The sequence below is a fragment of the Zwartia sp. genome (genome assembly GCF_049655405.1).
Classification (GTDB): domain Bacteria; phylum Pseudomonadota; class Gammaproteobacteria; order Burkholderiales; family Burkholderiaceae_B; genus Zwartia.
This window is the reverse complement of sequence record NZ_JBASJR010000006.1, coordinates 115,344-173,014: the sequence shown is the minus strand read 5'-3', so window position 1 is coordinate 173,014 and position 57,671 is coordinate 115,344. Positions and strand designations below refer to the sequence as shown.

The window sequence follows — 57,671 nt, the reverse complement described above, 5'->3', positions numbered from 1 at the left end:
GTGTTGATGGATCACAGCACTTCCAATGAAAATTTGATTGCTTTGATGCGCAGTACGCTTGAGTGCGGCACCCATTGGTGTGCAGATTCGCGTTTGCTGTCTGAGGGTGACGTATTTGTCGCCTACCCAGGCAAGCAAGGAGACGGACGTGAGTATATTGATGCAGCAATCGCGTCTGGTGCGGCGGCTGTCTTGATGCATGTTGACACGGTAAAGGGGTGGCAGACTGCAGAATATGCGGTGCCTCTTTTTGCAGTGCTGCAGTTAAAGGATCGGTTGGGTGCGTTGGCTGACTTATGGTACGACAAGCCTTCCGCAAGCCTGACGGTTGTGGCTGTGACCGGGACAAATGGGAAAACTAGTTGCGTCGACTGGTTTTCGCAAGCACTCAGAAATGATGGTCAGAAAGTGGGCATCATAGGGACTCTAGGCGTTACGTTTCCCGATGGACGTCTTGAGCCTGGTCAGCTGACAACTCCCGATGTGATTTCTGTTCATAGAACAATGGCAGTGTTGCGTGAGGCGGGTGCGACGCATGTCGCCATGGAGGCCTCGTCAATCGGACTCGATCAGGGACGCTTGGCTGGAGTGCGGATTCACACCGCAGGCTTTACTAATTTATCGCGCGATCATCTGGATTATCATCAGACGATGCAGGCATATGAGGCGGCAAAGAGTCAGTTGTTTGCTTGGCCTGGCTTGCAGGTTGCGGTCCTGAATTTGGACGACCCTGTTGGCGTTCGACTGTCGCAGCGCGTGACATGTCATGCGATCACTTACAGTATTTCAAAACAAGTTGATACGGCAACATTGACGGCGAGTGCTTTGCGGACTGAGTCGTCAGGCATGGGGTTTCTTTTACAAGCGCAAGACGAGCAGGTTGCTGTGCAGAGTCATGCGCTGGGAACCCACAACGTTTCTAATTTGTTGTGTGTCTCCGGGCTCTTGAGATCGCAGGGTTGGTCTGTAGAAAAAATCAGTCAAGCGATTGCACGTCTTGCGCCGGTTGAAGGCCGGCTTGAGCGAGTGCGCTTTGCGATGAATGATGTGTCTGTCCCAACTGTAGTCGTGGACTATGCACACACACCGGACGCGCTTGAACGCGTGTTGAGAACGTTACGCCCTCTAGCAGAGTCCCAACAAGGAAAGCTCTGGTGCGTGTTTGGTTGCGGCGGCAATCGCGATGCTGGGAAGCGTCCGATCATGGGGGCTATTGCCCAACGTCTTGCCGACCAAGTCATCGTGACTAGCGACAATCCGCGTCATGAGGAGCCTGCCACAATTTTGACTGCCATCGTTGCCGACATTTCCGGGCAGGTGCGCAATGTTCATATTGTCCAAGACCGAGCACAGGCCATTCTTCAGGCGGTACTCGAAGCGGACGCCGCAGACGTCATTTTGATTGCAGGTAAAGGCCATGAGACGTATCAAGAAATCTCGGGTGTGCGCAAATATTTTGATGACAGACAGTGGGCACAGGCTGCGTTCGTATTGATGCAAGGGCGTGCGATCCAAACAGATTCACGCAAACTTGATCCTGGTGCAGTGTTTGTCGCGTTGCGTGGGGATAATTTTGATGGCCATGCTTACCTCAAGCAAGTCGCTGAGGGGGGCGCTGCTGCTGCCATCGTAGAGTCCGTCGACAGTTCGGTAGCCTTGCCTCAGATCGCACTTGGGGATACGCGCGCGGCACTTCTCTCGCTTGGCCATGCTTGGAGACGACGTTTCTCGATCCCAATGATTGCCGTAACAGGTAGTAATGGAAAGACGACGACCAAGGAAATGATTGCGGCTATTTTGGCTGCTTGCTATGGCCCCGAGCAGCGCTTGGCGACCGTGGGAAATTTGAATAATGAGTTGGGTGTGCCGCTGACGTTGATGCGTCTGCGACAAGCTCATAAAGCTGCTGTGATTGAGCTTGGGATGAATCATCCCGGTGAGATTGAGGTGTTGGCTGACTTGGTCGAGCCAACGGTGGCGCTGGTGAACAATGCACAGCGTGAGCATCAGGAATTTATGGAAAGTGTTGAGGCGGTCGCGCGAGAAAATGCGGCTGTCTTTGGCGCCTTACGTCCCGAGGGCGTCAAGGTATTTCCTGCGGACGAAGAATTTTCCTCTCTCTGGAAAACAATTTCTCCAGGGCATGCTGCCTTGTGCTTTGGAATGACATCTCAAGCGCAGGTATGGCCGAGTGACGTAGTTGCGGATGCACTTGGGTCGACTTTTACGCTCAATCTTCCAAATGGAACGTGCAGTATTTCTCTGCCAGTTCCAGGTATGCACAATATTAAAAATGCGTTGGCTGCGGCGGCATGTACCTATTCTGTTGGTGTGCCAGTCCAAGCGATCATGGATGGACTTGGGTCGTTTCAAGCTGTGTCGGGACGGATGCAGACGCACCGGCTTTCCGACAAGCGTGTCCTGATCGACGATACCTACAATGCCAATCCCGATTCTGTACGTGCTGCGATTGAGGTGTTGGCAAGTTTGCCCGCTCCGCGAGTCTTGGTGCTTGGAGATATGGGTGAGGTGGGCGATCAGGGGCCTGAGATGCATCGGGAGGTTGGCGCCTATGCGCGTGAACATGGCATTGAATATTTATTAACGCTGGGAGACGCGACACAACAAAGCGCAGAAGCTTTTGGTGTGCAAGCGGTCGCTGGCACGTCGGTTGAGCATGTGTGCGAAGTGTTGCATCGTCTGCCGGTGGCGAGTGTATTAGTCAAGGGTTCGCGGTTTATGCGCATGGAGCGCATCGTGAAAGAGTATCTAAAAACAACAGGGATCAATCCCGAGGAAGTGGTGAAGCATGCTGTATGAACTGTTCGGCTGGATAGCAGACAATCACGTACGCAGCTTTGCAGTGTTTGAATACATTACGTTGCGCGCAGTACTTGCCTGCGCGACATCTCTATTGATCGGTCTGGTCGCAGGACCCTATGTCATTAGACGTTTGACTGCGCTCAAAATTGGTCAGGCAGTGCGCAGCTATGGTCCTCAGACCCATTTGGTTAAGACCGGGACGCCAACAATGGGCGGAGCGTTGATCCTGATTTCAATCGGCGTGAGTACCTTGTTGTGGGCAGACTGGACAAATCGTTTTGTTTGGGTGGTATTGCTTGTGACCTTCGGTTTTGGGTGGATCGGCTGGGTAGATGATTACAAAAAAGTTGTACATCGCGACCCAGAAGGGATGCCTGCGCGTCAAAAGTTTTTTTGGCAAGCGCTCATTGGTCTAGTTGCGGCGGTGTATTTGACCTTTGCGGTTTCGGCCCCGGCGACAGCGAATATCTGGCCACTCATGCGTGACTGGGTGATGAGTGGTTTTACCGTTGACCTGCCTACGCGCACGGATTTGATCGTGCCATTTTTCAAGACAATTACGTATCCTCTTGGGGTATTTGGTTTTGTTGCGCTCAGTTGGTTTGTGATTGTCGGCACAAGTAACGCGGTCAACCTCACGGATGGTTTGGATGGCTTGGCGATTATGCCGACGGTGATGGTGGGGTCTGCTCTAGGCGTTTTTGCTTATGTGGTGGGCCGTGTCGACTATTCAAAATATCTTTTATTTCCCTATGTGCCCGGTGCGGGTGAGTTGATGGTGCTGTGCGCGGCCCTGGCCGGTGCGGGACTTGCCTTTCTCTGGTTTAACGCACATCCGGCGCAAGTGTTTATGGGTGATGTGGGTGCGCTCGCCTTAGGCGGGATGCTCGGCACGATCGCCATCATTGTGCGACAAGAAATTGTGTTGTTCATTATGGGCGGAGTGTTTGTTGCTGAAACGCTCTCGGTCATGATTCAAGTGTTTTGGTTCAAATACACCAAACGCAAATATGGCGAAGGGCGACGTGTGCTGCGAATGGCACCGCTCCATCATCATTTTGAAGTCGGTGGGTGGAAAGAAACTCAAGTGGTGATTAGATTTTGGATCATCAGCATGATGCTGGTGTTGATTGGTTTGTCTTCCTTAAAGATTCGATGAGCGAAGCCGCTTTATCCTCTGGTTTTCCTTCACGGGTCCTGATCTTGGGACTCGGGGAGACAGGCATTGCTGCCGCACGCTGGTGCGCACGCAATGGTGCGTTGCTGCGTGTTGCTGACACGCGCGCGACTCCTGCTGGAGTAGAGGCGTTGCAGGCCGAGATTGATACTTCCCGTGTCGAGTGGCATCTGGGTTGTGATGTATTTTCTGAGTCCATACTCGAAGGCGTTGAGCAGCTTGTCTTGAGTCCCGGATTGGCGCCAGGCATGTCACCTGTGCGTGAATTGCTGGATGCTGCAAGAGCGCGCAACGTTGAAATCATTGGCGAAATCGAGTTGTTTGCACGTGCGCTGCGAGACCTAAACACATCACAAAACTATGCGCCAAAAGTTCTTGGCGTCACGGGTACGAACGGTAAAACAACTGTCACGGCACTGACGCGTCGGATGCTGGAATCTGCAGGGTTGCGCGCGCAGGCTGCTGGAAATATTAGCCCTGCTGCTTTGCATGCTCTGATGGAGGCCTTGGATCAGCATGCACTGCCAGATGTTTGGGTGCTTGAGTTGTCCAGCTTTCAGCTTGAAACCACAAGTAGCCTGTCGTTGACGGCTGCAACGGTATTAAACCTGACGCAAGACCATCTCGACTGGCATGCCACGATGCAAAGCTATAGCGCTGCCAAAGCACGAATTTTTACGATGACAGAGCAAGTGATTGTCAATCGAGATGACGCAAACGTACTGGCTCTTGTTGAGACTCAGAGCGCAATGAATGTGCGCAGCTTTGGTCGCGACGCACCGATGCTGACGGGTGACCTTGGTATTGAAACCAGTCATGATGTCATGTGGCTATGCTCGTCAGAGGCGACGGAATTTGAAGATGACCTGCCTGCCCCTGTGCGTCGCAAAAAAAATGCGCCAGCACCGGAGAGGCAAGCCGGTCGACAGGTGCGTTTAATGCCAGTCGATGCACTGGGCATCAAGGGTTTGCATAATGCACTCAATACTCAGGCAGCATTGTTGCTGGGTCGCGCATGCGGTGTGACTTGGGCGCCTATGCTTCGCGCAGCCGGAGAGTACGCAGGCGAGCCGCACAGAATGGAATTTGTCCGAAGCGTCCGCGGCATAGATTTTTTTAATGACAGCAAGGGTACGAATGTTGGCGCAACGGCTGCAGGGCTTGAAGGCCTGGGGCGCCGCATCGTGTTGATCGCAGGTGGTGTGGGAAAAGGCCAAGACTTCGAGCCGCTTGTTCCGGTGCTCAGGCGCCATGTTTCGGCAGTGATCTTGATTGGGCAGGATGCGACCCTGATGTCTCAAGTGTTTGCGCCGTCTGAGGTCCCCACTGTTTTTGCAAACGATATGAAAGAGGCCATCGCGCAGGCGTTTAAGCACGCACAAGAAGGCGATGCCATTGTGCTGTCGCCCGCATGTGCAAGTTTTGATATGTTTCAAAACTATCCGCATCGCGGACAGGTCTTTGTCAATGAAGTCACAGAACTTGCGTTGGATCAGGGAGACGTGGCATGAGCCTGTTTGCTGAGCTGACTGGAAGTGTCAATGCCGTATCGCCAGGACGTACGACGATGCGAAATTACGACCTGCCTTTGGTGATTGCCACCAGTATCTTGGTGGGCCTGGGTATTTTGATGGTGTATTCGGCTGCGATCGCGTTGGTGGATGGACCGCGGGCAGGTGGGTACGGGCGTTATTCGTATGTCCTGAGACAGTCCGCCTTTGTGGCGATCGGAGTGTTTCTTTCAGCGATGGTGCTGACGATGCCGATGAACGCTTGGCGCAAGATCACGATAGGCTTGTTTTGTTTTGCTGGTTTTCTATTGGTGATCGTGCTGATTCCTGGTGTGGGTCGAAAGGTCAACAATGCGATGCGCTGGATACCTGTGGGTCCTGTGACTTTTCAACCCTCTGAGCTCATGAAGTTTGCTGTGATCCTGTTTACAGCAGATTACATCATGCGTAAAAAACAATATCTTCAGAGTATCTTGCGTGGATTTTTGCCGATCGCAGTCATTTTGGGTGTGGTGGCGTATTTATTACTCAAGGAGCCTGATCTCGGTGCGCTCATTGTCATTGTGGCGATCTCGATGGGTATTCTGTTCTTGGGTGGCATCAATGCGCGGATCTTCTCGTCTTTAGCAGGACTTTTATTTATTGGTTTCTCGGCGATTATCTGGTTGTCGCCTTGGCGACGTGAGCGCTTGTTCGCCTATTTAAATCCTTGGAATCCAGATTATGCCCAATCGACCGCCTATCAACTGACGCACTCGCTCATGGCAGTTGGGCGGGGTGAGTGGACCGGTGTCGGACTCGGTGGCAGTGTTGAGAAATTGCATTACTTACCTGAAGCGCATACCGACTTTATTGTGGCAGTCATTGGCGAAGAGCTTGGATTTGTTGGCATCATGCTGGTGATCGTGTTGTTTGCGATTGTTGTCCAGCGATGTTTTGAAATTGGTCGGCAAGCCATTGCGATGGAGCGCGTGTTCGGTGGCTTGGTCGCCCAAGGTGTCGGAATTTGGTTTGGCGTACAGTCCTTTATCAACATTGGTGTGGTGTTGGGTCTGCTGCCAACAAAGGGCCTCACATTGCCGATGGTGAGCTACGGTGGTTCTGGTTTGTTGATGAATTTAATCGCCGTTGCAGTCGTGTTGCGTGTCGATTTTGAAAACAGAAATCTCATGAGGGGCGTGCGCACATGACCGCGAACTCTCCAACAATTTTGATCATGGCTGGCGGCACCGGTGGACACATTATGCCCGGGCTCGCTGTCGCAGATGTCTTGCGCGCGCGCGGATGGAAGGTTCGCTGGTTGGGTAACCCCGACAAAATGGAAGGCCAAATTGTGCCCGCACGCGGCTATGAACTCGCACCTTTGCGCTTCGCCGGGTTGCGCGGACGAGGGTTGCGCGCAAAGTTAGTAGCGCCATTTTTGTTGATGCGTGCTGTGTGGCAAGCGTGGGGACATTTTTCAACTATCCGTCCAAATGTGGTCTTAGGGATGGGCGGTTATGTATCTTTTCCTGGCGGTGTCGTGAGTGCTTTACGTGCCAGGCCGCTAGTGCTTCATGAGCAAAATGCCATTGCCGGCATGGCCAATAAAGCGTTGGCGCGGATTTCCAAACGTGTGTTAGCTGGATTTCCAGGCGCCCTAGAGGGTGCAGAAGTCGTCGGCAACCCCGTTCGCCAGGATGTTGTGGCCTTGCCTGAGCCAAAACAACGCTATGCCGAACGCTCAGGACCTTTGCGTGTATTGGTGGTCGGCGGCAGTCTTGGTGCGACAGCGCTCAACACTATTATTCCCGAAGCGCTTGCGCAGATGACAGAGGCGCAGCGTCCTGAGGTGCGACATCAGTCTGGTGCGCAACACCTTGAGGCGCTGAGCGTGTCGTATCGGCAAGCGGGTGTTCGTGCGGAGTGTGTCGCTTTTATCGACAACATGGCTGAGGCGTTGGGACAAGCCGATTTACTGATTTGCAGAGCGGGCGCCATGACGGTGGCCGAAGTCGCCGCGGCAGGTGTCGCGGCATTGTTTGTACCTTATCCCCACGCGGTGGATGATCACCAGACAGCGAACGCAAAATTTTTAAGCAAGGACGGCTCCGCATGGCTCATGTCACAAGTGAGTTTGAGCGCGACTCAGTTAGCGTCCTGGTTGTCTTTGCGTACGCGAGAGGAGCTTGCCGAGGTTGCACAACGCGCACGCGCGCACGCTCGTCCCTTGGCGGCACAACAGATCGCCAATATTTGTGAAGAGTTAGTCGGAGTGGTGAAATGAAGCATCGAATCGAGCATATCCACTTCGTTGGTATCGGCGGCTCAGGTATGAGCGGCATCGCGGAAGTGTTGCTGAATCTTGGCTATCGTATTTCCGGCTCTGATTTGTCTCAGTCTGCCGTGACGCAGCGTTTGGCGTCCTTGGGGGCCACGATTTCGCTTGGTCACCAAGCAGAGCACGTCAAAGGGGCCGATGCAATTGTGACATCGACCGCCGTGGCGAATAACAATCCCGAAGTGATTGCAGCGCGCGAGGCGCGTATTCCTGTCGTCCCGCGTGCGGTCATGCTCGCAGAACTGATGCGACTGAAGCGTGGTATCGCAGTGGCCGGTACACATGGCAAAACGACGACGACCAGTTTGGTCGCGAGTGTGCTTGCGGCAGGAGGTTTGGATCCCACCTTTGTGATTGGCGGACGCCTGAACTCCGCTGGCGCGAATGCCGGACTGGGGCAGGGCGACTTTATTGTCGTCGAGGCCGATGAATCTGATGCTTCATTTTTGAATTTATTACCCGTGATGGCGATCATCACGAATATTGACGCCGATCATATGGATACCTATGGTCATGACGTCGCAAAACTCAAGAGTGCTTTCGTCGAGTTCACTCAGCGATTGCCTTTTTACGGGAGTGCGATTGTGTGCTCTGACGACGCAAATGTGCGCGAAATTTTGCCATTTGTTTCTCGTCCTGTCACAACGTATGGCGTCAATCAAGAGGCGAATGTACGTGCGACGAATGTGCGCGCGATGGGTACTCGGATGCTGTTTGATGTGGAGCGTCAAACACGTCATGGGGCGTTGCCTAAGATTTCGGTCGAATTGAATTTGCCCGGGTTGCATAATGTTCTGAATGCGCTAGCGGCTATTTCGGTGGCAACCGAGCTCGGTGTCGAGGATGCCGCAATCGTTCAGGCTTTAGCCAGTTTTGGCGGTGTGGGCAGAAGGTTTACGCAGATCGGAGACTTTGAGGCTAAAAGCGGCGGAATGTTTAGTGTGATTGATGATTACGGTCATCATCCCGTTGAAATGGCGGCCACTTTGGCGGCTGCACGAGGCGCATGGCCTGAAAGACGCATTGTTCTGGCTTTTCAGCCCCATCGATACACACGGACAAGAGACTGTTTTGAGGACTTTGTCAAAGTCCTGAGCTCAGCGGATGCTGTGTTGTTAACAGAAGTTTATGCGGCCGGTGAGCCTGCTTTGGTGGCTGCCGATGGACGTGCCTTGGCGCGTGGTGTTCGCGTAGCGGGTAAGGTCGAGCCGGTTTTTGTCGAGGATGTTGCAGCAATGCCTGAGGCGATTCAAAGCTTCGCTCAGGCGGGTGATGTCGTGATTGTGATGGGGGCGGGCTCAATCAGCAAAGTCCCCGAGCAGCTTGGGGGTGCGCGATGAGCAATCAAGATTTTGGCAAAGTAGGTGTGTTGTACGGCGGCAAGTCTGCTGAGCGTGAAGTGTCACTGATGTCTGGCGGTGGTGTGCATGCTGCGCTCAGAAGTCAAGGTGTGGACGCTCACCTATTTGACACAGGTACACGCAGTCTGTCCGATCTTGCACAGCAAGGATTTGATCGCGTATTTATCGCGCTGCATGGTCGCTATGGCGAGGATGGCACCTTGCAAGGTGCGCTGGAACTTTTGGGAATCCCTTATACGGGGAGCGGTCCTATGGCGTCGAGTCTCGCCATGGACAAAATCATGACTAAGCGCATCTGGCTGGAAGCCGGATTGCCAACGCCCGGCTACGTTGAATTGACAGAGGAAGGCGCAGTACCTGCAGCCGCAGCAACACTCGGTTTGCCCTTGATGATGAAGCCTCCTCACGAAGGATCGACTTTGGGCATTGTCAAAGTCAGTGAGTCCACAGCGTTGTTGGATGGTTTTCGCCATGCCTCACGCTTCGATGAGGTCGTGTTGGCAGAGCAATTTATTACGGGCAGAGAGTTGACGGTCGCGCTCCTTGGTCGAGGTGCCAACGCGCGTGCTTTGCCCCTGATTGAAATTGTGGCCCCGGGTGGTAACTACGATTATCAGAACAAATATTTTTCAGATGATACGCAGTATCGATGTCCTGCGCCCATCGCGCCTGAACTGGCACAACATATTGCTGAGATCAGTGTTCAGGCCTATCGCGCGCTTGGCTGTGAGGGATGGGGGCGGGCAGACGTGATTCTTGATGCGCAAGATCGTCCATGGCTCATTGAGATGAATACCTCCCCAGGCATGACTGGACATTCGCTTGTGCCGATGGCGGCCAAGGCAGTTGGGATGGACTATCCCGAATTATGTTTACACATCCTGAGAGAGGCGCGCTGCAAAGTCGGGCGCACCGGTCAGGTTCAAGGATAAGCGGAGTTATTTGTGTGGAACGAAGCCCGTACGATCAACCGACTTGCCAACACCCTCGCGGTGCTGGCGGTGCTGGCCATGTTGGCCGGGGGGATCTATTGGTTGATTCAACGGCCGCTGTTCGATTTGCAAGCGATCGAAATAGAGCCTGTGCCAAACTCGGAGCTCCATTATGTGACCCCAGCCAGCATTCAAAATGCAGTTTCGGGAAATCTGACGGGCAATTTTTTCACGATCAATCTAGAAGAAGCGCAGCGAGTATTCGAAGAGGCTCCTTGGGTGCGCTCGGCCTCTGTGCGCCGCATTTGGCCCAACGCCATCCGTGTGACGATCGAAGAGCAGCAGCCGTTCGCACTTTGGAACGACAGCCAGTTGATCAACACTTGGGGACAGGTATTTACTGCCAACCAAGGCGAGCTGGACGACGATGTGACATTGCCGCAATTCGATGGTCCCGAGGGCACGGAAGGCTTGGTCGTCACTCGTTACGCAGAACTCGAACGGTGGTTTGCGCCTCTGGGTGTCACGGTGCGCAAGCTATCTCTGAGCGATCGGTTAGCTTGGCAGGTCACATTATCGAACGGGATGACTTTAGCGCTCGGTCGCGATCCGGGTGCCGATGCACCAGATCAGCAGGTCGGTATACCCGGAGCACTTCCTTTTGCAGCAAGGATTCAGCGTTTTGTTCAAGCTTTGCCGCAAGCGACACAAAAAATTGGCGATCGAGTCCTGACTCACGCCGATTTGCGCTATCCCAATGGCTTTGCACTCACACTTGCAGCCTTACCCGAAAACCCTCAACCCAAAAAGAAACGATAACGCCATGACCCGTGACATCAAGGACCTGATCGTCGCCCTCGATATCGGTACCAGCAAAGTAGTTGCTGTCGTTGCCGAAGTATTGCCTGAGGGACGTTTTGAAGTGCTTGGCTTGGGCCAGCATGAGTCGAGAGGCATGCGCAAAGGGGTCGTGGTCAATATTGAGACAACGGTCAACTCGATTCAGCGTGCGCTTGAAGAAGCCGAACTGATGGCGGATTGCAAAATTCGCGACGTCTACACAGGCATCGCGGGCAGCCATATACGCAGCTTTAACTCCAGCGGCATGGTGGCGGTCAAGGACAAGGAAGTGACGGCAACAGATGTCGCTCGTGTGATCGAAACAGCAAAAGCCGTCAATATTCCTACTGATCAACAAGTCTTGCATGTGTTGACGCAAGAGTTCATTGTGGATGGTCAGGAGGATATTCGCGAGCCGATCGGGATGAGCGGTTTAAGGCTTGAAGTCAAGGTTCACATTGTGACGGGTGCAGTCAGCGCGGCTCAAAACATTGTGAAGTGCGTGCGTCGTTGTGGGCTGGAAGTTCAAGATTTGATTTTGCAACCTTTGGCCTCGAGCTTGGCGTGCTTGACAGCAGATGAAAAAGAATTGGGCGTCGTGTTGGTCGATATCGGAGGCGGTACGACTGATGTGGCGATCTACACGGGTGGTGCGATTCGTCACACTGCTGTGTTGCCCATCGCAGGCGATCAAATCACCAGCGACATCGCGGCCATGTTGCGCACGCCCACGCCCGATGCAGAAGACATCAAGTTGCGCTTCGGTGTGGCCAAGCAGGTGCTCGCCAGCCCAGATGAGGTGGTGGAGGTCCCTGGCTTGGGTGATCGCGGCCCAAGACAGGTCAAACGCCAAGCGCTCGGCGCAGTGATTGAGCCTCGCGTAGAAGAGTTATTTGGTTTGGTCCAGCAAGTGATTCGTGAGTCCGGCTATGAAGATTTGCTGTCTTCAGGTGTTGTGTTGACCGGTGGCACATCAATGATGCCTGGCATGGTGGAGCTGGCCGAGGATGTCTTTTTAAAGCCCGTGCGAGTCGCAGTACCTGAATACGATGGCAGCTTGGCAGACGTCATGCGCAGCCCTAGGTTTTCTACAGTAATGGGCTTGTTGGGCGAAGCTCGGATGCAGCGCTTGCGTGGTCGCAAGTTTACGCAGCAGTCGGGAAGTTTCAAGGCGATTTTGGCGCGTATGAAGGAATGGTTTATGCATTGAATTGATGTCTGCGGACATCAAACAAGTCGACGAGCATTTTGCAAAGCGGCTTGAGGTGGAGAGGTTTCAAGCCCGGTGCGGACACGGTCGGCACCGAGTTTGAAACGATTTCTAAAAGTAGTTTGGGGATTTAGAAACGTTTGAAGTTTAAGACTTGAGGGAGTCAATCATGATGTTTGAAATGTTAGATAACGCCAATAAGGGTACCGTCATCAAAGTGGTCGGTGTCGGTGGAGCGGGCGGCAATGCTGTCTCGCATATGATTCGTTCTGGTGTACAGGGCGTCGATTTCATTTGTTGCAACACCGATGCGCAAGCCTTGGCTGCTACAAATGCGCCTGTTCAGATTCGTCTGGGCCGCACCGGTTTAGGCGCTGGTGCCAAGCCTGATCAAGGCCGTGCTGCTGCTGAGTTGGCGCGTGAAGAAATTCGTGCTGCACTCAACGGCGCCAACATGGTCTTTATTACAGCAGGCATGGGTGGCGGTACCGGTACAGGTGCGGGTCCAGTGGTGGCTGAAGTGGCAAAAGAACTTGGTATTTTGACCGTAGGTGTCGTCACCAAGCCTTTCTCCTTCGAAGGCGCCAAGCGCATGAAGATGTCGGAAGACGGCATCGGTGAATTGTCAAAGTATGTGCACTCACTCATTGTTGTCCTGAACGAGAACTTGTATGAGTTGATGGACGAGGATGCCACGCAGTCAGATTGTTTCAAGGCTGCTGATGATGTGCTCCATAACGCTTGCGCGGGCATTGCCGAAATCATCAACGTCGAAGGTAACGTCAACGTTGACTTTGAGGACGTCAAGACCATCATGGGCGAGCAAGGTCAGGCGATGCTTGGCACTGCAATGGCTTCTGGTCCGGATCGTGCCAAGGTTGCAGCAGAGCAAGCGGTTGCATGTCCTTTGCTGGAAGGTGTCAACTTGAACGGTGCACGTGGTGTGTTGGTCAACATCACAGCTAGCAGTTCGCTCAAGATGAAAGAAACACGCGCGATCATGGATCACATCAGTGGTTTTGCTTCGCCTGAAGCAACAGTGATCTTTGGTACTGCGTATGATGACTCGATGGGCGATAACCTCCGTGTGACGGTTGTAGCAACTGGTTTGGGTCGCGCGCAGAGCCGTCCGGTTCTTGTGTCTGAGCCAATTGAGATGCAGCGCACAGGTACTGACAATATGCCCATTGGCAATAGTCAGGATATGGGCGTGCCATCGGTGTTGCGCAATCCACGCACTCAGGCGACTGCTCAAGTGCGTGCGCTTGAAACGGCAGGAATGGAGCACTACGACATTCCAGCTTTCTTGCGTCGCCAGGCAGATTAATCAGCTTAAGAGACTAAAAAGTCTCGTTCCCACAGGCTGTTTTTAGCCTGTCAAGAACATCGGCTGACTCCCTGCGCCAGGAGCCTACAAAAAGGTTTCTGGTTTCGCACCCGGACTTTCCCCAGTCCGGGTGCGTTGTCGTCTGTGATTTGCGGTGCAATCGTCATCAAAAGCGGTACAATAGTGCTAGTTTTCAAGGAAGTCGTTCAGAGATATGTTTCGCCAACGTACGCTTAAAAATCTAGTCAAAACAACCGGTGTCGGCTTGCATTCTGGTCGCCGTGTGGAGTTGACTTTGCGCCCCGCTGCCCCTGATACAGGAATCGTCTTTCATCGGATTGATCTGCCTGAAGTCGTCGACATCCCCGCCCAGGCGGCGATGGTGAGAGACACGCGTATGGCGTCTGTGCTTGGAGAGGGCGCAGGTAGAGTATCTACCGTCGAGCATTTAATGTCCGCGTTGGCGGGCCTTGGGATCGACAACCTACACATCGACTTGACGGCCGAAGAAGTGCCGATCATGGACGGCAGTGCTGCGACTTTCATTTATTTGCTTCGCTCTGCTGGTATTGAGGAACAAAACGTTCCCAAGAAATTTTTACGCGTCCTCAAAACCATCGAAGTGCGTGAGGGCGAGGGCGATCAGGCTAAATGGGCCAGGTTGGAGCCCTACGACGGGTTCGCGTTAGCATTTTCGATTGATTTTCGTCATCCTGCGATTAACTCGACGTCTAATTTCGCTGAAATTGATTTTTCAACCCAGTCTTACGTGAAAGAAATCGCACGTGCGCGCACGTTTGGTTTCGTCAACGAGGTCGAAGCCTTACGCTCGATGGGTTTGGCGCGCGGTGGCAGTCTTGATAACGCCATTGTGATGGATGAGTACCGTGTGTTGAACACAGACGGTTTGCGTTATGACGACGAGTTTGTCAAACATAAGATTTTGGATGCTGTGGGCGATTTGTACTTGATCGGTAAACCGCTCGTGGCACGCTATGTGGCATGCAAATCAGGCCATGCGATCAATAATCAGCTTGCGTTGAGCCTTCTTGCGCAAAAAGATGCGTGGGAAATTGTCACGTATGCCTCTCAGGCAGAGGCTCCTGCTGCGTTTCAGCAGGAGTGGAAGCTCGCCTAAGGCTTGGCGTCGCTCGAGGGAGCGGCCCCTTGGTGGTGTTTCAAAAGTTTAGCCACTGCGTCCGCCAGAGGTCCTGGGCGCAGGGCTGTACGCAAGACCTCAAAAGCCTTGAGATCCGTTTCATCCAATGTACGGGCTTCTCTTGGCGGTTTCACAACCTCGGGTAATCCGAGTCCTCCTTGTACTTTTAACTTGATTTCAGCGATGTTCCAGCCCGCCTGTTGCATGTGAGCCGTTACTCTAGGGGCTAATTGACGGAACTTTGCAGCAAAAGCAGCACTCGAAACCATAAGAGTCAGCACTTGGTTGTCGAGTTTGATGACTTCGAACGCACTACGCATATTGGCGGGTAACGCACTCACCACAGCGCTGCGCATATTGAGATGCATTTGAGCGGTCGCCAGTACGTTGGCCGATTGCGAGTCGTGACCCAGCCACCCAATTAAGTGGGTGCTGCCAGATTGCCCGGATGAGCGCGATCGGCGAATTGGGGGAGCGGCCATAAGGAAAGGATTGTTAGATGAAGATAGTGATTATGCCTTCGCGGCAGGGGCAGTATGCACCCATCTCGATCAGTGTAAGCCGTCTGATCTTGATTGGTGGCCTTTTATTGGTCGGAGCGGTGATCGCGGGTGCGGCATTGCAACGGTTGGCGTGGGGCTCAAGGCTGGAGACTTTACCGGCTCAGCAGCTCGCACCGATTGCTGCCACTTCGGCGATTTCAGATGCGCAAGCGATGCGCGCCCTTGCGACAAAGGTCGGCGAGCTGCAGGCAACGGTTGCCCGACTCGATGGTTTAGGGCAACGCGTGGCTAAAGTGGCGGGTTTGCCTGATCAGGATGTCACAATTGTTCCCGAGTCCCCAGAGGCGACGGTTGTTTTGGATGATCTCTGGGTGCCAGCCTCTGAGTCGCGCGCAGTTCCTTTTTCGCAACTAGAGGGCGAGCTCAACTGGTTGCAAAAAAGTTTGTCACGGCAGGGCGACTATCTGTCAATGCTGGACTTGGCTGTGACTCAACAAGCTGCTTCAGTGGCGCGTTTGCCCACCGCCATGCCGATTGAATCCTATCCATATTTGAGTTCGTCCTACGGTTGGCGCAGAAATCCCTTTAACGGTCAGATGAGTATGCACGAAGGGCTCGACTTTAGTGCACCTCATGGGACCCCTATTCGCTCGGCCGCGGGGGGCGTTGTGCGAACTGTGACCGTTCATCGCGGCTACGGCAACATGGTGGAAATCGACCATGGCGAGGGGTTAATGACGCGCTACGCCCACGCCAAGGTCGTTTTGGTCAAGGAAGGGGAGGTTGTGACGCGTGGTCAGCTCATCGCTCGCGTAGGATCAACAGGTCTCTCTACGGGGCCTCACTTGCATTTTGAGGTCAGAAAAGATGACAGACCGCTTGATCCCCGCGCATTTTTAGCCGGACAACCCATCGCAACCCCTGTCGCAACCTCGCGACCCGTCACAGGGTCATCCTCGATTACATGGCAGCCACGCGTGCGTTAAACTCGAAGGCTTATTCGGCAGACCTTGCCCTAACTTTTTCTTAGTCAGCCCCGTGCCCCATGGTGCGGGTCCGAACAGGTCCTATTCGCATGTTTTCATTGCTAAAAAAAATCTTCGGTAGCCGTAACGATCGCACTCTCAAGCAATTGAGAAAGCAGGTTCAGCAAATTAACGTACTCGAACCACAGATGCAGGCTCTGTCTGACGAAGAGTTGCGCGCAAAAACGGATAGTTTTAGAGAGCGGATCAAGTCAGGTACTTCACTTGACGCCTTGCTGCCTGAGGCCTTTGCTGTGGTGCGCGAAGCCAGCGTACGCGTATTTGGTATGCGTCATTTCGATGTGCAGATGATTGGCGGTATGGTCTTGCACAGTGGCAAAATTGCTGAGATGCGAACCGGTGAAGGTAAAACGCTGATGGCGACTTTGCCCGTCTATCTCAATGCGCTCACCGAACGCGGTGTGCATGTGGTCACGGTTAACGACTACCTCGCGCGACGCGACGCCGGTTGGATGGGGCGACTCTACAATTTTCTTGGTTTGTCGGTGGGCGTAGTCGTTCCTCAACAAAGCAACGAAGAAAAAATTGCCGCGTATCGTGCGGACATTACGTACGGCACGAACAATGAGTTCGGCTTTGATTATTTGCGTGACAACATGGAGCAGCGCGCCGAAGATCGTCGCCAGCGGACCTTGGTGTTCGCGATTGTGGACGAGGTGGACTCCATTTTGATCGATGAGGCCAGAACGCCATTGATCATTTCCGGACAAGCCGAAGATCACACGGAAATGTACGTGCGCGTCAACGTGGTGCCAGCAATGCTGCAACGCATGGCGACCGAGCCCAAGCCTCAAGAGCCTGAACCAGAAGGTCATTTTTGGGTCGATGAAAAAAATCATCAAGTCTATCTGTCTGAATCAGGACATGAGCGTGCCGAGGAAATTCTGACCGAACTTGGATTGTTGCCTGTTGGCCAGTCTTTATACGAAGCCCGTAACATCACACTGATGCATCACTTGATGGCGGCCTTGCGTGCGCACAATCTTTTCCATCGCGATCAGCACTATGTCGTGCAAGATGGCGAGGTCGTGATCGTCGACGAATTTACCGGACGCCTGATGTCGGGTCGCCGTTGGTCGGATGGTTTGCATCAAGCTGTCGAAGCAAAAGAAGGTGCGCAGATTCAAAACGAAAATCAGACCATGGCGTCGATTACGTTTCAGAATTATTTCCGCATGTACGAAAAGCTTGGCGGCATGACGGGAACGGCGGATACCGAAGCGTACGAGTTCCAGGAAATTTACGGTCTGGAGACGGTGATTGTCCCGACCAATCGTCCAATGGTCCGTGCCGACCAAAACGATCAAATTTTTAAATCAGCAACTGAAAAATTTAACGCGATCATTGACGATATTCGCGATTGTCAAGAGCGTGGACAACCCGTGCTCGTCGGAACCACGAGTATTGAAAACTCTGAGCTCTTGTCCGGTTTGCTGGACAAAGCGGGCTTGCGTCACGAAGTGCTCAATGCGAAACAGCATGCCCGCGAAGCAGAGATTGTGGCTCAGGCAGGCAAGCCCGGCAACATTACGATCGCGACCAACATGGCAGGCCGTGGTACGGATATTGTGCTGGGTGGCAGCATTGAAAAGCTCATTGAAAACGTGCGTGAAAACGAAGCGTTGAGCGAAGCGGATAAGGCAACACAGATCGAAACGATTCGCGCACAGTGGCTGCCAGTCAATGAGCAGGTCAAGGCTGCGGGCGGCTTGCGCATCATCGGTACAGAGCGCCACGAGTCACGTCGGATCGACAATCAGTTGCGTGGCCGCGCGGGTCGCCAAGGCGACCCAGGCTCCTCGCGTTTCTATCTGTCACTCGAAGATCCGTTGATGAGGATTTTTGCGGGTGACCGTGTGCGTGCCATCATGGACCGACTCAAGTTGCCTGAAGGTGAGCCCATCGAAGCGGGTATGGTGTCGCGTTCGATCGAAACAGCGCAGCGCAAGGTTGAGGGCCGTAACTTTGACGTACGCAAGCAATTGCTTGAGTATGACGATGTGGCCAATGATCAGCGCAAAGTGCTGTACGCACAACGAAATGAAGTGCTTGAAGCACAGTCCATTTCTGAGACCATCGACAACTTGCGCAATGGAACCTTTACGGACTTGGTCGCGAGCCATGTACCCGAAGGTTCTGTCGAAGAACAGTGGGACATTGATGCGTTGCAAATGGCACTCGAAGCCGACTGGCATATCAACTTGCCTCTGACGGACTTCATTCGTGAATCAAAGACTATTTCCGAAGATGACATTCTCGAGAAAGTACTTGAGGCGGCGCAAGCGTCCTATCAGTTAAAAGCTACGACGGTCGGCGCTGAGTCTTGGGCAGGTTTTGAACGCTCGATCATGTTGCAAGTCATTGATACGCAATGGCGTGAGCATTTGTCTGCGTTGGATCACTTGCGTCAGGGTATTCATTTGCGCGGTTACGCACAAAAAAACCCAAAGCAAGAATACAAGCGCGAAGCGTTTGAGTTGTTCTCCAGCATGCTAGATCGGGTGCGCGACGATGTGGTGCGCATACTCATGACCGTGCGCATTCAGACACAAGAAGAGATTGAGCAGGCTGAACTCGAAGCGGCTCGCGCAGTTCAAATGCAGAATGTCACGTATCAGCATACGGATTATGATGCGGCGCCTGTTGAGCAAAGTCAGGCTGCGAATCGTGCGGTTGCCGAAGACCATCCAGGTACGCTGAGAAATGCTGCACCCAAGGTCGGACGTAATGATCCCTGCCCATGCGGCAGCGGTAAAAAGTACAAGCACTGCCACGGTCAGTTAAGCTGATCTCCACATAATGAATGACCGCTAGGGTAAGTCTCCATGCAACATGACCTGACACGCAATACCCTGGCTGCTATTTTGTTGGTGGGACTGATCGCCCTATGCTTTTGGGTACTAAGGCCCTTCTTGGCCGCGACGGTGTGGGCCACCATGATTGTGGTGGCCACGTGGCCGTGGCTCAAGGCCTTGGATCATATGTTTGGCAATCGCCGCACTCCCGCCGTATTGGTGATGACGTGTGGCATGTTGCTATTGCTAGTGATGCCACTTTGGTGGGCAATCAGCACCATTGCAGAGCGCTCTGATGACCTGATGACTTTCGGACAGGATCTGGCGACCAAGGGTGTGCCTCCGCCGCCAGAGTGGGTCTCGCATATTCCTCTCGTGGGCGACAAAGTTGCAGCTTTTTGGCTGAAGCTGAGTTCCGGTGGATTCAATAGTTTTGTTGAGTACTTAAGTCCATACGCGAGCGCGGCAGGAAAGTGGTTGCTCGGACAATTTGGTGGTTTGGGTGGCATGCTCTTGCAGTTTTTCCTAGTGGTCGTGATCGCTGCAATTTTTTACAGTTCAGGTGAGCAGGCTGCGAGTATGTTGCGCCGAGTCGGGCGTCGCTTAGCGGCCGAGCGTGGTGAAAGTTCCATTGTTCTGGCAGGGCAAGCGATTCGTGCGGTGGCACTGGGCGTTGGGGTGACGGCGATCTTGCAAACGGCGCTAGGCGGGTTGGGTTTGGTGATTGCGGGCGTGCCCTTTGCCGCTGTGCTGTCGGCTTTGATGTTGATGCTGTGTATTGCTCAAGCGGGCCCTAGCCTTGTTTTGTTTCCAGCCGTTGCGTGGATGTACTGGCAAGGCGATACTGGTTGGGCTACATTTTTACTCGTGTGGAGTGTTGTGGTGGGCACCATGGACAACTTTGTGCGTCCCATGCTGATCCGCCGTGGCGCGGACTTGCCGCTATTGTTGATCTTTGTTGGCGTGATTGGTGGCTTGCTGAGTTTTGGTTTGATCGGGATTTTTGTGGGGCCGGTGGCACTTGCAGTGACCTATACGCTTGCACAGTCTTGGGTGTCTGAATCGTCAGACACTCCACCACAGTAAACTGAGCGATATCGGCTAGCCTGCGTAATCTAGCGGCAGTGCTGTCGTGCATTTGATGGTTTCCATGGCAAAGGCTGAGCTGACATCCAGGAGCTCAACCGAGCGAATCAAGCGCTTGTATACGCTGTCATAGCGGTCAATATCCGGCACGACAATTTTGAGCAAGTAATCAGCGTCTCCACTCAAGCGATAAATTTCAACAATTTCCGGGATGCTGGTGGCGCCGTCGACAAAGCGCTTCATCCACTCTTCGCTATGCTGGCTGGTGCGGATCGTGACAAAAGTCGTCAGGCCGAGGTTCAGTTTGCGTGCATCGCAAAGCGCGACTTGCTTCTTAATAATGCCCTCTTCTTGTAGCTTTTGCAGGCGTCTCCAGCATGGTGTGGGTGTCAGGTTGACCGCGCTTGCGAGCTCCGCGAGAGAAATGCTGGCATCTTCCTGCATGAGCCTCAGGATTTCACGATCTTTCTTGTCTATTTGCATGATTTTTCTAATTTACGAATTAATAATAGAAATTATTGCTTATATGTAATAGTTTGTGAGATAAATAGCAAATTATTTCTCTCTAAGAAATCCTATGATGAACGATCTTTTTATCCAATTGATCAAGCATGCAAACCTCGCCCCATCTTCAGACAGTGCCCGTCGTCAGAACAACCGATCTGACAGAAGTGTCCGAGTCCATGCTGGATCGTGATGTGGCGGGTCTCTCTGACTCAATTAATCAGGCATGTTTAGGTGAGGCAGATCTTGTCCCTTATCGTGTCCGTCAGGCGCTCAATCATGCTCTGGACGCTAAAACGAGTGCGCGCTTGGTTGAACAGGTGCTTGCGTTGCCGCATTCAACTCAGTCGTACACGCGACATATATTGCATGCAGACCCTGCGGGGATGTTTACAGTCGTCGCCTTGAGATGGGATGCAAATCAGGCGAGTCCCGTGCATGCTCATTACACGTGGTGTGCCTATCGGGTGCTGCGTGGCGAATTGACGGAGAGCCACTTTGAATGGGATCGCTCTGTTGAACAGGCTTATTTATTTAACCGTGTCGCGCGGTCTGCAGGGCAGAGTGTGTGTGGCCACGGGGGAATGGACTTTATCCATCGCTTAGGTAACGAGCACGAGCAGACTGCGGTGTCTATTCATGTCTACGGCATCGACTCGGCGCGGATCAGTAGTCACGTGAATCGTAAACTGGCTGTCAAGCTTGAGGTTCAAGCTTGAGGCTAAACCTTGAAGTTTGAGTTTAAAGTCAGCGCTTCAAAGTAAAAAGACGGTCGCGAGTCCCAGAAAAATAAAGAAGCCGAGTGAGTCAGTTGCAAACGTGAGTAGCACCGAGGAGCCCATGGCGGGATCTTTACCAAAGCGTGTCCGTACGATCGGAACCAAGACGCCTATCATCGCACCGATGAGCATGTTGCAAATCATGGCAGCCATCATCACTAGAGCAATCGCAATCGAATCGGAAATCGCCCACGCAAATACGGCGGCGATTGCACTGCCGACCACGCCCACCATAAAGGTCACGAGCAGCTCGCGCTGAAAGAGTTGCCAGACGTTTTTGTCTGTGATGCGACCAACCGCAAGGGCGCGAATAATAAGCGTCATCGTTTGGTTGCCGGAGTTGCCGCCGATGCCGGCAACGATCGACATCAGAAAAGCGAGTACGACAATGGTGCTGACCGTGTCTTCGAATCGTGAGGCGACAAAGGATGCGGTCGCCGCCGTGCAAAGGTTGAGCAGAAGCCAAGGGGCGCGGTTACGTAAAGCGCGACTCACCGGCGCAAAGATGTCCTCGTCTTGCATACCCGCGCGAGACAATGCCTGTTCATCAGAGTCTTCGCGGATCACGTCCACGACTTCGGCAATCGTGACACGACCGATCAGTCGACCGAGCTCATCAACCACGGGTGCTGAGACCAAGTCATAGCGTTCGAACGCGCCTGCGGCTTCAGCGTCGGAGTCTAACGGGCTGAGCGACAAGTAATCTGTACTCATCGCCTCGCTCACCTGAGACTCTGGTTCGTTGACGAGCAAAGAAGATAAGCTCAGTGTGCCGAGAAGCTTGTCTGCGCGATTGACGACAAAAATTTGATCCGTGTGGTCGGGCAGCTCGGGGAGGCGTCTGAGATAGCGCAGCACGACCTCAAGTGAGACGTCTTCGCGCACGCGCACCATCTCAAAGTCCATGATGCCGCCGACGCTGTCGTCGGGATAGCCCATGGCCTCGATAAGTCTGGCGCGTTCTTCGTCAGTCAGTCCTTTTTGCACCTCGGCCACAACGTCGGCGGGCAAGTCAGGTGCGATGTCCGCCAGCTCGTCCGCATCCATGTTCTCGGTTGCGGCCACCAGGTCCTGACGGTCCATCGCTTGAATGAGAGACTCGCGAACCCAGTCATCCACCTCGAGCAGCACGTCTGCATCGTATTCGGCACTGACTAAGCGCCAAACGAGCTGCCGCTCTGTCTTGGGCAACGAGCCTAGGATAAAGGCGATGTCCGCAGGGTGCAGATCATTGACGAGGGCGGAGAGTTCGGCTTCGTGCTGGCGTTGAATCAGGCTCTCGACTAATTCTGCGCGTTCGTCACCACCTTCTTGTCGGTGCGCGAGGTTTTCGACAACCTCGTGTCGATGAAGCAAATCCTGAACCTTGGCGAGCGCAAGCTGGGCATCCTCTGGATCGAGGCGCCTCACGATTGCTTCTGGCTCGACAGGTATTTGCGTCATGCGGACAGGCCATAAGGGTTTAGGTGACGAGCTTCACTAATGCGTAGCCGCCGAATGCAAGCAGTATAAACAGGATCACGCCCAATCCCACTACACGGGGACCCGCCTGTCGGATTTGAGCGAAACGCGTTTCGATCCCCAGCGCCGTCATGGCCATCGTGAGGACAAAAATATCAAGGGCGCGCAGTGCTTGCAAAACATTGGGGGGGATGATGTTTGCGGAGTTGATGAGTGCTAACACCAGAAAGCCAATCGCAAACCACGGAATGGGCAGCTTGGGGCGAGCCTCGCCTGCTTTGGCCTGTGCCGCGGCGGCGCGTTGGAGCCAGAGCCCCAAAATAATGAGAACTGGAACAAGAAGCGCAACACGTGTCATCTTGACAATGGTGGCGACCTCAGTCGTGGCCGCATCAATGTTGCTGGCCGAGGCGACGACCTGCGCGACTTCGTGCACTGAGCCGCCAAGAAAGATACCGAAGGCGCGAGGGTCCATATTCATCCAGCCTGCTTGATACAGAATTGGATAGAGGAACATTGAAATCGTCCCAAACAGTACGACCGTAGCAACAGCCACTGCGGCTTTATGGGGGGCGGCCTTGAGGGTGGACTCAAAGGCGAGGACAGCGGCCGCGCCACAAACGGCGCTGCCTGCCGAGGTCAGCATCGCGGTGTCACGGTCAAGCTTGAGCAGCTTGGTGCCAATCAGTGTGCCTAAAATTAGGACGCCCAGCACGATCCCGACCGAGACCACCAAGCCCGGCAGGCCGACTTCGATAATTTGCTGGAGACTGACGTTCAGACCATAAAAGGCGACACCCACGCGGAGCATTCGTCTGGCGGTAAAGTGCACGCCAACACCCCATTCGGCTGGCATATTACCGCGCATAAAGTTGCCATACAGCATGCCGCACACAATCCCGACCACAAGTGGACTAAAACCAAGTGTTTTGACGAAGGCGATACCAGCCAGTTGGGTGACCGCTGCAGCCATCAGGCCGACAAACAGCACACCGCTTAGTCGATCACGCCAAGGGGAAACACTTGTAATTACAGGAGTAGACATACCGATCCGGCCAGCTGGTTGAAAGTGACCGTGATACTAACCCGAACCATCGACCCGAACCAAGAGATCGTTTGCAGAGATCAGAGAGCCCCCGATTGCGCTCACGCTTGCGGGCGTGAGAACCAGTTTTCAGCGAGTTTGACCCAATAGGTGGCGCCTAGCGGCAACAAGTCATCGTTAAAGTCATAGGAACCGTTGTGCAACATGCAGGGACCGAGACCGTGCCCCGCGTCTCTGTGTTCGCCCATGCCATTGCCAATCCAGACATAGCAACCCGGAACTTCTTGGAGCATGAAGGCGAAATCCTCGGCGCCCATCGTCGGTGTCACGTGATCGTCGACCTGGTCTGCGCCGACAATGCTGCGCAGGACGTCCGCACAAAACGCGGATTCGTCTGGGTGATTGATCGTGGGCGGATATTTACGGACAAAAGAAAAGTCTGCCTCAGCGCCCATGGCGGCAGCGGAGTGCTGGATGATGTCACGCATCCGTTGCTCAATCATGTCCAGCGTTTCAATGGTGAAAGTTCTGACCGTGCCACGCATGTCGGCCTCGGTTGGAATCACGTTGTCTGCGCTGCCGGTGTGAATTTGGGTAATGCTCAGGACGGCGGCCTCAAGTGGGTGACGGTTGCGCGTGACGATGCTTTGGAGTGCCTGCGCGATGTGCACGGCCGTCATGACGGGGTCGATGCCGAGCTGAGGCATACCGGCATGTGCGCCTTTGCCGCGCACTTTGATGTGAAATTGGTTGCTGGAGGCCATGATTGGACCGGCGGTCAGCCCAAACTGACCCACTGGCAGCCCAGGCCAGTTGTGCATACCAAATACCGCTTGCATGGGAAACTTTTCAAAAAGACCGTCTTCCATCATGCGCTTGGCGCCCGCACCGCCTTCTTCGGCGGGTTGGAAAATGACGTATACCGTGCCGTCGAAGTTTTTGTGTTCTGCCAAATACCGCGCCGCGCTCAACAACATAGCTGTGTGGCCATCATGGCCACAGCCGTGCATCTTTCCTGGGTGTTGGCTGGCATGAGCAAACGTGTTGAGCTCTTGCATGGGCAGAGCATCAAGATCCGCGCGCAGTCCAATCGCACCTATGCCGGGAGTGCGTCCCTCAATGATGCCGACTACGCCGGTACCACCCAGTCCGCGATGGATCGGGATACCCCATTTTTGGAGTGCTTCCGCGACCACATCCGCCGTACGTTTTTCTTCGTAACAGAGCTCGGGATGCGCGTGGAGATCTCGGCGAATTGCTTGAATTTCGGACTGCCAATTAAGAAAGGGCTCGAGAAGTTTCATGCAAATCACTTTAAATGAGTATGTCTAACGGTATTATCAATCTAAACCGTTGCCACGACAGAATAACCCTCACAAGCAACCTGATTATGCAACATCCTTGGATTCAGCACTATCCGGCGGGCGTACCCGCTGAAATTTCAACGCAAAACTACGTTTCTCTGGTTGATTTGCTTGACCGCGCCTGTCAAAAACATGCGCAAAGGACTGCCGCCAGTTCTTTTGGGGTGTCATTCAGCTTTCAGGACCTGGATCGTCATGCGCAAGCGTTTGCAGGCTGGCTGCAATCCCTCCGTTTGCCGCAGGGGTCGCGTATCGCGCTCATGATGCCCAACGTTTTGCCTTATTTGGTGGCGTTACTCGGGACATTGCGGGCGGGTCATGTGATCGTCAATATCAACCCGCTCTGCTCACCGAGAGAGCTTTCAAATCAATTGAAAGACAGCGGGGCATGCACCATTGTGGTGCTTGAAAGTGTTGCGCGCACCTTGGAGCAAGTCACTGACTGTCCGGCTCTAGAGCATCGCGTGGTGGTGCCACCCGGTGCGATGTTGGGTGGTTTAAAAGGCCTGATCGTCAATCTGGGTGCGCGTTATGTGCGCAAATTGGGGCCTGAGAGACCTTTGGCGGGGGCTTGGTCTTGGGATTCCGTGCTCAAGGTCGGCAGACAGCAACCGTGGGTGCCGCCGACCTTGTGTCTGGAGGATTTGGCTGCTTTGCAATACACGGGGGGCACGACCGGTTCGCCCAAGGCGGCGATGTTGACGCATGGCAACTTGGTTGCCAACGTTTTGCAGGTGGAAGCCGTCGCCAAACCCGCGCTGCAGGATTTGCTCTCCAATCCGCTCACCATGTTGACGGCACTTCCGCTATATCACGTGTTTGCGATGACGGTTTGCGGGTTTTACGCGATGCATGCAGGCATGAAAAGTGTGCTTGTGATCAATCCCCGAGATCGAGCCTCTTTGATCCATGCGTTGCGAAAAGAGCCCCCCCATGTTTTACCGGGTATCAATACCTTATTTAACGCGCTTGCGAATGACGAGCAATTCGTCAAGTTAGATTTTTCAAAGCTGCGCCTGGCATTCGGGGGTGGTATGGCGATTCAGCGCCCAGTGGCCGAGCGCTGGCAACGCATCACCGGGCGACCGTTGATTGAGGGCTATGGTTTGTCTGAAACGTCGCCTGTCGTGGCCGCGAATCCGACCGATGCACAGGCGTATTCAGGCAGTGTGGGTTTGCCTTTGCCGTCCACAGAGATTTGTATTTTGGATCAGGATGGTCAACGCGTCGGTGTGGAAGTCGAGGGGGAAATTGCGGTGCGCGGGCCTCAAGTGATGAGAGGCTATTGGCAGGCTCCTGACGATACAGCCGCGGTCATGACTGCAGAGGGTTTTTTGCGTACGGGCGATATTGGTCGAATGGATGCCCGGGGCTATGTCTATATCGTTGATCGTAAAAAAGACATGATTCTGGTGTCAGGCTTTAATGTGTACCCGAACGAAATCGAAAGCGTCGTGAGCGAACTGTCTGGTGTGCTTGAGTGTGCAGCGGTCGGTCAGCCAGATGCTCACTCCGGTGAAGTCGTTAAACTTTTTGTGGTGCGGCGAGATCCGTTGCTAAATGAGACGGCTATTCGTGCGTGGTGCCAGCAACAACTGAGTCGCTACAAATGTCCGAAAGTGATTGAGTTTAAAGACGAACTACCCAAAAGTACGGTCGGGAAGATTTTGCGTCGTGCGCTCAGGGACAGCGCATGACGTTATTTGCGCGACTTGGCTTGCCACAGGCGTGGCAAGCACGCCCTCGTTATACGTTACTGATGGTCGACTGGAGTGACGGAGAGTCTTTTATCAGGCTATGGCAACGGTGGAAAGAAGACCCCTGTCGGCCGGACCGTCTGCATGTCGTGGCGCTCAGCGCATCGCTCGTCGAGTCCTCGGTCTTGGGTTCGCGATTGCGGGCCCTGACGCCATCGTCGCTTCATTCTCTGGTCGATCAGTTGGTCGCGCAGTGGCCTTTAAATTTACCGGGTACCCATAGACTGGATTTTGAGGAACTGTCGGTCACACTCACGATTGCCGTGGGTCCGTTGGCAGTGACGATGCCACGGTTGGCGGTCTCGGCAGATGCCATATGGGCAGGCGAAGCAGCCGCGGTTGAGCTCCCCAAGGTGGTCTCGAGTGAGTCGAGGAGCCCGACAGACAGGATGCTGGGGCTAGCCGTTGATCAAAAGGAGGCTCGGCACGCAGTGGTGGTGGGTGCGGGCATCGCGGGGGCAGGTGTGGCGCATGCCTTGGCCTTGCGGGGATGGCGGGTCCAAGTGCTGGATGTGACCTCGCGCCGGCAGCAGGAGCATGGCGCCCACGTGGCGGCGGCGCTCACGCCCATGGTGACGCGCGATGACGACATACGGGCCAGACTTTCGCGCGCAGGGAGTTTGCGGGCACAAGCGCGTTGGTCGCAGGTGAGTGAGGACATTTTGTGGCGCTGTGGTGCGTTGCAGCTTCAGCGGATGAGTGGTCGAATTGTTGATTTGAAGGCAGTTCTGGCGGGCCTGTCGTTTCCGCCCGAGTGGGTTCGTTTTGTTGAGGCGTCCGAAGCCAGCGACATTGCCGGGTTGCAATTGAATCGTGGCGGATTATTTTTCCCCACGGCAGCACGCCTCAGGCCTGAGCGCTTAATTGAAACGCTTCTGGCGGTCGAGGGCGTTGAGCGGCTAGAAGTGCATGTCGAACGCGTCGACAGGGTCGATGGTCAGTGGCATGTCTTGGATAAGCATGGAAAGACCTGTGCCGCGGCGCCCCAACTGATTTTGGCGGGTGCCCTTGGCACTCAGGATATCTTGCAGCGCAGTGCCTTGCTTGAGCCTGGCGCGCGACTGTCCGCGATGCATGCACTGGGAGGGGAAATCACCTTGTTGCCGGAGAGTGCTCTGTCAGGTGGGCCACGCTGCATCGTTTCAGGAGACGGCTATGTTTTGCCTGCTTTAGAAGGCAATTGTGTGGTGGGTAGCAGCTATGTGCATGGCGCTCAATGTATGGCGCCTAGTATTGCAGGTGGATTGGGCAATATCGAGCGTGCAGCAGGCTTGCTTGGTCAATCTCAGTTGCCTGCGAAATTTAACAATTTCGCTCTGGATCCTTTGAATGGCTGGGCGGGTTGGCGCGCCGTTTTGCCCGGACGTTTGCCGTTTATTGGGCCCCTTTTCAACACTCAGGGGCTTTGGGTGGCGTCTGGCTTCGCTTCACGAGGACTCACTTGGTCGAGTCTGGCGGGAGATCTCATCGCCGCAGCGTTAAATGGCGAGCCTTTGCCCCTGGAACGGGATATAATGGACAAAATCAGTCAAACTTAGACAAAATCAAAAAAAGCGACTTTGGTCGCTTTTTCATATGCGCTGAACATGCACCTAGAATCGCTAAAACTTGTCGACACGTTACCTTCGAGGATCGTTTTCGACGCAGGTGCGGGAATGAAACTGGTCGTCGAGCCGCACGCTCCCGGTGTGTTCCGGATTCGTTGTGGGCTACCAGAAGCCGTCGCCGCTGATATTTTGCCTGGCGTTCGCGCCCGTGCGCATGCGGATGTGTTGTTGGCCCGTCCCGAAGCGATCGGTGAGGCTGTCCTTGAGCCTCTGACTGGCCCAGCAAAAGGCTGGCGTCTCGTCCAAGGCGACACCACGCTCGAGATCACGACCAACCCCTTCAGGCTTCAAGTGGAGCGTCTTGGTAAAGCTGCTCTGTCCTTGTGCGAAGGCGGCATCGCACTTCAGGATGCCTTGTGGACAGTTGGTTTTGATCTTGCGCGTGAAGAAAAGATTTTTGGTCTAGGCGAGACCACAGGTGATTTGGATCGCCGGACAGAAACCATCATTTCAGATGCGCCAGATCATCGCGCCCTGCCTCTGGCGTGGGGGCCCTCTGGCTGGGGCGTCTATGTCAACACGCTTTCTCGCGTCGAGCATGATTTGGGAGCAGAGTCAGCGTCGCAATACTTGATTGCGATCGAAGACAAGACGCTGGATTTGTTTTTATTTGCTGCGGAACCCGCAGAAATATTAAATCAATACACGCAATTGACCGGACGTGCAGGTCAACCGTCCTTGTGGTCGATGGGCGTCTGGGTTGAGCAACATGACGCACATAGTGCCGCTCAGACAGCTGAACTGATTGCTGAGTTTCGCAAACAAAATATTTCCGTAGATGGCGTGTTGATGTTGCCTCCTACTGCATGGACCTATCAGGATTCCAAGCTACTGCCCGAATGGGATGCAGAGCGCTTTCCCCATCCAAAGCAAGCAATTGACTCTTTCGCTAAACACGCGACCCATCTTGGGATGCATACGATTCCCGCCGTCTCGGTTGAGTCAACCACCTTTGGCGAACTCGAAGATCGCGGCTGGTTGCTCTGCAACGACAGCGGTGATGTACATGTTTTTCCGGGCGTTGCTGCGACCGCAGGCCAGGCTTTTGGCTTGCTCGATTTGACGCATCGTGATGTGTTGAACACCTGGTCTGAGCGTCATCGCCATCTTGCCGAAGAGGGTGTCGGCGCCACAGCATGCAATGTGCAGTTTGATATTCCTGACAATGTTGTCGCCCGCGGTGGAGAAAGTGCAGCGGTGTTACGCGCGCTCTATCCCGCGTTGGCAAGACGTGCCCTGTTTGAGGCGGTTGCAGGTCACAAGGTTCCTCCCGAAGGCGTGGTATTTAGCTCTGATCTTTTCCCAGGTGCCCAACGTTTGTTGTGGCAGAGTGCACCGCGCGTGCCCAATACCTGGGAGGGTCTGCAGCAGACCTTGCGTTCAGCGCTCGCGATTGGTGCGAGTGGTGTGCCGGTACAAATGCATGCAGTCGGTAACGCGTCAGCCTCTGTTGAGTCGATGACGCCTGAGTTGTATTTGCGATGGTTGGGGATGGCTGTTTTTTCTGGCAACTTCGCCTTTCAGTCGCACCCTCAGCTTGTACCGACAGCGTTTGATGAAACGACACGCGGTCATGTTCAAACCTGGCTGCAATGGCGCTATCGCTTGATCCCTTATGTGTTGGGCGCAATCGAAGACGCCGCCCGTACGGGTCTGCCTGTGCAGCGTTCGATGGCCCTGTCATTTCCCGCTGATCAAGAAGCTCAGCGTTGGGATACGCAGTATTTGCTCGGACCGGCTTTGCTGGTCGCGCCCGCGATGCAGCCTGGTCAGGACATTCAGGTCTATCTCCCTGCCGGTGAGGCTTGGTGGGATCTCAATACCGGCTGGCGTTATGAAGGCGGCTCAGTGCTGACAGTGACCTGTAGCCTGGGGACCTTGCCGGTGTTTGGTCGCGAAGGTCACATGCTTTGTTTGGGGCCCACCGCCCATCACACAGGTGAGTTCAACTCGGCCCGCATCTTGGACGAGGTCTGGATGTTTGGGATGCCTGTCCACAACCCTGTGGTGATGCGCAACAAGATTCGCGTGATGCAGATGCAGGGATCGAGCTATATCAAAGGGCTCGAAGGACTCAAGATCTCCCCTTCAGAGGGACTTGAGGTCAAGCGTCGCGGCGCCGAAGTCCGTATCTCGCGCGCACGCTAGTACTTGGTTTTTAACCTCTTGCCATAAGCGCTTTCTTGGTGTCTGATGGGCTTCAATGTTTTTAATTGGAGCCCACAGACATGTCGACTATTCCTAGCGCTGATTCCCACGCACTTTACGCTCAAACCGTTACAGAGACCTCCGCACGCATCGCGCGCGGTGAAGTCACGCACGCGCAGGTGCTGGAGTCGCAACTCGGTCGCATCGCGGCCCGTGAGCCCTCTGTCCATGCTTTTAAGTGGCACGATGCCGACCACGTTCGGGCACAGCTTGCTGCTGTGAGTGCGCGCTCAGAAAAGCTGCCACTCGCGGGAATCGCGATTGGTATCAAAGACATCATTGATACCGCCGACATGCCAACCGAGTATGGCTCAGCAGCCTTTGTGGGTAACCGTCCTGCCAAGGAGGCGGCCATCGTCACGCAACTGAAGGCGGCTGGCGCGCTGATGATGGGTAAAACCGTCACCACGGAATTTGCGAGCCAGTTTGCCGGTGCAACCGTCAACCCTCATAATTTTGCGCATACTCCTGGCGGCTCATCGAGTGGCTCAGCTGCCGCGGTTGCCGATGGCATGGTGGGCTTGGCCTTGGGCACACAGACTGCGGGCTCGACGATTCGCCCGGCCGCATACTGTGGCATCGTGGGTTTTAAAGCCACGCGCGGAAAGATTTCTCTTGAGGGCGTCAATCCTTTGTCGCCCACGCTGGATACGATGGGTTGGTTTGGGCGATCAGTGGATGACGTGAAGCTCTTGGCTTCGGTATTGCTGGGCGCATCGACTGCGAAAGAGCCGTCTGGCACGATTCGCTTGGGCTGGTATCCAGGCCCAGAGGCTGCGCAGGCCGATTCTGATGCTGTACAAGCGCTTGAGCGCGCCAAGGCCGTGTTGGGTGCGCATGGGGTCGAGCTTGTCGATGTTGAGGTGCTGCCAGCCAAAGACATGATCGCGCTGGGCGAGTCCAATCGCATCATCATGAGCCATGAGATGAGTCGTTTCTATGAAAAGCTCTACCGCAACAAAGCTCCGCTGGGAGACTTGACGGTTGCGATGATCGAGTTTGGATTGCAGATCACTCCTGAGCAGTGTCAGGCAGAACGTGAGCATGCAGAACGCTGCCGTCAGCTGTTCGCGCAGGCGACCAAGGGGCTCGATGCGGTGTTGACACTTGCTTCTCCTGGTGAGGCGCCCTTGAAGCAGAATGGCACGGGCTCACCGATGTTTAATCGTACTTGGACGAGCATTGGCGTGCCTTGTTTGGGCTTGCCGTTTGGCAAAGGTGATCAAGGATTGCCACTGGCTGTTCAGTTCGTCGCGGCCGAAGGGCAGGATCATCAGCTATTGGCCTTGGGTGGAAAACTCGAGTCTTTGTTGGCAAAGGGCTAGGCCGTTTGACAGCGCTTGCCGAAAAAGTCATAATATCGGGCTTGGGGGCTGGTAGCTCAGTTGGTTAGAGCAGCGGACTTTTAATCCGTTGGTCGCGAGTTCGAGTCTCGCCCAGCCCACCAAGATTATTAAAAGGTCTCTAAGCGTAAGTGCTTCGAGGCCTTTTGTTTTTATGGCTCTCTGTTATTTAGTCCTGTATTTATGCGGTTCTTAGGCGGTTTTGAATGCCCGTTTTTTAGAGGCTAATTTTCCGTGTAACCCCTATGTAACCAGATTCGGTGAATGCACTTGCATCAGAATCGCGCAATCGTGGCACCTTGCCATAGAGAACACTGGCTTACTTGCTTATGGCTAGGCGTTGCATCACCCTTGGAGGACTGACAGGGGGGGGGTCAAAAGTCCAGAAAGTGCGCGGGACGTAAATCTCTATCATTCACACGCACAGAATTAATTCCATTTTTGAGCGATTTAATCAAAACGCTGTCATAGGGGAAATGGTGTTTTTTGCGCCTATTAAAAGAATCAAATAATCAAACGTATTCATCAAATCAGCATCAAATGAATTCAGAAGATGAAACGACTATAGATGTTGGACATCCTACAAGTTACGCTGTAGTTTGATTATTCAAGCAGCAATCGTCCTAGCTCTCTAGCCATAGACAGCAACCAATCTCCATCTTGAGGCAGTCTATAAGGTCCACTTCGGCTAAATCTGGTTTGCCGAATATTTCGCTTAGGTCAAAGTCTGCAAACTCTATTGCCATCATGTGAGAGTCCCCATAGTTAAATCAAACGGTCTTGTGTCGCTGGTAGGGCAGAATTGCCTTGATGCTCGGTCAAACCAGAGCGCGTAAGTTTTCTCAATGCCTACGCGACGATTCTTTACCACTGCAATCGTGGCACCAGCAGAGGTCTCCAAGTCTGGGTTTGGTGTTCTGTTTGGATTCTGAAAATAAGCCTCACGCTTCTTATTTCTCCAAACCATAAATATTTGGTCTGCAAGGTCAGCAATCGCCCCCGAGCCTTTCAAATCAAACTTATTAGGCCGGATGTCCTCGGTCTCGCCTTTGCGAACGTGGTGTACTAGGTGGACGTGGACCTGTGCATCATCAGCAACACGTTTGAGTTTTTCAACAAATGTCTTTTGGCTATTCATTGCGCGCTCGCCTGCCCTGTCAGGCCAGTGAGGTATCCGGCTTTTCCCCCTTGGTAATTACTCGCAGGGTAGACAGGGCGTAAGGTGGTACTAAGTAGACTTGGGCACCCCTTCACCCGCGAGACCTTGCATTGATTTGTTAGCCCACATGGTGCTGGCGCTATCCACATCCATATCAAGCCACTCATTAACCCAGACTTGTAATTGCAGTTCTGATAGACCAATGGAGGTTTCGCTTGCAAACCAGTGGGCAGGATTCGCCCCCAGTTCTTTACCCCTAGCTTCTAGCGCTATTTTTTCTTTTTTAGTCATACCGGCTGTCTTACAAGCCTTATCCCAATTTAGCAAACGAAGGTCTTTAGCGCTCAACCCAAACCTTATGCACCCAGCTTTGCTTACTTGCTCATCGAAGGATGTACGCCTTAACCCGCCTAGACCATTGGAGGTAAGTTTTATTGCGGTAGGTTCGTATCGTTGGTTTGCCGAAAACCATAACAAGGGGTTTTCGTGAGCGACTCCGGTATTTGTAGTGAGCAACTCGCCATACCCGCATATTTCCTTCAGATATGACCACGGCGTGTAGTGCCAAACTTTATTCATAATCAGCCCTGTGATGCGCCAGTTAAATGAATAATTTTTTCTAGTTCATCGGTGCTGTAATGCTCATCACCAAGCCCACTTAATAGCACTGAAGTTAATCGCAACATCCGACCAGCAAGGCTTCGTACTACAAGCCTAGCGTTGTGAAAATCATCTTCGTTATTGCAATTCATCTGAACAGGCAAAAGTCGCGCAAGTGTGTCCAGTTCATAGACAGCATCGAGGCAGACGCTTAAGCGAGCATCATTCAGGTGCAATCCTTCTGAGTCTGAGCCTAAATCTACGCTGGTCACAACATCTGGCAGATTCGTACTTTGGCGGTGATAATTCGTATTAGCCATTGCTAACCTCTCATATAGGTGGTTGTGGCAGGGGTGCGATGGTGCTAGAACACTATCGCCCCGTCTTTGCCTGAACCCGTCAGGCGGCGGTCTTATCTGGTTTCGGGGGCGGTGTCAGGTGCTTGTCGTGCATGGACTGCAAGTCAATCAATAAATTCAAATGCGCAGGAACCCATACAGGCACCGGATTATGTCCATTCATCCAGCGGCTAATCGTGGTCTGGTTCGTATCGGTTGCGCGGGCAAAGTCTGCCTTTTTCCAGCCTATCTGTGCCAGTGCTGCTTCAAATTCTGCGGGTGTCATATTGGTATCCAATTGCTTATCATGCTGTAATTTTACATTGAAATATGATAAAAGCAGAGAAAAATAATAATAATATCTACATTAGTTAACATAACGCTCGTTATGCGTATTAGCATTGTGCATAACTTTTATCTAAAATGCTATGCATATAGCATTAATGCGGCTCTCCGGTCATGCGCTATTTTGCTCATTATTTGAGCAATTGCTCGAAAAAAGTTATCCACAGTTATGCCTTGCGAGCGGCTAGTTTCAATTTGCCAGCCTCAATACTTGGTTGCTCAATACCGGCTTGCTCAAGTATCCAGCCCTCTATCTTTGTGTGCCACACCCTAAGCAAATCCAGTGGGCGGCGGCGGTAGTGCTTCTCTGCAATCGCGCTAGGCTTGTGTCCCATAATTTGGGCTGATATACCGGCGGGCATCTCTACCCATTCGCAAAGCGTCCCGAATGAGCGTCTGAGGCCATGAATGCTTAGGTTAGGCAGTCCGGCAGCGGTCAGGGCTTTATTGTGGGCTATGCGTGGCTCCTGAATGCGTCCGTCTTTGGCGTTGGTGCTACTGAATACCCATGGTGAAGGCTTCCATTCCTCGCCCTGAGCCTCTAAGCGTCTAAGTTTAAGCACGTTCGGGGGCGTGTTGTTCAGGCGGCGCAATTCCAGCATGAGGCTTGCCACGTAGGGCGTTAGCGGTATCGTGCGCTCACCTTCTACCTTGTCACGGATGACGATACTTAGCCAGCGAAAATCTACATCATCCCATCGAATCCCTGATAACTCATTACGTCTTGCACCAGTGAGTAACAGGCATTGAAGGTAAGCGCATTGTGTCGGGTTCTCAATCTTTCTGACATTCTCAAACCAAGATTGAAGCTGCTCACGTTGCAAACAATCGTCTTTAGTCTGAGCCTTGGGTAAGTCTTGCTTCATGCGCTTACAGGCATCAAGGTTTATCTGGTCTCGATATTGTGGACGGTCACTACACCAAGTTAAAAAGGTGGACAGTAACGATATTGCTAGGCGTGTGCGAGTAGGGCGCTTGATTGCCTCCGGTTCTAGCCATGCGGCTACGGCATCGCGTGTAATGGCAGACAATGGCAAAGTTAAAAGGTGGCGAAGTATTCCGGCCTCTGTGATTCCCTCGGGGTTGTTGCGGCGGCCTCTAGTTACTTTCTCGCCCCCAAGCCTTGCCATGCTCTCATGGTCGGCTTTGTGACGTTGACTCCATTTAGGAGTACGGGCTTTTATGTATTCATTCCAAGCGTCGAGTGCAAGGGCTTGCTTATGTTTGGCTTGTTCACGCTTGGCAACTTCAACAGCGATATTTTCAGCCTTAACAGTTCGCGGGTCGCGGCCTTCATCTATCTGTGTTTTTAATCGTCTGGCTTCTTTTCGTGCATCGTCAATGGTGTAACGGTCAAGGCCACCGATTTTTATTCTGATTGCCTGTCCAGCAAGTTTCCCCTGAAATATGTAGTTCTTGCTCCCAGCGGTTGAGCGTAATCCCAAGCCCTCAGTAACAGAGTCCCAAATAAATGCTTGCTGCTTGTCAGGTGGACATTTGAAGTCATTAACCCGTCCAGCGGTGAAGTTAATTTTTGCCATGATTCAGTGTCCGTGTAACCCCTGTGTAACCCGAATCATAGAATATCAATCAACATTAATCAACCATCGGATTTGTGTAATCCGTCTGAAAGCCGCATATTTGCTAGGTTTTATTGTTTTGTAGCAACTTCATTCAACATCAAGAAATGTGCTTTTTTACAGACTTTTAATCCGTTGGTCGCGAGTTCGAGTCTCGCCCAGCCCACCAAGACTCTAAAAGAGTGCTATGTCCACAGAGACCTAGCGCTTTTTTTTCGTCTGCCGCTATTGAAACTCAAGTGACTTTATTTCAAGCAATCTGCATGAAATCTGATGTGTTCACCAATAAAGCTGGCAATGAAGTAATAGCTGTGGTCAAAGCCCGTCCTGAGGTTTAACGCCAACGGGTAGCCCGCTAACTGACATGCATCTCGAAGCAGTTGCGGTTTGAGTTGAGGCTCAAGAAACTCGTCAGCATCTCCTTGATCGATCAACAAGGGCAACACAGGTGTCGATGGATGTCTGGCCTGAATCAACGCAACAGTGTCGTACTGATGCCATGTTGCGCGATCATCACCAAGATAGTTGGTAAAGGCTTTGACGCCCCAGGGGACTTGGCTAGGCGCCACGATGGGAGAAAAGGCCGAGACGCTGCGATAGCGTTCGGGATTGCGCAGCGCGAGCATCAGGGCACCATGCCCCCCCATCGAATGACCGCTGAGTGAGCGTTTGTCGTTCGCTGGAAAATATTTCTCAATGAGCGCGGGGAGTTCGTCGACGATATAGTCGGCCATGCGATAGTGCTTGGCCCAAGGTTGCTGCGTGGCATTGAGATAAAAGCCTGCGCCTTGCCCCAGATCGTAGGCCGGATCGTTGGGTACGTCTTCCCCGCGCGGGCTAGTATCCGGTGTCACAACAATCATTCCGTACTCGTCAGCGTAGCGCTGAGCGCCGGCTTTGGTGATGAAGTTTTGTTCGTTACAGGTCAGGCCCGAGAGCCAGTAAAGGACGGGGCATTTTTTTCCCTGTGTGGCGGCCTTGGGTAAATAAATCCCAAATTTCATGTCGCAGCTCAGCGTGGAGGAAGAGTGCTTCCACACTTCCTGCAAACCGCCGAAACACGCGTGTTGTTCGATGCGTTCCATGTTGCTAGATGTCCTATTGTGCGATTTAGGCACTTGTTCAAACACGGGATGAATAATGCACAACGCTGCGGATGGATTTACCTTCGTGCATTAGGTCAAAGGCTTCATTGATGTCGTCCAAGGGCATGGTGTGCGTGACAAAGGGTGCGAGTTGAATCTTGCCGGACATGGATTCTTCGACCATGCCTGGCAGCTCCGAGCGGCCTTTGACGCCACCAAACGCAGTACCAAGCCAGCGTCGACCGGTCACGAGTTGAAACGGGCGGGTCGAGATTTCCTTGCCTGAGCCTGCGACCCCGATAATGACGGACTGGCCCCAGCCGCGATGCGCACACTCAAGGGCAGCACGCATGACGTTAACGTTGCCAATACATTCAAAGCTGTGGTCGACGCCCCAACCAGTCATCTCGACGATGACTTGCTGGATGGGCTTGTCGAAGTCTTTTGGGTTGACGCAATCAGTCGCGCCGAACACACGTGCAAGATCGAATTTGTCAGGATTTGTATCGATCGCGATGATGCGACCTGCTTTGGCTAAGGCGGCACCTTGGACGACCGCCAAACCGATGCCGCCCAAACCGAAAACTGCCACGGAGTCGCCGGGCTGAACCTTGGCTGTATTTTTAACTGCGCCGAGACCGGTGGTCACGCCACAGCCAAGTAAGCACACGTGCTCCGGATTGGCTTCGGGTGAAATCTTGGCGAGTGAAACTTCTGCGACCACTGTGTATTCGCTAAAGGTCGAGCAACCCATGTAGTGATAGAGGGGCTGTCCGTTATAGCTAAAGCGTGTCGTGCCGTCTGGCATCACGCCCTTGCCTTGCGTGGCACGGACTGCGACACAAAGGTTGGTTTTGCCGCTCTTACAGAACAGGCATTCACCGCACTCGGCAGTGTAGAGGGGAATCACATGATCACCGGGTTTAACGCTGGTGACTCCTTCTCCGATCTCCATGACGATGCCGGCGCCTTCGTGGCCGAGCACGACAGGAAACAGACCCTCAGGGTCATCACCAGAGAGCGTGAAAGCATCGGTGTGACAGACGCCTGTGTGTGTGATTTTGACAAGGACCTCGCCTTTACGGGGCGGTGCAACGTCGATCTCGACAATTTGAAGGGGCTGCCCAGCGGCAAAGGCAACAGCGGCGCGTGATTTCATGGTGATCCTTGATGCAGAAAATGCGGAGTAACTTTTCGAACTGATGGCATTTGAGTAAGTTGATGCAGTATACAAAGTTACATTTTTTTGCATTTTTTATTGTCAAAGTTTATCGGTGGTGAGATCTAATGCCTCGAGGGAGTGGAGGTCGCTCTCGCATCAAGACGATCCAACGATTGATGCAAAAGGAGCTAAAGTATATACTTATGTTTATACATATAAGGAGATTTAATATGAGCGCTGTTAGCTTAAATATCAAACAATGGGGCAATAGTCTCGGCGTTCGCTTGCCGACAGCTATTGCGAAGGCGGTAGGTCTCAAGGTGGATCAGTGCGTTGAGATTGCTGTAAAGGGACAAACTGTCATCATTACGCCATGCAAAGAAAAACCAATGACGCTTGAGGATCGCTTGGCTCGTTTTGATCCAAAAAAACATGGTGGAGAAGTGATGATTGCGGATGAGCCTCGAGGCGCAGAGAAATGGTGAAAAAGACCAAAGATTGGGTCCCCGAGCGTCAAGAGGTGATCTGGATTGACTGCAATCCTCAGCGTGGTCGTGAAATGCGAGATGTGCACCCGTTTTTGGTGCTGTCACCAAGCGCATTTAATGTGCGCACGTCTCTTGTCATCGGTTTGCCGATGACAACCGCTGAATACAATGCAGATAATCCATTCGCAGTGTCAGTTGGAATCACAAAGATCCGTAAAACTAACAAGTCCAGTTTTGTCCTGTGTCATCAGCCAAAGTCATTTGATTGGCGAGAGCGTGAAGCGACACCTCACCCGATTGGAACCCTCTCACAGGGTGTTTTTTCTGAAGTACTACATGTACTAAATCAGATCGTGAAACTCGCCTAAATTTTTTGGAAAACCGGCACATGTTCCCTTCAGACTTTGTCTACGAGTTTTTTACATTGTTGGTGATCCTTGATCCGATCGCGACGGTACCTGTATTTTTGGCCGTCACCTATGGTTTGGCATGGCGCGACGCACTCAAGGTTGCGATTACCGCGCTTGTGGTTTCTTTTGGAATCCTCACGGCCTTCATCTTTTTAGGCTTGGAATTTTTAAAAGTGTTAGATATCCCCACGTCATCATTTCAGCTTGCAGGATCTTTTATTTTGTTCACGCTGGGCCTCAGCATGGTGACAGGAAAAATGCACGAAGAGATTTCAAAGATGTCGCCTAATGCATCGATTATGGAACGTTCGGTGTATCCGTTGGCGATGCCTTCTATTGCGGGGGCGGGCGCGATTTTGACTGTGGTGATGCTCAGTGATAACAATGCGCGCGTGATGACAGAGCAGCTACAAACAACCTTTGTCGTGTTGCTGTGCTTGTCTATTCATCTGGTCACCTTTATGGCGGGTGGCTTCATTATTCGCTACATCGGCATGATCGGCATACAAATCACCACACGCGTGTTTGGTTTGATGATTTGCAGTATCGCGGTTTCGGGGATGGTGATCGCGATCAAGGAGAGTTTTGGCTTGAGTTAAGCGGCAACCCTTAGAACGTATACTTCTTTCCGACTGCAGTAGGTGCCAACACCTGATCACCAAACGCATTCGACATCGCGGCGATGGCGCGCCAGCCTGTGCAGTGACCCGCACCAATCAGCTTGAGTCCAAATTGTTTCAAGTCCTCAACTGTTTCGGGGATGAGGGCCTCGTTTGCGCCAGAGAGATGAAAGCCCCCAAATACTGCATGAATGGGTGTGTCAGGAAAGCGCGCTCTCGCATCCAGCAATACATTGATGACACCCGCATGCGAACAGGCTGTAAAAATCACGAGACCCTTGTCTTTGACGTTGACGCCAAGCCAACGTTCATCAAGCAGCAACTCATCATTTTCCCACTGGCCTGCTGCGTTTTTACGGACCTGACCTGGCAGTCCATGTTCGTAAGGTGTTTTGCGAGGAATTTCGCCGCTCACACCAAACATATTGTCGAGTAGAGAGACGGGCTCTCTGTGCAGTGCGACCTCGGCGCCTGCGGCAGTGAGTTGTTCAACGCTCGGGATATCGATCATTTCACGATACTTGCCGTTGGGCATGCTGGCAGCCCGTTTGTGAAACATATCGGGGTGTCCGTAGAACGGCGTTTTTTTGCCGCCGTTTCGCTGCCGAATAGTATTGAACGCCAATAACAAAGCACCCGCGTGATCCCAGTGGCCATGTGAAAGCACGACTGATTGCACTTTGCCGAGGTCGACACCCAGGCGACTGACGTTGCGCTCAAAGGCGTAATCTTCTGGGCCGGTATCGAACAGTACGGTGCGCTCCTGATTGCCTTTGCGAGCCGTGATCAGACACGACAGTCCATGTGCCGCGCAGCACAGGCAAATCCCCGCCATCATTTGTCCGCCTCGGCTAAACAAGCCTACTGCTTCGCTCGTGACGCCAGCAGGTGTTGAGGACAGCATGTCGGTCGTGTTGTCGACCAAAATTTGTATCTCTAAGGCATCAACCGTATCAAGCAACATTGAGAAACTCCTGTGGGGGGATTCCAGTTAGTTTAAAGATAAAGCATTAGTTTTTGTTGTGATGATATGCGTAAACAGTGGTAAGGTTTAAAAAAAACAGGAGAGACAAGATGTTCACCCGAACGTTACCTAAGCGTATTGCCGCTATTTTCTTATCCATTGCAGGTGCTTCATTAAGCGCCCCTCTGTTTGCTCAGACCGATAGTTATCCGCAGCGCTCTGTCCGCATTGTCGTGCCAGTCTCCGCAGGTGGTAGCACTGACAAAATCGCGCGCCTGATCGCGGAAAAACTGAGTACTGCCTGGGGTCAGACAGTCATTGTTGAAAACGTCACGGGTGCAGGTGGGGCAATTGGTGCGGCGCAGGTTGCGCGGGCTAAGCCCGATGGCTACACACTTGTCTTGCATAGCGATGCGATTGTGCTCAATACGATCCTGATTAAAAATCCACCCTATACCTTGAACGATCTGACCGGGGTGATGCGTTTGGTCGTCAACCCTCAGGTGTTAGTGTCGAATCCGAACTTTGAAGCAAAGACGTTCAAAGAGTATATCGAGTACGCCAAGAAAAACCCCGGCAAGTTGACGCTTGGCTTACCAACGAGCGGAGGCATTGCGCATATTGCACACGAGGTGTTGGCAAAGGCTGCAGGGATCAAGGTCAACTACATCCCTTACAAGGGCGGAGCGCCTGCTGCCTTGGATGCCATGGCCGGACACATTGACGCCACCGTGATTACGCTTGCCGCGGTCACTGAGCAGATCAAGGGTGGAAAGCTTCGTGCGCTAGCCGTCACAACGGATTATCGATCACCTGTTTTTCCGGATGTGCCCACGATGGCCGAGTCTGGTTATCCTGCAGTCAATATCGAAAGCTGGCAAGGGATGCTTGCGCCGAAAGGCACACCCACTGCCATCTTGGAAAAAATCAACAAGGATGTGGTGGCGATTGTCAGAGATCCGAACAATATCAAGCAAATCGAAGCTCTTGGTTTTAGCGTATCGACAAACTCGGTGCCTGCTTTTAATACGATGCTGCAGGATGTCCGTAAAAAATATGCCGAGATCATCACGCAGGCCGGCATTGTGCAGCAGTGATTTAGCGATCAGTCGGGTGGTGCGGCATGCGGGCTCTCAGTGAATCGTAAATGGGCTCGCCATGCATGAGGTTAGCGACTAGGCAGGCGGCGACGCTTGCAACGATGAGTGGTGCGACAAGTGTGACGCTACCACTCATCTCTATGATGAGCAGGATGCCCGTGAAGGGTGCGCGGACCACGGCCGTGAAAAATGCGGCCATTCCCACCAGCGCAAACGCGATCGGATCAAGTACGAAAGGCGCCGTCACTAAAAAATTTAGGCTTGTCGCAAAGAGTGCACCTGACGTGGCTCCCACAAGGAGCAGGGGAGCAAATAGGCCGCCCGGCACACTCATCGAGTAAGAAACAGGACCTAGTGCCCAGCGCACCAAAAACAAGATGATGAGTGCATTGATGCTGAGTTGTCCGGCCAGTACCGCATTGACCTGCAGCTCTCCACCACCAACCCATTGGGGCTGCCAGTAGGCAACGAGGCCGATCAGTGCGCCGAGGATGCCGGCTTTAATAATGGGTGAGACCTTTGGTGCAGTACTGCTAAAGAGATTGAGCCCCAATAGAACGCTCTTGTTGTACAGCACACCGAGTGCGCCCAACCAGGCGCCCAGAAGTCCGTAGGCGACAAGTTCTGTGAGATTCGAGGGCAACAGTTTTGTGAAGCTGAGCTCAACCGCATTACCAAAATAGGCGCGGTAGACGGCGATGGCAGTCGCAACGGCAATCAGTGTGGCCAGTAAGCGCCGCATGGTGATGCGGTGTGCCACTTCTTCGATGACGAAGGCAACCCCTGCGAGTGGGGCATTAAAGGCGACCGAGAGCCCCGAGCCCGCAATGGCGGTGTAAAGCAAGCTACGGTCACCACGGGTAAATCCAAACCATTTGCCGCATTGGGTGCCAATGACCGCCGCCATCTGAATGGTGGGACCTTCGCGGCCTAGGGCAAGGCCTGGCACCATGGCAAACAGACCACCGAGAAATTTGATGGGTAAGACGCGAAAAGAAGCGGGTGTGGCTTCCTCGCGCATGACGGCCTCAACGTGTTGCACGCCGCTCCCGGCTGCACTTGGGGCGAAGGTGACCAGCCAGCGTGCAATCCCGACGCACAGTCCGACCACCACCATGGTGAGCAACCAGCCCGGAAGTCCGAAAAAACCTTCTGCCTTCCATTGGGCGAGGAGCTTGGCAAACCCCTGGCTGCCATGCAACAACATCCAGTGAAAGCTACCACCTACTAGGCCGACAAGCGCACCAGCAAAGGCGGAGACAAGCAGTACCTGTGTCAGGCCGTGCGTGCTGGATGCTGCGGGCTCTTCATCAAGCTTGGGTGGTGTGGTGTTCATGAGTGTCGGTAAATAGCGGGGGTGAACATGATCGTACTGTAGGAAGAGCCGCTTTTTGCGAACAGCACTCGCTCAAATATGGCTTTTTCATTGCTTGGGAATCCGTTATAAGATTGCTCTTGTCAGTATGACCAGATAAAAATCAAACGTATTTGGAGAGGACATGTCAGTCAACAAACTTAAAGCTTTAGCTGTGGGTCTTTCGTTGTCGCTTGCGATGACAGCGGCAGTGGCTCAGGATTTTCCGCAAAAGCCCATCACATTGATCGTGCCGGTTGCTGCGGGTGGCACGACGGACATCGCGGGTCGAATATTGGCCAATCAGCTCAAAGATGTGCTGGGTCAGATGGTCATCGTGGAAAACAAACCTGGTGCGAGCGGTGGCATTGGCAACTCCTATGTGGCGCGCGCCAATCCTGATGGCTACACGCTCGTGCTCGCCTACGAGGGTTTTAATACTGGCAATCCGGCACTGACCAAGAGTCTGCCTTGGGATCCCGTCAAGAGTTTCACACCTATTGCAGAAGTCATCAGAGGGCCGCATCTGGTGCTCGTGCCCAAGGATTCGCCCATTAAGGACTTGAAGGGGTTGGTGGAGTATGCAAAGGCAAATCCAGGCAAACTGAATTACGCTTCTTCTGGTGTGGGCTCCATCCAGCATCTGGGAGCAGAATTACTCCAACTCAAGACCAATACCAAGATGGTCCATGTGCCCTACGGTGGCGCGGCACCGGCGATGAAAGATTTGCTTGCGGGTCGGATTGATTTGTTCATCACAACACCACCGACAGCGATGGGCCACCTCAAGGCCGGAACTTTGCGTGCGCTAGCCATCACCAGTCAGCAGCGTCACCCTATGCTGCCTGATGTGCCTACCACCGCTGAGGCAGGTTTGCCTGAGTTTCAGTTAGACGCGTGGTTCACCGTGTTCGGCCCAGCCAATATGCCTGACGCTGTCGTGAAGAAATTGACGGAGAGCATGAAGACGGTTATCACTTCGCCTCAGTTCGTTAAACAAATGAACGAGCAGGGTGCAACTGCCAGCTATCGCTCACCTAAAGAAGTGGCTGACATCGTTAACGTCGATTTGAAAAAATGGGCGGATGTTGTGAGGGCCGCTGGAATCAAGCCAGAGTAAAAAACTCGAGCGCGGCTTTTTTAAAGTCTGCAACCGGAGCGGTTGAGTGATCTTCCCGCCACGCCAGTCCAACGGACAAGCGTGGCGGTATTTCTTTGAAGCGATGGTATTTGAGTCCGGGAAACTGCATGGAGGTTTGAGACTCAGGGACTGGCGCACAGCCGAGCCCGGCCGCCACCAACGCCAATGCAGCATGCATGGTTCGAACCTCGATAAAGTCAGCAGGCTTGACCTGATGTCGCTGTAAATAATCCCGAAACAAACTACGCGTACTGCGTTTGTCGTCATGACTTGGATAGCCGATGAGGGTTTTGTCGTGCACGACGCTCACGGGTATCGCTGTTGTGCGGGCGAGTCTCCATTCCGCAGGTGCGGCAAGCGCATAGTGCTCGGTAAAGAGCCTGACGGTCTTGAGTGCCGGATGATTGACGGGTTCGCGGACGAGTCCCACGTCGACTTGATCTCCGACCAGTGTATCGACCTGCTCGCGAGTCGTGTACTCAACGAGCTCGATACGCATCGCGGGATGTGCCCGTAAATAGTGACGTAAAAGGTTAGGTAGAAAAGTGTAGGTGTGCGCGTGAAGAATCCCAAGACGCAGAATTTGTTTCTGTTGACTATTGGATTGTTGGACGACTTGGGCACATTGATCAATGTCGCTGAGTATTTTTCTGGCGTGCTGGAGTAGCGCCATACCCTCTTGTGTCAGGCTCACACGTCTAGTGGTGCGGTGCAGCAGTGTGGTCTGAAGCAGGCCCTCGAGCTGTTGGATATGGTCGCTCAACGGCGGTTGGCTAATGCCCAGGCGAGTCGCCGCGCGGCCAAAGTGTCCCTCTTCGGCGACGGCGACAAAATATCGGAGCTTTTTGATATCGAGCATTATTCTGATTTTCAAATAAATAATGGATGAATAATATATTGGACGCGCCTAATGTGGCTAGGTAAACTTTGCCGATTCAGTGTGAGGAGAACATCATGGAAGTCAAAAAACTAACCGGTACCATAGGCGCAGAGCTCTTGGGCGTTGATCTGTCGAAAGATCTGTCCGCGGCAACGATCAAGGATATGCGTCAGGCCTTACTCGACAATCTAGTGATTTTTTTTCGTGATCAGACACTGACCCCCGAGCAGCAGATTGCCTTCGTGGAAAAGTTTGGTCCGATCAGCACAACCCCCGTCTATCAAACACATCCTCAATATCCTCAGATCATGCCTGTGGTGAAAGAAGTCACCGATAAAGATGTGATCGGCGATACCTGGCATACGGATGAGACTTACCATCCACAGCCACCGCTGGGTTCGGTGCTCTATGCGCGTGAGGTTCCCAAGGTGGGCGGCGATACGCTCTGGGCCAATCAGTATTTGGCGTACGAGCGTTTGTCAGATGCCATGAAAAAGCAGCTTGAGGGGTTGTATGCCATCCACTCTAATGATTTCTTGAATGCAAATGCGCGCTTGCGCAACAGCACCCGCTCAACCAAATTGCGTGAAGACGTGGGTCGTATCGACAGCCGTCATCCTGTCGTGCGTACGCATGATGAAACAGGGCGCAAGAGCTTGTTCGTGAATCAGCCTTTTACATTCTGTTTTGAGGGGATGACGCGTGACGAGAGTTTGCCGTTGCTTCAATATTTGTATCAGGTGAGCCATAAGCCTGAGTTGACGTGTCGGTTCCGTTGGCAGCCAGGCTCGATGGCATTTTGGGATAACCGTTGCACCATGCACTACGCTATCAATGACTATCCTGGTCAGCGTCGTGAAATGCACCGCATCACGATTCAAGGCGTGAGCCCAACATGAGTGGCGGACGTTTCTCCGGAACAGTGACGCTGATCACGGGTGCGAGCAAAGGGATTGGACTCGCCACTGCGCAGCGGATCGCAAAAGACGGCGGCACTGTGATTGGTATCGCGCGATCTGCCGAAGGAGTGAATTTTCCCGGTCCATTTTTTACGGCCGATCTAATCTCGGAGTCAGAGACTGCGCAGGTGTTGACGCAGATCACTGAGCAGTTTGAGATTGATCACTTGGTCAATAATGCAGGTAAGACCACGTCGAGTTTGTTGACGCAAACAACGTCCAAAGAGTTTGAAGAAATATTGCAGATCAATATGCGTGCACCGATGCAGTGTTTGCAGGCATGTTTGCCTGCCATGGTGCGCAAGGGGCGTGGACGTGTCGTCAATATTTCAAGTCGTGCCGCGCTGGGGATGGTGAAAAGAACTGCCTATGCAGGCGCCAAGAGTGGTTTGATCGGCATGACGCGCACATGGGCGTTAGAGTTAGGCGCGCAGGGCATTACCGTTAATGCGGTCGCACCAGGTCCAGTCGCAACAGAGCTGTATTTGAAAAACAATCCGATGTCGCCTGAGGCGCGGGAGGCCTTTGCCTCGCGTATCCCGCTCAAGCGGGTGGGAACACCCGAGGAAATCGCTGGCGCGATTACGTACTTCTTGTCCGATGATGCGAGCTTTGTGACGGGACAAGTGCTGTATGTATGTGGAGGCCTATCGGTAGGTGCGACGCCTGTTTAAAAATAAAAGTTTTGTATCTTGTTAAATAGAAAAGGGCCTGTCTTGAATTTGCAAGACAGGCCCTTTATTCATACTTGTTACTAGAGAAAAATTACTCTTGTTTGATGCCCGATTTTTTGATCACGGCAGACCACTTGCTCACTTCATCTTGGGTCAGTTTGCCCAGTTGAGCAGGTGTGTTGGGTGCAGCTGGTAATTCAAAGCCACCACCTTGGTAGGCCTTTTTGACCTCTTCGGTTGCCAGGGCTTTGTTGATTTCTTTGTTCAGCATATCGATGATTGCTGGTGGAGTGTCTTTTGGTGCATAAACGGCAAACCATGCTGAGACATCAAAGCCAGGAACACCTGTATCGCTGACCGTTGGAACGCCTGGCGCAAAAGGTGTTGGCTTGGCAGAAGTCACCGCCAGCGCGCGCAGCTTGTCAGAGCGTACTTGACCAATGGCCGAGGGCAGGTTGTCAAACATGGAGTCCACCTGGCCACCGACTAAGTCGATGATGGCCGGGCCACTACCCTTGTAGGGGACGTGTAAAAGATCGACGCCAGCTTGAATCTTAAACAGTTCGCATGACAGGTGAATGGATGAGCCAGAGCCCGAAGATGCACAGGATACTTTTCCAGGGTTTGCTTTCGCATAGGCAATGAATTCACCTACGTTTTTAACGGGAAGCTTTGGATTCACGACCAAGATATTGACAATCGTGGTGAGCGTCGCAACAGGTGCGAAGTCAGTTAGTACGTTGAAATTAAGTTTCTTGTACAAAGTCTGGTTAATGGTGTTGGAGACTGAGCCAACATAAAGCGTGTAGCCGTCTGGCTTGGCTTTGGTGACGCCCTCGGCGCCGATGTTGCTGTTGGCGCCTGCACGGTTTTCAACAACAAAACTTTGTTTGGTTTGTTCTGTAAGTGACTTTGCAATGATGCGTGCCACGCGGTCTGTTGCACCACCAGGGGCAAAGCCAACCACGAGCGTCACGGGCTTATTTGGATAAGTCGGGGCCTGAGCATGAGCAGCGCCAGCAGACAAGATAAACGTTGCCGCAATGGCACTCGCTAAAGGTAAGAATTTCATAGAGGTCTCCAACAATTAAGTGAACCAGAGCTGCTTAGGACAGCTAGGTCGCTCGACAACAAGCCGATAATCCTAACCGCTTTTGATGCGTTTAGCATTTGGAGTTTACCCTGTGACGTTCGCTCGACCACGATGTCTGCGAGTTGGCGACAAATCGCCCTCTAATTGGCGGTAATGCCTGCATTTTTGACTAACTCACCGTATATCTTGCTCTGATTGCGAATGTAGTCGCTAAAAGCGGCTGGGGAGGGACTCGCAATCATCTCAACGCCCTTGGCTTTAAAGACCTCAATCACAGCGGGGGTTTGCAAGATCTTGGAGATTTCTGCGTGGAGCTTGTTCACGATGGCTGGTGGTGTACCAATCGGTGCAAAGATTCCGTTAAAGGTCGAATCGTTAAATCCTTTTAGGCCGGATTCGTCTAATGTTGGAACGTTTGGCAAAATAGAAGATCGTTTCATACTAGTGACTGCGATCGGATATAGCTTGCCAGCTTCGATGTGCTTGGCGGCAGTGCTGACCTGATCGAACATGATGGGGACTTGGCCGGCGATTACATCGATGACGGATTGTGCATTGCCTTTATAGGGCACATGTAATAACGAGACGCCCGAAGCGTTGCTAAATAGCTCAGCTGCAATATGACCGGTTGAGCCATTGCCAGAGGATGCGTAGGCGTATTTTTTAGGATTGGCTTTTGCAAGCTTGACGACGTCGGCCACATTTTTGGCTGGAAGGGCCGTTTGATTAATCACCATCACCATGGGGATTTCACAGGTCAGGGTAATCGGCACAAAGTTTTTGAGTGGGTCATAACCTGCGTTGGCCAAGAGCAATGGCGCGGTCACAAACGTGGTGGAGTGCGCCAGCAGTGTGTAGCCATCGGCCGGCGCGTTGGCCACCATCATCGTGCCAACCAGGCTACTCGCGCCAGGACGATTTTCGACAATGACTTGTTGACCGAGTGCCTTCGAAAGTGGCTCGGCCACGGCACGAGCAACCAGATCTACGTTGCCACCCGCAGCGACAGGAACAATCAGACGGATAGGTTTGGTGGGATAGTTAGAGGCGCTTTGAGCCTGTGCGGATGTGAGGCCTGCAGAGACGACGGCCGCACCAAAGAGCAAGTGCTTAAGTGCTTGTTTGACAATATGTTGAAGGGAAAAGTTGGATGAATGTTTAATTTTTATATTCATGATTGTCTCCTCGCTGTGTGCGAATATCTAAAAATCGTACAAGCGCGCCGCATTATCGACGAGCACTTTTTTGACGGTCACGGGATCACCTGCCCACTTGGCTATGCGAGTCAATGCCGCAAAATCATCTTCGGGTCTGGCGTATTCGATCACATTAGGATCGCGTTTGACACCTTTGGGCGGCATGGGGTGTGGCCAGTCTGTCCCCCACAGCATGCGATCTGGATTGGCGTCAATGAGTGCGCGCGCAAAAGGCTCGCCGTCCGGATAGCCTGGCAGTTCGGAAATACGGTAGGGCGCAGAGAGCTTGACGTAAACCTTGCCAGATTGAACGAGGGCGCATAGCGTATCAAAGCCGGGCTGTGTCAGAGGCTTGCTCGCGTCAAGTTTGCCAAAGTGATCAACCACTAATGTGGTGGGTAGTTGACGAATGGTGTCTTGCATACCTGCAATCACGTCTAGATTGGTGTAGACCTGAACATGCCAGCCGAGTGGAGCGACTTGCTCGGCTGCGGTTTTCAGTTGACGGGCCGCAGAAGCAGGGTCGTTGTGTCCATGGGTTTCAAGATTGACGCGCACGCCTCTCACGCCAGCCGCATGAAATTTTTTCAGTGTATCGAGAGAAAAACTCTCGTCGATCACCGCGACGCCCCGTCCGCGAGCCGGACCCCAAGACTCAAGCGCATACAGCATGCTTGAGTTATCTGTGCCATAAGGGCTGGGGTGTGCGAGCACCACGCGGTCAACACCCATCGCGGCGTGCAAGGCGTCAAGCGCTTCAAGTGACGCCACAGCCGGAGTGTAATTGCGCTTTGCAGCAAAAGGGAATTGTTCCGAGGAAGGGAAAATATGGGTGTGGCAATCGCAGATGCCTGCCAAGCCGAGTGGTTTGAAGTCGGCGGGTATAGTGAAAGATGGTTGCATGTCGGAAGTTATGATTGAAAGTATCGACAATTAATACTAACCACAAAACGACGCGAAGTCGACGCTGCTAAAGAAAACGCCTCACAGCCTTGGAGATAACGATGGGTGATATAAAAAAATTGGGATTTATTGGTTTGGGTGTGATGGGTGAGCCGATGTGCCGCAATTTGGCGGTCAAGCAAGGTGCTACGGTTCTCGCATATGACACGCAATCGGCTCCACTGGATAGGTTGGGTCAAGCGATAGTGGTGGCGAAGTCTGTCGGCCAAGTCATGCGAGAGGCGGACATCGTATTTTTATCCTTGCCTTCGGGTGAGGTAGTGGCAAAGATTTGTGAACAGGCCGACGGACTGTTGGAAAACTGTCGTGCTGGTCAGATCGTGGTTGACCTCAGTACATCGCCCGTTGAGCTTACACGTGAGTTATATGCAAAATTTAAAGCGAAAGGGGTGTTGTTAATGGATGCGCCCGTTGCACGCACGCGTGCTGCGGCTGAAGCTGGCACGCTGTCGATTATGGTGGGCGGGCTTGAGCATGAGTTTACGCAGATTTTGCCTTATCTTTCCACCTTTGCTACTGAGATCACGCTATGCGGACCGGTGGGCAGTGGCCAGGTCGTCAAAATTCTAAACAATATGGTGTTGTTTGAAACGGTTGCGGCCCTCTCCGAAGCTCGCGCGATCGCGCAGAAGGCAGGTGTTGATCCTAAAAAGTTGTTTGAAACCTTGGCGCTTGGTTCTGCAGATAGTTTTGCGTTGAGAAATCACGGACTCAAAGCCATCATTCCAGGAGACTTTCCAGAGCGCGCGTTTTCTGTCGAGTATGCAGCGAAAGATTTGCGATATGCCTTGGATCTTGCAGAACACACTCAGGTTGACGCAGCGGGCGCACGCAACGTGCGTCGACTCTTTGAGCTTGCTGTAGCACGAGGAGATGGAGATTTATATCACCCAGTGATAAGTAGAGTGCTGGAAGCGAAGGTCTGATTAAGACAGTCCCCGCGCAAGCGACTCAATGGCGCGCTGGCGTGCGGGACTGTCGTTGAAATCATCGCCAATAGAGGACCAATCGGGATGCGCGCGTGCAAGCGTCATGATTTTGGTCAGCGTTGGATTGTCGAGTGAAAGATGGGGCGCTTGCTCAAGTCGTAGGGGGGTGAGGGCAGCATGTCCACGATGCTCAAGACGATTGAGTAGTTGAATTTGTCTGAGAGCCAGCATTTGCAAGATGGACTGGTCGACGGTGAGTTCTCTGAAGCCGCGCATTTTGCCGAGCACTCTGTCGCCCCAGCGGTCGATGGCCTTCCATGCACCACCGGCAATCGCGCCGATCGCCATACCCGTTCCGAGACTCAGTCCCGCGCTCAATACATCAACGGTTGCACCTGCGGCAGCACCTGCCGCAATCCCCATGCTGACGTGTACGCCAAAGTGTTGGAGTGCTTGAGGGCTGAACAGATCAAGCTCCCAACGACCTTCGTTCAAAGGCAGGGGGCTAGACAAATAGTCATCTCGACGAAACTGGAACAAACTCAATAGAGCATTGACACAAGCCTGCTCGCGTTCACGCACACGACTTTGTTGAAGTGCAATTTTTTTGGCGAGAGTGTCTGTTTCAATCGAAGTCCGCATCCTGAGCGCGGCAACGTCAAGGAGCATGCTAGCAATCAGGTTGATAGACGACGCGTGTCTTGCCTCACGTTGTCTGGATGATTGTTCTTGCAACTCAAGCAATATGTGCTCATAGGGAGAAAGTAAAAGCGACAGGGCCTGGTAAAGTTTTTCTTCACCATCTAGTGGGGGACTCATACTGTCGAACGCTAGTGACGAATGCAGGCCGACACGTGCGAGTGCGTCGCGCCACTCCTGAGTGCGTGCAGTATCGCTTGCGACAAAATTTAAAATAGGTAAAAGTGGTCGTGCACAACTCGACAGAATCGCGAGTTCATCACGATGCTTGGCAAGTACAGGTTCACGAACATCAACGACATAGAGACCGGCATGACAACTCAGCAACTTGTGAAGAACACGGGCTTCTTGCTCATAAAGAGCCGAGGCTTCTGGACTTTCTAAAAAGAGTCGGATGCGATCGGGGCCGTCTAAGCGCTGAGAATGACTCGACAGTTGTTCAAGGTAATCAAGTAGTCCGATACTGTCTTCAATGCCGGGTGTATCAAATAGCAATAGTGCTGTTTGAGTACCGAGCATGATGTGCGCACCTTGTACTTGTCGGGTCGTGCCCGGCATATCCTCGACTTCACCGAAGTTGACGTCACGTATCAGTGTACGAAGCAAGGACGTTTTACCAACGTTGGTGTGACCCACGACGGCTATTTGCAAAGTGGGTTGTTCAGTCATGGTGACGCTCTAACCATTGCATCACGCTAGCCGGATCGTCGCGGATATTTAATTTGATCTCCGGAAGATCGCGTAGCTGAGAAAGCCATGCGGGCGTGTGTGCTTGTGAGTCTTGATTATGCCGAAGCCACACCAAGGTCCTTTTTGCGCATTCGGAAAGATCGCGAAGCAGGCGAAGCGTGCCCCGGTCTGGTGAGTGTCGAGCATCACAAACAAGCACGAGATTGTTAGGGCGGACTTGCGCCATTTTTCTCAAGATTTGTTGACGTGACTCACGCGAATCGATGGGACCGACGCAAGAGACAATTGAACCAATTCCTTCTGGAGGCCAGAGATCCTTTGGATCGGGTTCGATCGCAATCAAGAGATGCTCTGTTGTGTGTGCCTCGCCTGCGTAGGGAGGGTGGTCATTCCCTATGTCAAAAATCGATGGAGGTGGTGCAGTGTCATCAGCATGATGAATAAAGGAGGGTATGCGGCTTAAGACTGCCACATAATAAGGCGACAAGAGGTCTGGCTTGATATGCGCACGACGTCTGACAACTATCAAACTACATACTAGCGATAAGACAACTCTGGGTAAAACGCCATAGATGACGAGACAACCTACAAGCCAACCTGACCAGAGCCTTCGGGCGATTTCCGCATCGTGTTGAGAAACTAAAGTGCTTGTACGAACGATCTCAGCATCCGGAACGGTAAAGCCAAACCATTGTGGGATCACGGCTAACCATCCGACCCAGTTTACAAATACATCTGGAGACAAGACCGTGGTTTCCCACACAAAATCATACTGGCGTGTCGAGAGTGCAAAGAGCGTTGCACCTGTGGCTGCTAGCAAGAGCGTCATCCAGATCAAATGTGTTCCCGTGCTTAAGAGCCACCGGGTGGCGCGCGCTTGATGCCATACGCTCCACCAGGCCTGCACGGCCAGGCCCATATCGGGACCACGTGCCAATTTACGGGTCAACCAGGGCCAGAGTTGCGCCAGACGTCCACCAGTTGCTGTGGGCGATAGCAGCGTGACACACCAGATGATGAGAGAGAGAAGGTTCAGACCCAAGAGTGAAAGTAGTGCCCAGACAATATTGACGGGTTGAGTGCCGTTTCCGAGTGTTGCAAAGGCACTGCTGGCGCCGGTTAGGATCGCCAAGCCCAAGATGACAAAGAAGGCCAGCCAGCCAGCCGCGCTCAGCTTGGTAATCGAAGTCGTCAGACCGCTTGCTTGACTCAACTCAGTGGCGCGTCGGATGATTTTAGCGATGGGGGTATATTCATTTTGGGCGAGAAGCCTTGCCTTGCTATCGTCTTGTGGACCCCATTGACTCTCCCTCAGATGGATCGCTTCGCAGAGCCATGCTTGCTTGAATGTCAACGACTCTTGCTTTTCCATCGTCTGACTACCGTTTTCTCTGACGAATCAATGCAATGCCCACGAACAAGGCGGGCAAGGAACACACGATAAAACCGATGCCATAGTTGTTGGTCATGCCAAGTAAAAGAGAAAAGATTGTCGGGGCGGTGAGGGCGCCGACTTGCCCAAATGACAAGACGCCACCAGTGACCGCACCGCGAGCACCCTCTGGTGCTGCACGTGCTGCTTCAGCCAGCAACACACCGTGCCATGATAGTGCAGTCGCGCTGATCAAGGTCGCGACGACACCAACGATAATGGTGGGCCATCCCTCGGAGCAAATGCTCAGGAGCGCCATGCTAATGGCCATACCAATCGCGAGTGCTGCCATCATAGTGCGCGGATGCACGTAGGTGCTGCCGAGCAAGCCCCAGATAATACGACCTGGGACGGCGACAGCGACAGCGATTGAAAAGACAAAGCCTGCTGCGACAAGGGTGTACCCAATGGTTGTGAGGTAGACGACAAAGTAGACTGTAAAAATTGTTTGTGCAGCATTGAAAGCAAAGCAGGCAAAAGAAAGATTGCGTAACTCTCTTGTACCTACAACGGCACGTAACGTATTTCCAAAATCAGAAAAATGAAACTGGCGGGATGGATCTCGATCATCATCAAATTTTTTGCGCAAGGGTTGCAGCATGAGTGTGAAAGCAATACACGCTAAAGCACTGATCAACATGGTGTAGCGCCAGCTTGACCATTCTGTTAGCTGTGGACCCAACATGCCCGCCAATAGCAAGCCAGCAGGGACGGCAGTTTGTTTAATGGAAAAAATTAAGGGCAGGTAGCGCGGGGGTGAACAGCGCCCAAGTAAATGCGAGCTTGAGGGCGTTGAGACAGCTGCACCGCCTCCACTAAGAATCGCGGACAGCACGAGTGCGACTGGGTGTCCGATCGTGGCCAACGCCATGCCCAAACCGAGCAACACAAGCGCCAGCTGACTCATGCGCATCGCGCCAAAACGAATGATGAAACTGCCGCAGCCGAGTTGCGTGGAAAGTGCAGCGCTTGCTGCGATTGAGAAGTAGACCCCAATCCAGGCTGAATCGATCATGAGGTCAGCGATGATGGCAGGTGCGATCACGGCCGGTAAGGCGCGACCAATGGCCGCGAAGGTTTGTTGCAAGAACATTGCCACGAGGGCAAGCAAGATGTGATTCACAGAGATTCAGGATTCGTGTGTGGTGTGTGCTTCCATAGGATAGCGTAAATCAAAACCTAGTGTTTCAAGCATTAGGAAGCTTTAAAAAATCTCTAATGGTCCAAGTAATGGACTTTGTTTGAGGTGAGCCGGGAAGTGCTCTCCAAGCAAGGTGACCTTTTGTTGAATCTACTGAGGCATATACAGCATCTGAAATCCCCTCTGCGATTTCTTGTGCGCCTGTCAGGCTAAGCAGGCGATCTTGGGTACAAGGCAATACGAGAACGCGTGCAATGACTCGGTCAAGAGCTGGTTGAAGGTCGTTGGAAAACGGAGCGCTGACGTCGTGCCGAGAGGAGGCTTGATAGCGCTTGAGTAAACTCCAGGCATCCCAGCCCGCAAAGCCGTTACCTGCAGCTTGCGCTTCTTGTTCAATCATTGAAAAGTCAGTTTCTGAAATATATTGATCCGTTACTGTCCAGGCAAAATAATGTTTGCCGGCAAGTGTGAGTCCTTTTGACGGAGGGGTGAGGTAAAAGCCGTCATTCCAGTCTGGATCAAGCTGCACGATATCGAGCATACGTTGAGTGGCCAGTTTAAAAATTGGACTTGCGCGCCAGTCCGGCACCAACAGTACCGCCGACTGAACCATATCTGGGTAGTGAATCAGCCACTCGAGCGCTTGGAACGCACCCATCGATGCTCCAGCAAGTACGGCGATAGGCCGATCTCCTAGCTCAAGTCCATGTTGGACGAGTTGCACCTGAGCATGCACCATGTCTCGAATCGTATAGTCCGGAAATGCCGCGCCTAAGCCATCTGCAGGCTTTGAGGAAGTCCCACCACCGATGGCATCGGTGCTGATGACGCAATAATGATCGGTATCATAGGCTCTGCCAGGACCAATGTGCTCAAGGACACTGTGCCTGAGGTTGCCGGTGCCAGGCAATACGAGTAACAGATTGTCACTCCGCGCATTGAGCTCTCCGTAGCGCACATAGCCAATATGCAGTTCGTCTAACGATTGGCCAGATTCAAATGTAAAGTTTTTAAGTGTGAAGAGGCCTTCGTGTGCAGGTGGTCTGGTCGAGTCACTGGTCATGGTGATCGTGTTTTTATTTGGATGCACATACTGTATGCCTGCCTACTCCGTTTGTAAATCGTGTTAATTTTTATTTAAACGATGAAAAAAACAGGAGATGAAATGAAAGGGGTCGTCGTGTGTCCGCAGCCTCGCGCTGCAGAGGTGGGTGCTGAAATACTTGAGAAGGGCGGTAATGCGTTTGATGCCGCTCTCGCCACTGCGTTTTCTCAAATGGTCAATGACCCCTTTATGTGTGGCTTGGGTGGTATGGGGACCTTGCACTATTACTCGGCCGCCAACGGAAAGAGTGGCATGATCGATTTTTATAATCGGGCGGGCTCGAACGTGCGGCCTGATATGTGGGAAAAGGATTGCAAAGGTCGCACACCGATTTCTGGTTACAGCTTGTTTGACGATTATCGAAGTGAAATCGGCTATACCGCCATCATGACGCCCGGCACACCTGCGGGTCTTGGTTTGTTTCATGAAAAGTTGGGGTCAATGCCTTGGGCGGATTTGCTTGCTCCAGCGATTGAGCAGGCCTCTGAGGGCATCGTTGTCACGCCCAATGCTGCCGGCGTCTGGAATGGTTATGCCCAACCGGGTGTTCCTGATGGACTCACGCGCATTCGCAAAACAGCGGAGTGTGCGCGCGTGTATTTGCATCCAGAGGGCCGTCTTTATCAAGTTGGCGACGTCATGAGACTGCCTGACTATGCTCGGACGCTCGAGCGTCTCGCTAAAGGAGGCTGGCGAGAGTTTCATCAGGGTGCGCTCGGCGACGAGATCGCGAGAGACTTGAAACTCAATGGCTCGTTTGTGACGAGAGAAGATTTAGCGAACTATCAGCCTGAGGAAAGTGCCCCACTGGTCGGGCATTACCGTGGCTATGAGGTCAGGTCAAATCCTCCACCAGGCAGTGGTGCAACCTTGATTGAAATGTTACAGATTCTGGAACATTTTGATTTGAGTGCGCTTGAGCATGGATCGACGCGACATATTGATTTAGTTGCGCGTGCCATGGCTGCGGCGCATGTCGATCGCAACGCCTATTTAGGTGACCCACATTTTGCGGATGTCCCTACCGAGATGCTGATTTCCAAAAAGCGTGCAGCGTATTGGGCAGAGCGCATTAAAAGCGGGAAGTATGCTGGGGGTCAAGAAGAAGCACCTCCGGGTTGTACGACACATGTCTGTGTCATGGATGCAGCAGGCAATGCCGTGTCGATGACGCACACGCTCGGGACGGCTGCGGGTGTTGTGACACCCGGGCTGGGTTTTAACTACAACAACTCAATGAAGTTATTTGATCCTGTACCGGGCAAAAAGAACTCCATGGCGCCCGGTAAGGCACGTACGACAGGAATGGTGCCAACGATGTTGCTTAAGGACGGCAAGCCCGTGCTGTTGGCTGGTGCGCCTGGTGGAAGTGTGATTATCAGCGCAACATTGCAAGCGATTTTGAA

Annotated in this window: 50 protein-coding genes and 1 tRNA gene (2 of these 51 cut by a window edge); 29 read left to right on the top strand and 22 right to left on the bottom strand. The window is 53.0% G+C overall.

The genetic code is table 11. From position 1 onward, the window contains the following. The 11 genes from murF to lpxC all read left to right on the top strand — a co-directional run. Window positions 1–2,820 carry the 3' portion of a bifunctional UDP-N-acetylmuramoyl-L-alanyl-D-glutamate--2,6-diaminopimelate ligase MurE/UDP-N-acetylmuramoyl-tripeptide--D-alanyl-D-alanine ligase MurF gene (murF, locus tag WBJ47_RS03890; protein WP_422245404.1) on the top strand. It extends 12 nt beyond the left edge of the window, so only the last 2,820 of its 2,832 coding nucleotides appear in the window; the start codon falls outside the window, past its left edge; the stop codon is at window positions 2,818–2,820. Further along, window positions 2,810–3,982, top strand: a complete 1,173-nt coding sequence (gene mraY / locus WBJ47_RS03885; RefSeq protein ID WP_422245402.1) for a phospho-N-acetylmuramoyl-pentapeptide-transferase — start codon at window positions 2,810–2,812, stop codon at window positions 3,980–3,982. Before murF ends, mraY begins: the two co-directional genes overlap by 11 nt. Continuing rightward, window positions 3,979–5,511, top strand: a complete 1,533-nt coding sequence (gene murD, locus WBJ47_RS03880) for a UDP-N-acetylmuramoyl-L-alanine--D-glutamate ligase (protein ID WP_422245424.1) — start codon at window positions 3,979–3,981, stop codon at window positions 5,509–5,511. Before mraY ends, murD begins: the two co-directional genes overlap by 4 nt. After that, window positions 5,508–6,701, top strand: a complete 1,194-nt coding sequence (gene ftsW, locus WBJ47_RS03875) for a putative lipid II flippase FtsW (protein ID WP_422245400.1) — start codon at window positions 5,508–5,510, stop codon at window positions 6,699–6,701. Before murD ends, ftsW begins: the two co-directional genes overlap by 4 nt. Further along, window positions 6,698–7,777, top strand: a complete 1,080-nt coding sequence (gene murG, locus WBJ47_RS03870) for an undecaprenyldiphospho-muramoylpentapeptide beta-N-acetylglucosaminyltransferase (protein WP_422245398.1) — start codon at window positions 6,698–6,700, stop codon at window positions 7,775–7,777. The genes ftsW and murG overlap by 4 nt, the downstream gene beginning before the upstream one ends. Next, window positions 7,774–9,171 carry a UDP-N-acetylmuramate--L-alanine ligase gene (gene murC / locus WBJ47_RS03865; protein ID WP_422245396.1) on the top strand — a complete coding sequence of 466 codons (1,398 nt, stop codon included), beginning with the start codon at window positions 7,774–7,776 and terminating at the stop codon, window positions 9,169–9,171. Before murG ends, murC begins: the two co-directional genes overlap by 4 nt. Further along, window positions 9,168–10,124, top strand: coding sequence for a D-alanine--D-alanine ligase (locus WBJ47_RS03860; RefSeq protein ID WP_422245394.1), 957 nt, complete (start codon window positions 9,168–9,170; stop codon window positions 10,122–10,124). The genes murC and WBJ47_RS03860 overlap by 4 nt, the downstream gene beginning before the upstream one ends. A gap of 12 nt (window positions 10,125–10,136) precedes the next feature. Further along, window positions 10,137–10,943, top strand: coding sequence for a cell division protein FtsQ/DivIB (locus tag WBJ47_RS03855; RefSeq protein ID WP_422245392.1), 807 nt, complete (start codon window positions 10,137–10,139; stop codon window positions 10,941–10,943). Between the two features lie 4 nt (window positions 10,944–10,947). Further along, complete coding sequence (gene ftsA / locus WBJ47_RS03850; RefSeq protein ID WP_422245390.1) at window positions 10,948–12,174, top strand: cell division protein FtsA; 1,227 nt, start codon at window positions 10,948–10,950, stop codon at window positions 12,172–12,174. A gap of 166 nt (window positions 12,175–12,340) precedes the next feature. Next, on the top strand, window positions 12,341–13,501 hold the full coding sequence (ftsZ, locus tag WBJ47_RS03845; RefSeq protein WP_422245422.1) for a cell division protein FtsZ: 1,161 nt from the start codon (window positions 12,341–12,343) through the stop codon (window positions 13,499–13,501). A 214-nt stretch (window positions 13,502–13,715) separates the two neighbouring features. Beyond that, window positions 13,716–14,639: a UDP-3-O-acyl-N-acetylglucosamine deacetylase gene (lpxC, locus tag WBJ47_RS03840; protein ID WP_422245389.1), complete on the top strand. Its 924-nt coding sequence runs from the start codon at window positions 13,716–13,718 to the stop codon at window positions 14,637–14,639. Here the strand turns inward: lpxC and WBJ47_RS03835 are convergent. Next, on the bottom strand, window positions 14,636–15,142 hold the full coding sequence (locus WBJ47_RS03835) for a DciA family protein (protein ID WP_422245387.1): 507 nt from the start codon (window positions 15,140–15,142) through the stop codon (window positions 14,636–14,638). The genes lpxC and WBJ47_RS03835 overlap by 4 nt on opposite strands. Window positions 15,143–15,159: 17 nt before the next feature. Between WBJ47_RS03835 and WBJ47_RS03830 the strand changes: the two genes are divergently transcribed. From WBJ47_RS03830 to ydiK, 3 genes are all read left to right on the top strand, one after another. After that, complete coding sequence (locus WBJ47_RS03830; protein WP_422245386.1) at window positions 15,160–16,149, top strand: M23 family metallopeptidase; 990 nt, start codon at window positions 15,160–15,162, stop codon at window positions 16,147–16,149. Window positions 16,150–16,238: 89 nt separating this feature from the next. Next, window positions 16,239–18,998 (top strand): preprotein translocase subunit SecA, encoded by a 2,760-nt coding sequence (gene secA, locus WBJ47_RS03825; RefSeq protein WP_422245384.1) that lies wholly within the window; start codon window positions 16,239–16,241, stop codon window positions 18,996–18,998. A 36-nt stretch (window positions 18,999–19,034) separates the two neighbouring features. Then, a complete protein-coding gene (ydiK, locus tag WBJ47_RS03820) occupies window positions 19,035–20,090 on the top strand; it encodes an AI-2E family transporter YdiK (protein ID WP_422245382.1) in 1,056 nt (351 codons plus the stop codon). Between the two features lie 15 nt (window positions 20,091–20,105). On the opposite strand, the gene WBJ47_RS03815 is transcribed toward ydiK, so the two are convergent. After that, entirely contained in the window at window positions 20,106–20,567 is a 462-nt protein-coding gene (locus tag WBJ47_RS03815; protein ID WP_422245420.1) for an Lrp/AsnC family transcriptional regulator, read from the bottom strand. A 134-nt stretch (window positions 20,568–20,701) separates the two neighbouring features. On the opposite strand from WBJ47_RS03815, the gene WBJ47_RS03810 reads away from it, so the two are divergent. Continuing rightward, window positions 20,702–21,313 (top strand): cysteine dioxygenase, encoded by a 612-nt coding sequence (locus WBJ47_RS03810; protein ID WP_422245381.1) that lies wholly within the window; start codon window positions 20,702–20,704, stop codon window positions 21,311–21,313. A 36-nt stretch (window positions 21,314–21,349) separates the two neighbouring features. Here the strand turns inward: WBJ47_RS03810 and mgtE are convergent, their stop codons facing one another. From mgtE to WBJ47_RS03795, 3 genes are all read right to left on the bottom strand, one after another. Beyond that, window positions 21,350–22,816: a magnesium transporter gene (gene mgtE / locus WBJ47_RS03805; RefSeq protein ID WP_422245379.1), complete on the bottom strand. Its 1,467-nt coding sequence runs from the start codon at window positions 22,814–22,816 to the stop codon at window positions 21,350–21,352. A 19-nt stretch (window positions 22,817–22,835) separates the two neighbouring features. Next, entirely contained in the window at window positions 22,836–23,879 is a 1,044-nt protein-coding gene (locus WBJ47_RS03800) for a YeiH family protein (RefSeq protein ID WP_422245378.1), read from the bottom strand. A 101-nt stretch (window positions 23,880–23,980) separates the two neighbouring features. Beyond that, the gene (locus tag WBJ47_RS03795; protein WP_422245377.1) at window positions 23,981–25,183 is read right to left on the bottom strand and encodes a M20 aminoacylase family protein; all 1,203 of its coding nucleotides are present in this window, start codon (window positions 25,181–25,183) and stop codon (window positions 23,981–23,983) included. A gap of 86 nt (window positions 25,184–25,269) precedes the next feature. Between WBJ47_RS03795 and WBJ47_RS03790 the strand changes: the two genes are divergently transcribed. The 5 genes from WBJ47_RS03790 to WBJ47_RS03770 all read left to right on the top strand — a co-directional run bounded on the left by WBJ47_RS03790 (window position 25,270) and on the right by WBJ47_RS03770 (window position 32,262). Next, window positions 25,270–26,940, top strand: a complete 1,671-nt coding sequence (locus WBJ47_RS03790) for an AMP-binding protein (protein ID WP_422245376.1) — start codon at window positions 25,270–25,272, stop codon at window positions 26,938–26,940. Next, window positions 26,937–28,538, top strand: a complete 1,602-nt coding sequence (gene mnmC / locus WBJ47_RS03785; RefSeq protein ID WP_424585305.1) for an FAD-dependent 5-carboxymethylaminomethyl-2-thiouridine(34) oxidoreductase MnmC — start codon at window positions 26,937–26,939, stop codon at window positions 28,536–28,538. Before WBJ47_RS03790 ends, mnmC begins: the two co-directional genes overlap by 4 nt. A 48-nt stretch (window positions 28,539–28,586) precedes the next feature. After that, window positions 28,587–30,755 carry a glycoside hydrolase family 31 protein gene (locus WBJ47_RS03780; RefSeq protein WP_422245836.1) on the top strand — a complete coding sequence of 723 codons (2,169 nt, stop codon included), beginning with the start codon at window positions 28,587–28,589 and terminating at the stop codon, window positions 30,753–30,755. An 80-nt stretch (window positions 30,756–30,835) separates the two neighbouring features. Continuing rightward, window positions 30,836–32,140 (top strand): amidase, encoded by a 1,305-nt coding sequence (locus tag WBJ47_RS03775; RefSeq protein WP_422245838.1) that lies wholly within the window; start codon window positions 30,836–30,838, stop codon window positions 32,138–32,140. 45 nt (window positions 32,141–32,185) lie between these two features. Continuing rightward, window positions 32,186–32,262: transfer RNA gene (locus WBJ47_RS03770), tRNA-Lys, on the top strand. Window positions 32,263–32,903: 641 nt separating this feature from the next. Here the strand turns inward: WBJ47_RS03770 and WBJ47_RS03765 are convergent. From WBJ47_RS03765 to WBJ47_RS03735, 7 genes are all read right to left on the bottom strand, one after another. After that, window positions 32,904–33,296 carry a DnaB-like helicase C-terminal domain-containing protein gene (locus WBJ47_RS03765; RefSeq protein WP_422245840.1) on the bottom strand — a complete coding sequence of 131 codons (393 nt, stop codon included), beginning with the start codon at window positions 33,294–33,296 and terminating at the stop codon, window positions 32,904–32,906. Between the two features lie 90 nt (window positions 33,297–33,386). Further along, a complete protein-coding gene (locus tag WBJ47_RS03760) occupies window positions 33,387–33,896 on the bottom strand; it encodes a hypothetical protein (RefSeq protein WP_422245841.1) in 510 nt (169 codons plus the stop codon). Window positions 33,897–33,898: 2 nt separating this feature from the next. Beyond that, entirely contained in the window at window positions 33,899–34,237 is a 339-nt protein-coding gene (locus WBJ47_RS03755) for a hypothetical protein (protein ID WP_422245843.1), read from the bottom strand. A gap of 79 nt (window positions 34,238–34,316) precedes the next feature. Then, window positions 34,317–34,541: a hypothetical protein gene (locus WBJ47_RS03750; RefSeq protein ID WP_422245845.1), complete on the bottom strand. Its 225-nt coding sequence runs from the start codon at window positions 34,539–34,541 to the stop codon at window positions 34,317–34,319. 226 nt (window positions 34,542–34,767) lie between these two features. Next, the gene (locus WBJ47_RS03745; RefSeq protein WP_422245847.1) at window positions 34,768–36,141 is read right to left on the bottom strand and encodes a tyrosine-type recombinase/integrase; all 1,374 of its coding nucleotides are present in this window, start codon (window positions 36,139–36,141) and stop codon (window positions 34,768–34,770) included. Window positions 36,142–36,425: 284 nt separating this feature from the next. Continuing rightward, window positions 36,426–37,265 carry an S-formylglutathione hydrolase gene (fghA, locus tag WBJ47_RS03740; protein ID WP_422245848.1) on the bottom strand — a complete coding sequence of 280 codons (840 nt, stop codon included), beginning with the start codon at window positions 37,263–37,265 and terminating at the stop codon, window positions 36,426–36,428. Window positions 37,266–37,302: 37 nt separating this feature from the next. Next, window positions 37,303–38,424 carry an S-(hydroxymethyl)glutathione dehydrogenase/class III alcohol dehydrogenase gene (locus WBJ47_RS03735; RefSeq protein WP_422245850.1) on the bottom strand — a complete coding sequence of 374 codons (1,122 nt, stop codon included), beginning with the start codon at window positions 38,422–38,424 and terminating at the stop codon, window positions 37,303–37,305. A 233-nt stretch (window positions 38,425–38,657) separates the two neighbouring features. Between WBJ47_RS03735 and WBJ47_RS03730 the strand changes: the two genes are divergently transcribed. Genes WBJ47_RS03730 through WBJ47_RS03720 form a run of 3 tightly spaced genes read left to right on the top strand, consistent with a single transcriptional unit; the run spans window position 38,658 to window position 39,924 of the window. Beyond that, window positions 38,658–38,912, top strand: coding sequence for an AbrB/MazE/SpoVT family DNA-binding domain-containing protein (locus tag WBJ47_RS03730; protein WP_422245852.1), 255 nt, complete (start codon window positions 38,658–38,660; stop codon window positions 38,910–38,912). Beyond that, the gene (locus WBJ47_RS03725; RefSeq protein WP_422245853.1) at window positions 38,906–39,283 is read left to right on the top strand and encodes a type II toxin-antitoxin system PemK/MazF family toxin; all 378 of its coding nucleotides are present in this window, start codon (window positions 38,906–38,908) and stop codon (window positions 39,281–39,283) included. Before WBJ47_RS03730 ends, WBJ47_RS03725 begins: the two co-directional genes overlap by 7 nt. Before the next feature lie 20 nt (window positions 39,284–39,303). Beyond that, window positions 39,304–39,924: a MarC family protein gene (locus WBJ47_RS03720; protein WP_422245855.1), complete on the top strand. Its 621-nt coding sequence runs from the start codon at window positions 39,304–39,306 to the stop codon at window positions 39,922–39,924. Window positions 39,925–39,934: 10 nt separating this feature from the next. On the opposite strand, the gene WBJ47_RS03715 is transcribed toward WBJ47_RS03720, so the two are convergent. Next, window positions 39,935–40,909: an MBL fold metallo-hydrolase gene (locus WBJ47_RS03715; RefSeq protein WP_422245857.1), complete on the bottom strand. Its 975-nt coding sequence runs from the start codon at window positions 40,907–40,909 to the stop codon at window positions 39,935–39,937. 110 nt (window positions 40,910–41,019) lie between these two features. Between WBJ47_RS03715 and WBJ47_RS03710 the strand changes: the two genes are divergently transcribed. Further along, the gene (locus WBJ47_RS03710; RefSeq protein WP_422245859.1) at window positions 41,020–42,006 is read left to right on the top strand and encodes a Bug family tripartite tricarboxylate transporter substrate binding protein; all 987 of its coding nucleotides are present in this window, start codon (window positions 41,020–41,022) and stop codon (window positions 42,004–42,006) included. Window position 42,007: 1 nt separating this feature from the next. On the opposite strand, the gene WBJ47_RS03705 is transcribed toward WBJ47_RS03710, so the two are convergent. After that, a complete protein-coding gene (locus WBJ47_RS03705; protein WP_422245861.1) occupies window positions 42,008–43,345 on the bottom strand; it encodes a ClC family H(+)/Cl(-) exchange transporter in 1,338 nt (445 codons plus the stop codon). 163 nt (window positions 43,346–43,508) lie between these two features. Here WBJ47_RS03705 and WBJ47_RS03700 point away from each other — a divergent pair, with 163 nt between their 5' ends. Next, complete coding sequence (locus WBJ47_RS03700; protein WP_422245863.1) at window positions 43,509–44,483, top strand: Bug family tripartite tricarboxylate transporter substrate binding protein; 975 nt, start codon at window positions 43,509–43,511, stop codon at window positions 44,481–44,483. Here WBJ47_RS03700 and WBJ47_RS03695 read toward each other — a convergent pair. Further along, a complete protein-coding gene (locus WBJ47_RS03695) occupies window positions 44,470–45,363 on the bottom strand; it encodes a LysR substrate-binding domain-containing protein (RefSeq protein WP_422245865.1) in 894 nt (297 codons plus the stop codon). The two genes, WBJ47_RS03700 and WBJ47_RS03695, sit on opposite strands and share 14 nt — an antisense overlap. A 95-nt stretch (window positions 45,364–45,458) precedes the next feature. Between WBJ47_RS03695 and WBJ47_RS03690 the strand changes: the two genes are divergently transcribed. Together WBJ47_RS03690 and WBJ47_RS03685 are read left to right on the top strand one after the other, a co-directional pair. Then, a complete protein-coding gene (locus WBJ47_RS03690) occupies window positions 45,459–46,283 on the top strand; it encodes a TauD/TfdA dioxygenase family protein (RefSeq protein ID WP_422245866.1) in 825 nt (274 codons plus the stop codon). Next, on the top strand, window positions 46,280–47,017 hold the full coding sequence (locus tag WBJ47_RS03685) for an SDR family oxidoreductase (protein WP_422245868.1): 738 nt from the start codon (window positions 46,280–46,282) through the stop codon (window positions 47,015–47,017). The genes WBJ47_RS03690 and WBJ47_RS03685 overlap by 4 nt, the downstream gene beginning before the upstream one ends. 91 nt (window positions 47,018–47,108) lie before the next feature. Here the strand turns inward: WBJ47_RS03685 and WBJ47_RS03680 are convergent, their stop codons facing one another. The 3 genes from WBJ47_RS03680 to WBJ47_RS03670 all read right to left on the bottom strand — a co-directional run bounded on the left by WBJ47_RS03680 (window position 47,109) and on the right by WBJ47_RS03670 (window position 50,209). Then, the gene (locus WBJ47_RS03680; protein WP_422245869.1) at window positions 47,109–48,089 is read right to left on the bottom strand and encodes a Bug family tripartite tricarboxylate transporter substrate binding protein; all 981 of its coding nucleotides are present in this window, start codon (window positions 48,087–48,089) and stop codon (window positions 47,109–47,111) included. 161 nt (window positions 48,090–48,250) lie between these two features. After that, the gene (locus WBJ47_RS03675; RefSeq protein WP_422245870.1) at window positions 48,251–49,285 is read right to left on the bottom strand and encodes a Bug family tripartite tricarboxylate transporter substrate binding protein; all 1,035 of its coding nucleotides are present in this window, start codon (window positions 49,283–49,285) and stop codon (window positions 48,251–48,253) included. A 27-nt stretch (window positions 49,286–49,312) separates the two neighbouring features. Further along, window positions 49,313–50,209, bottom strand: a complete 897-nt coding sequence (locus WBJ47_RS03670) for an amidohydrolase family protein (protein WP_422245872.1) — start codon at window positions 50,207–50,209, stop codon at window positions 49,313–49,315. A 101-nt stretch (window positions 50,210–50,310) separates the two neighbouring features. On the opposite strand from WBJ47_RS03670, the gene WBJ47_RS03665 reads away from it, so the two are divergent. Next, window positions 50,311–51,195, top strand: a complete 885-nt coding sequence (locus WBJ47_RS03665; RefSeq protein WP_422245874.1) for an NAD(P)-dependent oxidoreductase — start codon at window positions 50,311–50,313, stop codon at window positions 51,193–51,195. Here the strand turns inward: WBJ47_RS03665 and WBJ47_RS03660 are convergent, their stop codons facing one another. The 4 genes from WBJ47_RS03660 to WBJ47_RS03645 all read right to left on the bottom strand — a co-directional run bounded on the left by WBJ47_RS03660 (window position 51,196) and on the right by WBJ47_RS03645 (window position 56,250). Then, window positions 51,196–52,566 carry a GTPase/DUF3482 domain-containing protein gene (locus WBJ47_RS03660; protein WP_422245875.1) on the bottom strand — a complete coding sequence of 457 codons (1,371 nt, stop codon included), beginning with the start codon at window positions 52,564–52,566 and terminating at the stop codon, window positions 51,196–51,198. After that, window positions 52,559–53,959 carry a DUF2868 domain-containing protein gene (locus WBJ47_RS03655; protein WP_422245877.1) on the bottom strand — a complete coding sequence of 467 codons (1,401 nt, stop codon included), beginning with the start codon at window positions 53,957–53,959 and terminating at the stop codon, window positions 52,559–52,561. Before WBJ47_RS03655 ends, WBJ47_RS03660 begins: the two co-directional genes overlap by 8 nt. Before the next feature lie 7 nt (window positions 53,960–53,966). Beyond that, window positions 53,967–55,142, bottom strand: a complete 1,176-nt coding sequence (locus WBJ47_RS03650; protein WP_422245878.1) for an MFS transporter — start codon at window positions 55,140–55,142, stop codon at window positions 53,967–53,969. A gap of 64 nt (window positions 55,143–55,206) precedes the next feature. Continuing rightward, window positions 55,207–56,250: an alpha/beta fold hydrolase gene (locus WBJ47_RS03645; protein ID WP_422245880.1), complete on the bottom strand. Its 1,044-nt coding sequence runs from the start codon at window positions 56,248–56,250 to the stop codon at window positions 55,207–55,209. A 75-nt stretch (window positions 56,251–56,325) separates the two neighbouring features. On the opposite strand from WBJ47_RS03645, the gene ggt reads away from it, so the two are divergent. Then, window positions 56,326–57,671: the 5' portion of a gamma-glutamyltransferase gene (ggt, locus tag WBJ47_RS03640; protein ID WP_422245882.1), read on the top strand. Its footprint extends 262 nt past the window's final position; the window shows 1,346 of its 1,608 coding nt (coding positions 1–1,346); the start codon lies at window positions 56,326–56,328; its stop codon lies off the right edge, out of view.

Bases quoted from the DNA above. Each gene is read 5' to 3' on its own strand.
- mraY (WP_422245402.1), top strand. From the start codon at position 2,810: ATGCTGTATGAACTGTTCGGCTGGATAGCAGACAATCACGTACGCAGC.
- murD (WP_422245424.1), top strand. From the start codon at position 3,979: ATGAGCGAAGCCGCTTTATCCTCTGGTTTTCCTTCACGGGTCCTGATC.
- ftsW (WP_422245400.1), top strand. From the start codon at position 5,508: ATGAGCCTGTTTGCTGAGCTGACTGGAAGTGTCAATGCCGTATCGCCA.
- murG (WP_422245398.1), top strand. From the start codon at position 6,698: ATGACCGCGAACTCTCCAACAATTTTGATCATGGCTGGCGGCACCGGT.
- murC (WP_422245396.1), top strand. From the start codon at position 7,774: ATGAAGCATCGAATCGAGCATATCCACTTCGTTGGTATCGGCGGCTCA.
- WBJ47_RS03860 (WP_422245394.1), top strand. From the start codon at position 9,168: ATGAGCAATCAAGATTTTGGCAAAGTAGGTGTGTTGTACGGCGGCAAG.
- ftsA (WP_422245390.1), top strand. From the start codon at position 10,948: ATGACCCGTGACATCAAGGACCTGATCGTCGCCCTCGATATCGGTACC.
- lpxC (WP_422245389.1), top strand. From the start codon at position 13,716: ATGTTTCGCCAACGTACGCTTAAAAATCTAGTCAAAACAACCGGTGTC.
- WBJ47_RS03835 (WP_422245387.1), bottom strand. From the start codon at position 15,142: ATGGCCGCTCCCCCAATTCGCCGATCGCGCTCATCCGGGCAATCTGGC.
- WBJ47_RS03830 (WP_422245386.1), top strand. From the start codon at position 15,160: ATGAAGATAGTGATTATGCCTTCGCGGCAGGGGCAGTATGCACCCATC.
- secA (WP_422245384.1), top strand. From the start codon at position 16,239: ATGTTTTCATTGCTAAAAAAAATCTTCGGTAGCCGTAACGATCGCACT.
- ydiK (WP_422245382.1), top strand. From the start codon at position 19,035: ATGCAACATGACCTGACACGCAATACCCTGGCTGCTATTTTGTTGGTG.
- WBJ47_RS03810 (WP_422245381.1), top strand. From the start codon at position 20,702: ATGCAAACCTCGCCCCATCTTCAGACAGTGCCCGTCGTCAGAACAACC.
- mgtE (WP_422245379.1), bottom strand. From the start codon at position 22,816: ATGACGCAAATACCTGTCGAGCCAGAAGCAATCGTGAGGCGCCTCGAT.
- WBJ47_RS03800 (WP_422245378.1), bottom strand. From the start codon at position 23,879: ATGTCTACTCCTGTAATTACAAGTGTTTCCCCTTGGCGTGATCGACTA.
- WBJ47_RS03795 (WP_422245377.1), bottom strand. From the start codon at position 25,183: ATGAAACTTCTCGAGCCCTTTCTTAATTGGCAGTCCGAAATTCAAGCA.
- WBJ47_RS03790 (WP_422245376.1), top strand. From the start codon at position 25,270: ATGCAACATCCTTGGATTCAGCACTATCCGGCGGGCGTACCCGCTGAA.
- mnmC (WP_424585305.1), top strand. From the start codon at position 26,937: ATGACGTTATTTGCGCGACTTGGCTTGCCACAGGCGTGGCAAGCACGC.
- WBJ47_RS03780 (WP_422245836.1), top strand. From the start codon at position 28,587: ATGCACCTAGAATCGCTAAAACTTGTCGACACGTTACCTTCGAGGATC.
- WBJ47_RS03775 (WP_422245838.1), top strand. From the start codon at position 30,836: ATGTCGACTATTCCTAGCGCTGATTCCCACGCACTTTACGCTCAAACC.
- WBJ47_RS03765 (WP_422245840.1), bottom strand. From the start codon at position 33,296: ATGAATAGCCAAAAGACATTTGTTGAAAAACTCAAACGTGTTGCTGAT.
- WBJ47_RS03760 (WP_422245841.1), bottom strand. From the start codon at position 33,896: ATGAATAAAGTTTGGCACTACACGCCGTGGTCATATCTGAAGGAAATA.
- WBJ47_RS03755 (WP_422245843.1), bottom strand. From the start codon at position 34,237: ATGGCTAATACGAATTATCACCGCCAAAGTACGAATCTGCCAGATGTT.
- WBJ47_RS03750 (WP_422245845.1), bottom strand. From the start codon at position 34,541: ATGACACCCGCAGAATTTGAAGCAGCACTGGCACAGATAGGCTGGAAA.
- WBJ47_RS03745 (WP_422245847.1), bottom strand. From the start codon at position 36,141: ATGGCAAAAATTAACTTCACCGCTGGACGGGTTAATGACTTCAAATGT.
- fghA (WP_422245848.1), bottom strand. From the start codon at position 37,265: ATGGAACGCATCGAACAACACGCGTGTTTCGGCGGTTTGCAGGAAGTG.
- WBJ47_RS03735 (WP_422245850.1), bottom strand. From the start codon at position 38,424: ATGAAATCACGCGCCGCTGTTGCCTTTGCCGCTGGGCAGCCCCTTCAA.
- WBJ47_RS03730 (WP_422245852.1), top strand. From the start codon at position 38,658: ATGAGCGCTGTTAGCTTAAATATCAAACAATGGGGCAATAGTCTCGGC.
- WBJ47_RS03725 (WP_422245853.1), top strand. From the start codon at position 38,906: ATGGTGAAAAAGACCAAAGATTGGGTCCCCGAGCGTCAAGAGGTGATC.
- WBJ47_RS03720 (WP_422245855.1), top strand. From the start codon at position 39,304: ATGTTCCCTTCAGACTTTGTCTACGAGTTTTTTACATTGTTGGTGATC.
- WBJ47_RS03715 (WP_422245857.1), bottom strand. From the start codon at position 40,909: ATGTTGCTTGATACGGTTGATGCCTTAGAGATACAAATTTTGGTCGAC.
- WBJ47_RS03710 (WP_422245859.1), top strand. From the start codon at position 41,020: ATGTTCACCCGAACGTTACCTAAGCGTATTGCCGCTATTTTCTTATCC.
- WBJ47_RS03705 (WP_422245861.1), bottom strand. From the start codon at position 43,345: ATGAACACCACACCACCCAAGCTTGATGAAGAGCCCGCAGCATCCAGC.
- WBJ47_RS03700 (WP_422245863.1), top strand. From the start codon at position 43,509: ATGTCAGTCAACAAACTTAAAGCTTTAGCTGTGGGTCTTTCGTTGTCG.
- WBJ47_RS03695 (WP_422245865.1), bottom strand. From the start codon at position 45,363: ATGCTCGATATCAAAAAGCTCCGATATTTTGTCGCCGTCGCCGAAGAG.
- WBJ47_RS03690 (WP_422245866.1), top strand. From the start codon at position 45,459: ATGGAAGTCAAAAAACTAACCGGTACCATAGGCGCAGAGCTCTTGGGC.
- WBJ47_RS03685 (WP_422245868.1), top strand. From the start codon at position 46,280: ATGAGTGGCGGACGTTTCTCCGGAACAGTGACGCTGATCACGGGTGCG.
- WBJ47_RS03680 (WP_422245869.1), bottom strand. From the start codon at position 48,089: ATGAAATTCTTACCTTTAGCGAGTGCCATTGCGGCAACGTTTATCTTG.
- WBJ47_RS03675 (WP_422245870.1), bottom strand. From the start codon at position 49,285: ATGAATATAAAAATTAAACATTCATCCAACTTTTCCCTTCAACATATT.
- WBJ47_RS03670 (WP_422245872.1), bottom strand. From the start codon at position 50,209: ATGCAACCATCTTTCACTATACCCGCCGACTTCAAACCACTCGGCTTG.
- WBJ47_RS03665 (WP_422245874.1), top strand. From the start codon at position 50,311: ATGGGTGATATAAAAAAATTGGGATTTATTGGTTTGGGTGTGATGGGT.
- WBJ47_RS03660 (WP_422245875.1), bottom strand. From the start codon at position 52,566: ATGACTGAACAACCCACTTTGCAAATAGCCGTCGTGGGTCACACCAAC.
- WBJ47_RS03655 (WP_422245877.1), bottom strand. From the start codon at position 53,959: ATGGAAAAGCAAGAGTCGTTGACATTCAAGCAAGCATGGCTCTGCGAA.